Origin of the sequence: Corynebacterium minutissimum (genome assembly GCF_000805675.1) — a bacterium.
Lineage (GTDB): Bacteria > Actinomycetota > Actinomycetes > Mycobacteriales > Mycobacteriaceae > Corynebacterium > Corynebacterium minutissimum.
This window is the reverse complement of record NZ_JSEF01000016.1, coordinates 57672-114911: the sequence shown is the minus strand read 5'-3', so window position 1 is coordinate 114911 and position 57240 is coordinate 57672. Positions and strand designations below refer to the sequence as shown.

Sequence of the window (57240 nt, the reverse complement as noted above, 5' to 3'; positions counted from 1 at the left end):
CGAGGCGCTCGCCTTCGCGCACCTTAAGCGACACGTCATCGAGGGCTGTGACCCCGCGGTAAGTCTTAGTGACGTTCTTAAGAGTGATGACTGGTTCGCCCACAGTGGGGGTAGGCGGCAGGCTGAGGTTAGGCGTGGTGATATCCCCGATGTGGATAACGCGGTCACACATGCGCTCGACGGCTGCGTGGTCGTGGCTGATGAAGAGCAGCGCGGTATCGTCCCGGGTGGCGGCCGAGATCTCGTCCAGGATTTCTTCTTGCGTGATGGGGTCGAGCGCAGTGGTGGGCTCATCGCAGATAAGCAGCTTGGGCTTGCGGGCCATGGCCATGTGGATAAGTGCGCGCTGGCGTTGACCACCGGAGAGCTGGTGTGGGAAGCGGCCGTATTCGGCGACCTTCATGAGCGGATCGAGGGCGGTCATAGGCTCTTGAAAGACCATAGCCAAGGGAAGTCTACGCAGCTCACGGTCACGCATACCAAGCAGCTCGCGGCCTTCAAAGCGGATGGATCCGGTGGCTTGAAGGTTGTCGGGGAGAAGCCCCATGATGGCCAGGGCAGTGAGCGATTTACCGCTGCCGGAGTCACCAACAAGGCCTACGCGCTCGCCGGGAGCAATCTCAAAGTTGATGGGGCCGACGGGGCCGATGTGCAAGTCAGTGACGGTCAGCATGGCGTCCTAAGAGGTTAAATCCCAGCACGGTGCCGGCGATGGCGAGCCCGGGCCACACAGCTTGGAGGGGGTGGGTAGCGAGGAGGGGTTGGGCGTCGTGAAGCATGCGGCCCCACGAGGCCGTCGGAGGGGCAGTGCCTAGGCCGAGGTAGGACAGGCCGGCCTCGGCGAGGACGGCCAGCGCGAAGTAGACGGAGGCCTGAATAGCGATGATGCCGCCCAGGTTGGGCAGGACGTGGCGCCAGGCAATGAGCGCTGGTGGGACCTTGGAAATGCGCGCGGCGGCGATGTAGTCCTGTGTCATGATCTGGAGCGTACCGGAGCGCGTGACGCGAATGAAGGAGGGGATTCCGGCGATACCGATGGCGATGGTGGCCGTGAGCGTCGACGAGCCCCATACCGCGCCGGCGACGATGGCCAGCAACAGTGCTGGGAAGGCTAGCAACAGGTCGGTGGCGGCCATGATGACGGTGCTGCCGCGCATTCCGGCGATGATGCCGAGGGGCACGCCGATGAGCGCCGCGATGGCCACCGCAACCACGCCGACGAGAAGTGTTACCTGCGCGCCGGTGAGAATGCGGGAGAAGGTATCGCGGCCGAAGCGGTCGGTTCCCATGAGGTGCTCGAAGCTGGGCGAGGCTAGGCGGTCGGGCGAGATGAGGTTCGGGTCATAAGGCGTCCACACCACAGACACCAGTGCCAGTATGACGGTAAGCCCAACGAGGAGATAACCGGGTTTCATCGGGCCTCCTTCAGGCGCGGGTCGATGACGCGGTAGGCCAGGTCCGTGAGCAGGTTGACGGTCAGCGTAAAGGTGACAAAGACCATGATGAGGGTCTGAACGGTGATGAGGTCGCGGGAGGAGACCGCGTCGAGCAACATGGAGCCCAAACCGGGGATGACGAAGACGTTTTCAATGACCACTGCGCCGACCACGAGCGTGCTCAGCTGCACGCCAGTGACCGTGAGAACGGGCAGGGCAGCATTGCGCAGGCCGTGGCGGATGAGTGCCTCGGTGCGGGACTCACCAAGTGAGCGGGCGGTGCGGATATAGTCTTTGCCCATCTCTTCCATGAGCGTGGCGCGCACGTAGCGCGTCAGCATCGCGCCTTGAACCAAGGCGAGGGAAATGACGGGCAGGACGAGGTGGCTTAGGCCTTCGCGCGGCAGCTGCCAACCGTTCGCCGGTAGCCACCCCAAATGAACGGAGAAAACCGCGACGAGCAAGATACCGACCAAGAAACTCGGCACCGCGATGCCCAGCTGCGTGGCCGCATTGAGCACGGGCAGACGAAAACGGGCCAGCAGAATGCCCATAGGGATAGCACCCGCCAGCGCCAGTGCGATGGCCAGGCCGATGAGCAAGAGCGTGACCTGGGCGCGGTCGAGCACGAGCGGGGTGATGTCCTGCTGGGAGGACAACGAGATGCCAAAGTTGCCTGTCACGAGCCCCTTCATCCACTCCAGGTATTGCACAAGGAGCGGGCGGTCCAGGCCCATGGTGTGCGTGAGCTTCTCGACAGCCTCGTCTGTGGCGTTGACGCCGAGTGCCACGCGCGCTGGGTTGCCGGGCACGGCCCGCATGAGCAGAAAGATGATGACCGACGCCGCAAAAAGGGTGCCGATAAAACGGAGAAACCTCATCGCACGCCTCGTAATTCGATAGCGTCAGTAATCTGATTGGGCTGAAGGCCGCTCAGGCCTTCGCGGTAGAGCACAATATTGGGCATATTCATCAAGGTCAGGGCGGGCATATCGGCCATAATCTGGTCCACGGCACCGCTCATATCGTCCTGCTGTAACAAGGTACGAGCGCGCTCGGAATCATAGCCAATGTAGTACTCGGGGTTGCCAAAGATGGTGGGGATATCACGCGGTTCGACGTGCGCGACGAGGGACATTTGATAGTCCTTGGCGCCCATGACTTGGCTGAGCCACACCGCGGGAAATTCCGCGGTCTCGAGCGTGACGTCGAAGCCAAGCTCAGTGAGCTGGGAGTACAAAAACTCCGACAGCCTTTGCGCGTAAGGCAGGCTGGGAACCGTCAAAGTCAGCGGGGTGCCGACCGCACCGGCTTTTTCCATGAGCGCGTGGGCGCGCGCGGGATCATAAGGGTAGTAGTTCTTGCCGCTAAACCAGGGGTCACTCGGCGGAACCGGTGATCCGCCAGTATCGTGAGCGCGGCCTTCCCACAGGATGTCGTTGGCGGCCTGGCGGTCAATGCCGTAGGCCACGGCGCGGCGCACAAGGGGGTCGTCGAAAGGTGCTGCCTGGTTGTTCATAGACAGCAGCACTTCGCCGTTGGTCGTGCCGACGGCTGTGTGGATGGAGTCTTCGAGGGTATCGAGCAGCTCGGGGTTCTGTACGCCCCACACCGCATCCACCCCGCCGGAGCGCAGTGCATTGACTGCGGTAAGAGAGTCGGGGAAGTAGCGGATGGTGACGTCCTCGTGAGCCGGGGTTCCCCAGTAGTCGTCCCGTGCTTCCAGTGCGATGTATTCGCCGGGAGAAAAACCAGCCACGGCGAAAGGTCCAGTGCCCACGGCGTCGGTGGGGGTGCGCATGGCGCCGATGGCGGTTCCCATGGACCACAACCAGCCAGCGGAGGGACGGGAGAGCTCGACGACGAGCGTGTGGTCGTCGACAGCTTCGGCCGATTCCACCACGTCCATCTGCTTTTTGAGGCCGTTGGTCCACTCCGTCTTCACCGCGTTGATGGACCACGCGGCGGTGTGCGCGGTGAATGCCTCCCCGTTGGAGAAGGCAGCTTCACGTAGGTGGAAGGTGTAGCGCGTGGGCTCGGCCTCCCAGGACTCGGCAAGGCCTGGTTCGATGTCGCCTTCGGGGGAGATGCGCACGAGGGTCTCGTACACATTGCTCATGAGCGCGGCCGGGATGGCAGCGCCGCCCACCGTGGTGAAGTCCAGGGAGGTAGCGGGCGTGGTGGTGGCAAGGGTCAGCGCCGAGGAGTCGGAATCCACGATCGCGGTGGAGCCGGCGGAGCAGGCGCTTATCGACGCCACCCCCAGCAGCCCCAACAAACTCAGTCGGAATCTCATCCTTCGGAGAGCTTGACCTCAAGCGGGGACGTGGTGCCGCGCACGCTCGTCATGCCGAGTGTAAGGCGATCTCCCAAGTAGAGAATCTCGGTGCACTCCACCGGGTGGCCGGAGTGATCAGAGATGTCCAGGTGCAGACGCCACAGTGGGGTTCCCGGCTCGATCTTAAGGGAACGGGCGTCTTCCTCGCTCGCAGAGGCTAGGGAAAGTTCGCGGTTCACATTGTCGAACTCCACGCCTTGGGCGCCGAGGTGATCGTGGATAGAGCCGTTGTCCGCGTCGAAGTTGAGGATGTGGCTGCCTACGTCGAGCGGGAAGTACATACGCTCGATGGAGATAGGGAAGCCATTGGCGCTGCGCACTCGGTGCACGAAGATGACCGGATCGCCTGCGGCAACCTGCAGGAAGTTGGCCACCTGTTCTGTAGCGGGGCAGCGAGCGAGCCAGAGGGTTTTCGCGCCGGGCTCGAAGCCGCGCTCGCGCAGCCAATGCGTTACAGAAAAGATGGAGTCGAAGGACTCGGAGGTAAAACGGCCCAAGACCACTGAGCGGCGGCCGCGGCCAGAAGAGATGAGGCCCTCGGAGCGGAGGGCAGCAACGGCCTGGCGGACGGGTCCGCGAGAGGAGGAGAACTGCTCACACAGCTCGGCCTCGCTGGGCAGAAAGTCACCCGGGGAGAGCTTCTTGCTGCGAATGAGCCCGCGCAGATAGTCAGCAATCTTGCTGTGCTGCTGGGAACCGCGAAGTGACACGGACATGCTCCTCTAAGTTGACACTGCTATTGCAGAAGAATATTAATTCACGCGTAGGTGAAAAGTCTTGCCAAATGGAGAAAACTCTACAATTCCCACGCGTGTGCCAGGGTCTCCATGTTACCCAACACCTTCTCATGATCTGTCGACTGCAGCGAAATCATGAGTTCATCCGCATGAGATAGCTCTTGGAACTGGGTGAGATACTCGCGCACATGCTCGCCGGTACCCACGGCGGAGTACTTGAGCATGTCGAGAATCTGCTGGCCTTGCGCGGTGGAGATGATCTGTTCCACTTGGGCGTCGCTCAGCTGCTTGCCGCGCCCCACAAAGGCCTTCACGCGGCGGAAACAGACGCGCTCGAATTCCTCCTCGGCGTCCTCACCGGCGGTGACGTTGACGCCGGCGATCACGTAGGGCTCGGGGAAAGCTTCGGAAGGCTGGTAGTTCTCGCGGTAGTAGGAGGTGGCGGACTCGAGGTGCTGCGGCGCGAAGTGTGAAGCAAAGGCGTACGGCAGGCCGTACTTGGCTGCCAGCGACGCACCAAACATGGAGGAACCCAGGATGTAGATAGGCACGTTGGTGCCAGCGCCCGGGATGGCCTGCACGCCCGGGATGAGGGACTTACCGGAGAGGTAGCCTTGCAGCTCCTTGATGTCCTCCGGGAAGCGCTCGGCGGCGTGGCCATCACGGCGCAGTGCCCGGCCGAGGGTCTGCATATCGGTGCCCGGGGCGCGGCCCAGACCCAAGTCGATGCGGTCTGGGTAGAGCTCGGCCAAGGTGCCGAATTGCTCAGCAATGACGTAAGGAGCGTGGTTAGGCAGCATGACGCCGCCGGAGCCTAAGCGGATGCGCTCGGTCTTAGCGCCGATGTGGGCGATGAGCACCGCCGGGGAAGAGGAGGTAATGGAGGGCATGTTGTGGTGCTCGGTGTACCACATGCGCTTAAACCCTAAAGCCTCTGCGCGCTGCGCCAATTCGACCGACCGAGCCATAGATTGGGAGGGGGCTTCGCCCTCGTAGATGGTGCAGAAATCGAGGATGGACAAGGCGGCGCGCTGCGTCATGAGTTACTCGCTTCTTTCTTTCGATCCTGTAGATACAACATCGATGATAACCCCAATGACGAAAGCGAGGAGGGTTGGGACAACCCAGCCGAGTCCTACGCCCTGGCCTGGAGAGAAGTCCAACGGCGCGCCCAGGGAAGTCGCCGCCGACCACAGGACGGAGACCCACAAGGCCAAGCGGAAGGCCCAGTAGAAGGTGACCCAGCGCTTGACTGCTGGCTGCAGCAGCGTCAGCGCGATAAGGGAGATGGCTGGCGGGTACAAAAAGACGATGAAGGGCACCGCGATGGACAGCACGGTCTCTAGGCCCTGGAAGGCGAAGGCGATGGACAGGGCGGTAAAGAGGCAAGCCCAGAAGTGGTAGACGGTCTTCGGTACCAGCAGGGCAAAGAACTCCGAGGTGGCGGAAATTAGACCCACGGCAGTGGTCATGCACGCCAGGATGACGATGGCGGAGAAGACGGCCTGGCCGACGTTACCCATGGTGAGATTGGAGGCGTCGGCAAGCAAGGCGGCGCCGGAATCATAGGAGGCACCATTCGGCATGGTCTGGCCAATCCACGCCAGGCCCAGGTAGATAGCGGCAAGCAGAGCACCGGCGATGATGGCGGAGGTGATGGTTCCGCGCAGTAGCGCGCGGTTGGTGGAGAAACCTTTGGAGCGCAACGAGGTCACGATGACGATGGAGAATGCCAGGCCCGCGATGGCGTCCATGGTGTTGTAGCCCTCGAAGAGGCCCGTGACGAAGGGCGCGGAGGCGTACTCCTCGGTCGGGGTGCCGGGCACGCGGGGATTCGCCAGTGTGGCCAAGGTGATGAGGGCGGCGAGCAGGATGACCAGCGCCGGGGTCAGGAACTTGCCCAAGGTGTCGATGATGTCATTGGGGCGCCAGGCCAGGGCCAATGCGATAAGGAAGAAGACGACGTTGAAGGCGCCGTTGGCAAAGGTTCCCCCCCAGCCGAGCAGCGGGGTAATCGCGGTTTCCATGGACACTGCGCCGGTACGCGGCAAAGCGTAGAAGGCGCCGATGGCCAAGTAGGCGATGACGGAGAAGGCCACGCCGAAGAACGTGCCGCCGTGGTTTCCGATATCCCGCACAGATTGGCCGGAGATGGCCACCGCGATGACGGCCAAGACCGGTAGGGCCACGCCGGCGGCGAGGAAGCCCAAGGTGGCCGGCCAGAAGTTGGTGCCGGAGGAGACACCGACCTCTGGCGGGAAGATGAGGTTGCCCGCTCCGAAGAACATGGAGAAGAGCATGAGGGAGGCAACGATCACGATGCCGATGGGTGAACCCGTCTTCGAGGCAGATGTGGAGGGGGCCTGAACGTCATTTATGGACATTTTCCTAAGGATAATGCCCATGACGTGAGATGTAAACTCTAGCTGAAGGCCTTCTCCAGCCGGTCGAGTGCCTCTTCGAGCAGTTCACGGGAGGTTGCAAAATTGAGACGGGCGTGATGCTCGCCGCCGGTACCGAAGGTTACGCCCTCGTTGAGCGCTACCTTGGCGTGCTCGCGAACCCAAGCGGCGGGCTTCGGGTCATCCCCGATGGCGGTCTCAGAAAAATCGAGCCACAACAGGTAGGTGGCCTGGGGGTGGGAGGTCTTGAGACCTGGCACGCGCTTGGGCAATTCCTCTACCAGCCAGTCACGGGTCTTCTTCAAGTATGCAATTTCCTCATCCAAGAACTCCCCGCCGCGGCGGTAGGCAGCTTCCGCTGCCAGCACACCGAGCGTGCCGGTGCCGTCCTTAGCCACGCCGGTCAGTGAGTTCCAACGCTCGACGTCCGCAGTGTTGGAGAAGAACACCTGCGCGCACTTTAAGCCTGCGGTGTTCCATGCCTTGGATGTGGCGGTGACGGTAATAACGCGGTCGGACAAGGAGCCGAGCGGAATGTGGCGGCCTTCGTAGACCAGCGGAGCGTGGATCTCATCGGAGAGGATGCGGGCATCGTACTTGTCCGCCAACTCCACCAGGCCCCGCAGCCAGTCTTCATCAAAGACAATGCCCAGCGGGTTGTAGGGGTGGGACAGCAGGATGGAACCGGCCCCGGCCTGAAAGGCGCGCTCGATGTCTGCGAGTTCCAGGGAGGTCTCAATCTTCTCGCGTCCTGCGGTCTCCGGAAGCTCCAGCAGCGGCGGGTAAGAAGGAACCGGCACGATGACCGGGCCCTCGGTGAAGTACTGCACGCCGAGCAACAAGCCACGGACAACATCGCCGATCCAGAACACGTGCTGCGGACGCCAGCCATAGCGCGTCTCATAGAAGTCAGCCACGGCAGCATTAAGTTCGGAGGCCTTCGGGGCGGGGGTGTAGCCGAAGGACTCGGCATCCACGGCCTCCTGGATTCGCTCCTTTACCGCGGGGGCGGTGAGGAAATCCGATTCTGCGATCCAGAGGGGGATGATGTCCTCGTCGTAGACGGTCCACTTGCGGGTACCGCGGGCGGAGAGTTCTTTCAGGCTAGGAAAATGCATGGTCTCCACCCTACTCGGAGGTGTTCTGCACGAAACCGTATTTTTTCAGCCTCTGGCGGTCTGCCGCCGACGCAGACTGGGTCAGATGCAGCAGCTCGGCGTAGATGCCATCCGACTGTGCCAGCTCCGCTGGCGCGCCGATTTCGGAGATGACACCGTGGTCAAGCGTGACGATGGTATCCACGTCCGCGATGGTGGACAGTCGGTGCGCGATGATGAGTGTGGTGCGGTCTTTCATGAGCTCATCCAAGCCTGCCTGCACGGCGCGCTCGGCCTTGGTATCGAGCGCGGAGGTGGCCTCATCGAGGATCAGGATGGGCGCATCCTTGAGCATGGCGCGGGCAACGGCCACGCGCTGCTTTTGGCCACCGGACAGTTTCAGACCGCGCTCGCCAATGATGGTGTCGTAGCCATCCGGGAACTCCTCGATGAAGCCGTGCGCATTGGCGCGTTTGGCCACGGCGACGATCTCCTCCATCGTCGCGCCGGGTTTGCCGTAGGCGATGTTTTCCTTGATAGTGCCGGAGAAAAGATAGGACTCCTGGAACACCACACCGACTGAGGCGCGCAGGCGTTCTGCCGTGAGCTTGCCGACGTCATGCCCCAGCACCGTCAGCTGCCCCTCCGTCGGTTGATACAGGCCCAGCAACAGGTTGACCAACGTAGATTTGCCGCCGCCGGACTCGCCGACGAGCGCAACCTTGTGGCCTTCCTCGGCGCTGAAGGTGATGCCATCGACAACTGGCTTATCCGACTCGTAGGCGAAGGAGACATCTTTGAACGCAAAGACCGGGCCTTCCGTCGGCGCCAGCGGCTCGGCCGGGGAGAGGTCGAGCTCGGGGACGTCGGAGGCAGAGGCAGCGCTCACTAGCTGCGGGTTGACCGTAGGTTCCGGGGTTTCCTCCATCACCTTGAAGTAATCCTTGGAACCGGCCACGGCGCGCTGGCTGATATCCACGATCCAGCTCATCATGAACACCGGCTGCTTGGCCATGTTGACCAGCTGCAGGAGCATAACCATGTCACCGATGGAGAAGTGGCCTTCCAGCGTGCGCCAGAAAATAAGGCCATAGATACCGAAGAAGATGAGCGCCATGGCTACGCCGCGCGCGGTGTCCATGGAATGCCACCAGCGTGACTGCGGCTTCGTCGTATCCACCACAGTGCGGTAGCGCCCACCGAAGGAGGCGAGCTCGCGTGCCTCGGCCACAAAAGACTTCGTCACCTTGACCTGGCCGATAACCTCCGCGAAGCGGCCGTTGGCCACATCGATGTTCTCATTCTTGATGGCCTCAAACTTCTGCCAGCGCGTCGACGTCTTCGCAGTGAGCCACATGTAGATGGGAAAGAGCGCGGCCAAGAGAATCGCCAGCGGCCAGTAATACACCGCCGTAATGACGAGGACGGCGGCGGCCTGGATGAGCATGACGAAGAAGTTATTGGAGAAGGACTGCAAGAACTGCGTCACGTTCGCAATCGAGCGGTCAAGGCGCGCGATGATGGTGCCGGTGACCTGGTTATCGTAATAGCCCTGCGGCACCGACAGCAGCTTGGCAAAGTAGCGCGTGGAAAGAATTTGGCGCAGGCGCGAGACCATGACGTCACCGATATAGCCGCCGATATTCTTCACCACGTTGCCCAGCGCATCCGCCAAGAACAAGGCAAAGACCCACATTAAAATGGTGCGCAGGGCGCCGCCTTCGACGACGGTGTCGGTAGCCTCGCGGAGAATGAACGGGGTGAGTAGCGAGAGAATTGCGGTCACCGATGCGGTTATGAGGACGCCAAGATAATACGGCCACAGGGCAGAAGCACTGCGGACGATGCGGAGAATAGAGTTCATCGTCGGCCGATGTTACGCCCTTAATAGGAATATCCAACCCGTGGACTAAGGTAGGGGAGAAACCGTAGACGTGATGGAAAAGGATTCGCGGTGAAGAAGTACCTCCCCCTAGCGTGTGCCCCGCTGTGTCTGGCTGCTCTCTCTGCTTGCAGCATCCTGCAGCCACCAGACGTGGGTCCGCAGGACAACATCGTGGTCTCCAGCTCGGAGCCACCCACGTTCGAGGCGAAAGACGTGGAGGTCCGCGAGGTGACCGAGAACCTAGCGGAGCCGGTCAAAGACGAGGGCCTTAACGTCGAATATGAGATGCAGGGCTTGTACTCCGGCGGTGGTGGCACGGTGCTCACCGTGAAGATTCACAACCTCGGCGAGCTGCCGTTGCCTGCCGACGCCCTCCCGGAACCCACCCTCGAGCGCGCCGACGGCAACGGTGGCTGGGCAACGGTGGACCCGGTGCCTTATGACCCCGAGGTCAACGTTTCCTTGCCCGCACCGGGCTTGGATCAACCGTTGGGCGCAGGAGCCTCGACCAACCTTCAGTATGTCTATAACGTTTCCGCCGGAAACCTGTGGAACGCGCGCTTTACTATTGGCAATGTGCGCTTTGTAGGAGACCTCAATCTATGACGGAACTCGTCGTTTTGGCCTCGCCTGACGGCGCTCCCATCGGCACGGCAGACAAGGCCGTGGTGCACACCGCGGATACACCGCTGCACTTCGCCTTCTCCGCGTGGGTGGTGCGTGATGGCAACATTCTGCTCAGCCGCCGCGCCTTGTCGAAGAAGACGTGGCCCGGTGTGTGGACAAACTCCTTCTGTGGACATCCAGGTCCGGGGGAGCCGACTGCCGCCGCCGTCGTGCGCCGCGCCCAGTTCGAACTCGGCCTCAGCGGCTGCCCACAGTTGGTGCTTCCGGATTTTGCCTACCGCGCCGAGGACTCCTCCGGCGTGGTGGAAAATGAAATCTGCCCGGTCTACCTGTTTGAGACCAGCGATGATCCGCAGCCGAACCCCGATGAGGTGGACTCTCTGGCGTGGGCTCCGGCCCGCGAGGTTATCGCCGCTGCGGAGGCCACGCCTTTTGCCTTTAGCCCATGGATGGTGGAGGAGCTTTCCCACGCCGCACTGCGCGCGGCCCTGTTGGGCTAGCAATTCTGAATGCGGGGCGGTAGGCCTCGAAGCCTGACTTAGGTCTTGGGTGGGTGAGCAACGTGACTCTTGACACTGCTACCTGGTGATTTTCGGCGGTGAGGTGGGATTGTTCCGCACTAAATTGCCCTAAGGCAGGAGGGCGTTTTGTAAAAGGCATCTGGCAAAGGGCATCTTTGGGTCTAAAAACGCCGTCTGCAATGAGTAAATGGCGTTTTCAGCCGTGAAAACGCCTTATGACTGATGCCTTTTGTCAGACGCCTTTTGTAAGATGCTTCCAGCATGTCGATGGAGGGATGCAGACGTTGCGCATTGCGAGGGGCGCGAAGAGGTAATCCGTTTGGGAAGAGACGTGCAGTGCTCTACGGAAACGGTCATTGTGGCCTGACTTAGGTCTTGGGTGGGTGAGCAACGTGACTCTTGACACTGCTACCTGGTGGTTTCGGCGGTGGGGTGGGATTGTTCCGCACTAAATTGACCTAAGTCCGGCCTTTTAGCTTAACGCCCCCGGATCAGAGCAGGCTGCCATCCTGGGCGAAGGCCGCGGAAATATAATCCAGGCTGGAGTGCGCCACGCGGTGCGAGCCGTCATCGAGGTTGTATTCCCAGATGGCGTGCTCTGGGCGGTATTCATCAAAGCCGGGCTCGCCAGTGCGCACGAACTCCTGCAGCCAAGTAGCTAGCTCCGTGCGGCCAAAGAGCGGGCGGAGCTCCTCGCAGTGCAGCGCGGGGCCCGAGGAGCGGGTAAATTCCACCATCCATGTCTGCCCCGGAGCCTTCTCCGCCACTTCTGCTGCCCAGCGGCGGATGATGGCATCACCGATCATGCGCCCGGTGGGCCGATCCCTATCCAAGAACTGCGCCACCTGATACCAGGGCTTGAACCCATTGCGCGGGAAGCCGAGGCGCGGGGCGAGGTAGCGCAAGGCAATCCCGCGGAAGGGAGAGCGGTCGATCTTCTGAGTGGCCGGGATGTTGTAGAACTCGTCGCGGGTGCTGCCGAGGATGAGGGGGACGTCGGCAAGCTGTGCACACTCCAGCGGCGTGGGGCCCAGAGCCATATCAAGGTTGTATTTGGTGCGGAACTTCTTATATCCGGCGTTGAGCTCCTCCTCGCTCATCGAGGCCAGCGACGAGCGCGTAATCGGCTTCTTCATCACCTGGCGCAGCGTGGTCTTGCGCTCCTCAAAACTCTCGCGCGGGAAACCAGGGGAGAGCGCAATGACGCGGCGAAATGCTCCACGGTAGTGATCGCGGCGAGCTAGCCACAGCACCGCATTGGCACCAGCAGACTGGCCGAGGAGAGTGACGTTGGTGGGATCCCCACCGAAGGATTCGATATTGCGCTGAATCCACTCCAGGCCCAGCTGCAGGTCCTCAATGGCGCGGTAGCGGTGAGGCTCATCGTCGCGGAAGCGCGCCAGCCCCGGAAGACCAACGCGGTAGCCCAGCTGCACATGTACGATGCCGGCCTTTGCCGTGGGGGTTCCCTCCGCGCGGCGGTCCTCGTGGGAACCGTGCTCGTAGCGCCCGCCGTGGACGTAGACCAACACGGGGGCGAGCGAGGAGGTGGTCAGGTTACCGGCGACAAGCGGCGCAGAAGGCGCGGTAATGGTGAGCGCAACCTTCTCTGGGTGAGGCGTGCGCGCATCCTGGTCACGTGGAGATGCAGGTTCGGGGTTTTCGAAATTCCCGGGGATGTGGGAATACTCGATGGAGTGGAAGTGGGCCACATCCTCCGTGAGGTAGCCGGTGATGGTGCCTGCGGGGCAGGTGACGTCGAAAGGTGCGCTGCTCATGCCCAACAGGCTACCCTGAGGGCATGGAATGGCTCGTGCAAGCTCCCGTGTGGGCGCAAATGGCGGTGCTAGCCGTCACCGCAGTGCCGGCCGCAACCGTGATGGGGTGGGGGCTGATGTGGGCCATCGACCGCGTGTACACACTTGTGGAGGGGCGGACTAGGATAAATGACCATGACTCCCGATGATCACCGAGAAGGGCTCTGGGACCCCGAGCGCCCCGAACAACCCCAACGCAAGCGGGCCCTGCCGAAATCCCGCGTGAGCTTGACCTTATGGCTCATGATTGCGCTCGTCGTTGTCGTGGCAGTGGTGGGGCTGCTCGTCTAGGCGGGCGTTGAACCGCCTAGCGTGGCCGCTTGGATACCTGGGCGAGGCGCTGGTAGAGCTCCTGCTTCGGGAGATCTTCTAGTAGAACCGGCTCACCGGCGGTATTGCACAGCGGGATGCACCAGTTGGGGTACTGGTCCTTCGTCGTGCCCGGCTGGTTTTGTGCGCGCACGTCACCGACCATGTCCACAACGTTGGTCACCGTAAGCGCCGACGGCGTGCCAGCCACATACTCGTGGAGGGCGACGAGGACGTCTTCTTCGTTCTCACGATTGTTCAGCATGCCGTAGGCCTGCAGGTTGTCCTTGACCTGGTCCTGCCACTCGCGGTCCTGCTCTTCTTCCTCCGCGACGGACGTGGTCAGCAGACCCAGTCGGGCGCGCAGAGCGATGTGGTCACCGCGCAGGAAGGCCAAGGTGGGCGGCAGATCGTGCGTTCCTACCGAGGACATCGCCATGCGGCGGTACTGGTCCTGCGGACGTGGGGTGGGGCCCTCTTCGGCATGTTCGAACCAGATGATCGTGGTGCCCAAGACACCCATGTCCCGCAGGGCGGTCTGAACCCACGGCTCCAAGGTGCCCAGGTCCTCGCCTACGAGGACGGCGCCGGCGCGCTCGGCCTCCAGCGCCAAGATGCCAAGCATGGCCTCCCAGTCATAGGTCACGTAGGTGCCGTGGAGCGGGGAGGAGTGGCGTGGAATCCAGTACAGGCGGAACAAGCCCAGAACGTGGTCGACGCGCAGGCCGCCAGCGTTGCCCAACATGGTGCGCAGCAAATCACGCCACGGCTGATAGCCCGATTCAGCAAGGCGTACTGGGTGCCACGGCGGCTGGGACCAGTCCTGGCCCTGCTGGTTGTAATCATCCGGTGGTGCGCCTACCGAGCACTGCGGGGCGAGGTATTCCGACAGGTTCACGGCATCGGCACCATTCGGGTGAATACCGACTGCCATATCGGTCACGAGTCCAATGGACATGCCAGCATCCAGTGCTCGGCGCTGGGCAGCATCCAGCTGCTCATCGCAGAGGAACTGCAGCCAAGAGTAGAACTCAGCCAAATCGGAGACATCGAGGTCCAGCGCATGGCGGCGACCACTATGGCGCTCCAGCTCGGTTTCTGCGCACCACAGGGCGAAGTTGCGCAGCCCCCGACCTTCGCGGCGCTGGTATTCGCTAAAGGCAGTGCGGCGCTCCGGGGCCATCTCGTGGTTGAAGAGCTCCTGCAGAACCTGCAGCTTGGCCTCAAAAATGGAATCGCGGTCAATCTCATCAGCGGAGCGGTTGCGCTCGCGGAACTCGGCAGCCAGCTCGGCCACATCTTCCTGCAGCTCCGGGCTCAGCAGCTTCAGCTCCGGGATATCCTCGATGCGGAGGTAAATCGGATTGATGAAGCGGCGGGTGGTGGGAAGATACGGTGAATCCTCCACCGGTGGGAGGGGCTCGCCTGCATGCAGCGGGTTGATAAGGAGGAAATCGTAGTCTTCCGCTAACGTCTCCGCGAGCTCGGCCAAGTCGCCGAAATCACCCATGCCCCAGGACTTCTCCGAGCGTACCGAGTACAGCTGCGCCATGGCACCCGCGGCTGGGCGCTCAAGATAACGATCGGCCGTGCTCAGGTGGTTCGGCACGACGATGAGTGGGCACTCATATTCGCCGATGCCCGGCGAGGAGAGCTGCAGAGTGTGGAAGCCTAGCGGCAGATCGCCGGGGACGTGGAAGCTGGCCTCGCCCCACATGGTCCCGGAGACGTCGGCAGCCGGGGCGTCGTTGGGATCCTGGTAGGTCGGGCGAGTCCCGCCATGCTCCAGCTCGATGGTGACCGTGACCGGATCGCCATCATGGACGTGAACGTCAAAGGACTTTTCTGCTCCTTCACGAGCCACCACGCACGGCGGCAGGGGACGAGAGGCGCGAGCCAGGTAATCCTCAAACAGGGCCTGGGTCAGCTCTTCGTCATCAGGCCGATCGGAGATGGAGACGCCGAGTGCGCGCAGCGTATAGGTAATCGTCTCTTCGCTGACGTAAACGGGCTGTCCGTTCTGGGCGGTGTACTCGCAGGCCACTCCGTGGCGCTGGGCGAGCTCTTGAAGCAGATCACGGGTAGTCACAGGTCTCAATTGTGCCACGCCCTCCGCGCGCATGCGATGAAACCGGTTGGTAGAGTGGGCTGGAATTACTTTTTGTGGGAAAGGACACACCTGTGACTTTAAATGAGGCACACGCCAAAGCTCAGTTCCAAATTGACGAAGGGGAGACCTGTCTTACGGCCATGATTGCCACGGCAAAGGCCCGCCCACACGGCGTTATGTTTACCCGCCCCGCGAACTACGAGTGGGTCAACGTCACCGCGAAAGAATTCGTTGAAGAGGTGTATGCGGTGGCCAAGGGCCTTATGGCCCTCGGCGTCGAGCAGGGCGACCGCGTTGCGCTCATTTCGACGACGCGCTACGAGTGGTCGCTGTTGGATTACGCCATTTGGGCGGCCGGCGCCATTTCGGTGCCGGTGTACCCGTCCTCCTCGCTGTCACAGGTGCAGTGGATCATCGAGGATTCCGGCGCGATCCTCGCCATTACAGAAACGCGAGAGCATTCGGAGCTGGTCAAGCACCTGAAGCTGCAGGACGACGGCACGCCGCAGCTGCACGGCTCGCCCTCCCAGCTGCGCCGCATCCTGGAGATTAACTCTTCTGCTATCGATACGTTGAAGTTTGAGGGCCGCGAGATTTCCGACGCCGCCGTGAACGAACGCATCGAAGCCACCAACACCGACGACGTCGCCTCGCTGGTCTACACCTCTGGTACCACCGGCCGCCCGAAGGGCTGCATGCTGACGCACCGCAACTGGCTGGCCGAAGCCCGCGGCCTGCTCACCAACCCGATTGGTGCCATTGCCGTTCCCGGCGCTCACGTGCTGACCTTCCTGCCGCTGGCGCATGTCTTTAGCCGCGCGGTGTCCCTCGCAGTCACCATCGGTGGTGCCTCCCAGAACCACTGGTCGGACTTTGGCACCATCACTATTGAGTTCGCGCGTTCGCGCCCTAACCTGATTCTCGGCGTGCCCCGCGTGTTTGAGAAGGTGCGCAATGGTGCATCGGCCAAGGCACACGGCTCGTCCGCCTTGAAAGGCGCCATCTTTGACCGTGCGGAGAAGATCGCCATCGAATACTCCAAAGCACTGGATACTCCGGAGGGTCCCAACCGTGTGCTCAAGGCCAAGCACAAGGCCTTTGACAAGCTGGTCTACGCGGCCATCCGCGAGGCCATGGGTGGCGAGGTGAAGTACTGCATCTCTGGCGGCTCGGCCATTTCCCAGGAGCTGCTGCACTGGTACCGCGGTATCGGCGTGACCATCTACGAGGGCTACGGTCTGACCGAAACCGCGGCTGCGGCCGCCGTGGACTTTGTGGACCAGTCCATCGGCACCGTCGGCCCGCCGCTGGGAGGAACCACGCTGCGTATTAATGAGGATGGCGAAATTCTCATCAAGGGCGACATCGTCTTTAAGGGCTATTGGCAGAACCCGGAGGCTACCGAAGGCGCGCTGAACGACGGCTGGTATAACACCGGTGACCTCGGCGAGATTGATGAAGACGGCAAGCTCGTCATCACCGGACGCAAGAAGGACCTCATCGTGACTGCCGGCGGCAAGAATGTGTCGCCCGGCCCGATGGAAGACATCCTGCGCTCCCACCCGCTCATCTCTCAGGCCATGGTGGTGGGCGACGGCAAGCCTTTCGTTGGCGTGCTGCTTACCTTGGATGAGGATGCTCTCAAGCGCTGGAAGGCTGAGCACAACATTTCCGCAGCCAAGGGCATCCGCGAGGTCTCAGCAGATCCGGGCCTACGCGCCGATATTCAGGACGCCATCAACCAGGTCAACGCCACGGTGTCTCATGCAGAGGGCATTAAGAAGTTCGTCATCCTGGACCAGGACCTTACCGAGGAAAGCAACGAGCTCACCCCGACCATGAAGGTCAAGCGCTACGTCGTGGCGCAGCGCTACGCCGCCGACATCGAGCGCCTCTACGCCGGCAAGAAGTAGCGCCGTCGGGGTGGTATCGTCCAGCGACTCAATGTCGCTGGGCGGAGTCTGTGAATTCCTTCGGAGTGTCGCGCTGCCCGACGTGAGGATCTCTAATAGAGTCAGCGGGGTCAGAAAAACTCTAAACCTCAACTAGAGGTTCTCGCGGAAAGGGCAGCCTATGCACAAGATCGCAGCCGAGCTGCGCCACCGTGAGCTGACCCAGGAAATCTACAACATCGGCGATGAAGTCGTCGATTATATCGAGCACCTCATCGAGGCCATCGAGGATTGGGATGATGAACTTTCCCTCGACTGTTTGGCCGAACTAGGGGACATCGTTGAAGACGCCCGTGTCGATTCCGGGCGCTGCGTTGGCGAGCTCATTGGCCTGCGCCACGCGCTCGTGTCTGGTCTGAAGTCCGGCACCATTTCGGCTGCCTCCTCCGGCGACTATGACGTCGAGGAGCCGAAGCAGCTAACCGCCCGCGCGCTCGCCGAAGGCCTACCGATTTCGGGCCCGCCCGTCGTGGTCTCGGAGCTGGCAGAAACCTTGCGCGGCCGCACTGCAGCGGTCGCTGCCTACCTGCGCGAGCTGGTCGAGTACGTGCTGGCGCAAACCGACGCCGTGGCCCGCAACCTCGACGTGGTCTCCCTGCCCAACCTCTACAAACGCGCAGGCGAATCCTCCCTTATTGCCGTGCAGGCTTGGCGCCATACCGTCGTCGAGGCGCACCCGGCTTTTGTGCGCACCATGCGCGGCCATAACCCGCCGCCCTTCCTGGAGGAGCGCGCGCGTATCGACGCCGTCGTAGCCCGCGTTCGCGCCAAGCGCCAGAAGCAGGCCGCTACGACCGCATAGTCGTCGCATCACAGACTTCCTTGTTGCCAACACACAAGGACAAAAGGAAAGCGCCGCCGAGATTCCCTCTCTCGGCGGCGCTCTTCGTCGCCTTGTGTGCCGCGCTTAGCTTCGTGTGCCACGCTTAGCGCGTACGCGCTAAGCGCCCGGGTTCTTCGATGCCGGCGCAGCTTGATCCAGCTGCTCCGTAATCTGTGGCCACAGCTGGCCCATGATGTCATCCCAGGTGAGGATCCACACGGTCTTGTCCTTGGTGGGCTTGCCCACGACGACAAGCTGCTCGTTGCGGGCACGCATCTGGTCCAGGGTCTTTTGCACGGTGGAGGAGGAACCCACCGCCAGCGCGGGGCGGGAGAAGTCCAGCACGGGGGTCTCTGGATCCGCGAGCAAGGTGTCGCGCACGTGGACGATGCGCGGGATGCGCGAGGCACGCGGGTAGACCAGCACGCGCATGATGGACTTGCGCACTACGAGGTCATGGAGCTCGGCCACGGTGGCATCCGCGGACAACGGCAAGATTTCCGAGCCGTGCTCGCGGGCCAACTGGGCCGCGGTGGCGGCTTCCAGCTCGATGACGCCGGTGATTTGGTTGGCGGAGTCGTCGTCAAGCGTGCCCGCCAAGCGCGAGTGCTCCACCAGGTGGCGCAGGGTTTCTGCGTCGTAGCCGGCTGCACCGGCGCGGTCCACCGGTTCTTCACCAGTCATGCGGACCAGCTTGTTGGCCATCTTGTTGATCCAGAGCAGCAGCGGACGGAAGAGCCAAATGAAGCCGCGGGCAGGGACCGCGATGAGCTGTAGGGCCGTCTCCGGGTGGGCGATGGCCCAGGACTTTGGCGCCATCTCACCGATGACCAAGTGCAGGAAGGTCACGATGAACAGCGCAAGGAGGAAGGAGACGACGTCCGCAACGCCCAGCGGCAGGCCGAGAGCCTCCAGTGGGGTCATCAGGAGGTGATGGACCCAGGGCTTGGTCACCGCACCCAGGACGAAGGTTGCGGCGGTAATGCCCAGCTGGGCGCCGGCCAACATGATGGTCAGCTCGTTGAGCGAGCGCAGACCCGCGCGCGAGGCTGCCGAGGACTCCGCGGTTTCCTCCAATCGGTTGCGGCGAGCGCCCATGAGGGAGAACTCGATGACCACGAAGAACGCGGAAGCAGCGATGATGAGCAGGGTGACGATGAGGTTAAACCACCAGGTATCAGTCATTAGTCATCTTCTCCTTCCGGAAATTCCTCGACCAGCTCGAGCGCCAGGACGGAGGGCACGTGGCGGTCGATTTCCTCGACGCGCACGTTGAGCGTGCGGGTCGGAGCCTCGTCGCCGTCGACCCAGTCTTCAGGCTCAGCCTCCAGCTCGATGGAGAGTTCTTCGCCTTCTTCCGGCAGCATGCCGGAATGCGCGATGAGCAGACCCGCGACGGTTTCGAAATCGCCCTCGGGCAGGTCGTGGCCGATGGCGCGCTCGACTTCGTCGATAGGCGTATCACCGTCGACGATCCAGTGCGTCTCGTCCTGCTCGGTGATTTCTTCGGTCTCTTCGAGGTCGTGCTCGTCGGTGACATCGCCAAGAATTTCCTCGGCTAGGTCCTCCATAGTCACGATGCCCACGAAGCCGCCGTATTCGTCGATGACGCAGGCGAGTTTCTCGTCGGCGTCGCGAAGCTCTGTGACGACGTCGGGAAGCGGCATGAGCTCCGGCACCACCACGGGTTCCTTCATGATTTCTCGAGCCGGGGTGGCCGGAGGCAGCTCAGTGCCCAGCACATCGTAGAGGTGCACCACACCGATGGGATTGTGCTCATCATCGATGATGGGGTAGCGCGTGTGGTTCTCCGACATCATCTCGCGGACCTCACCGATGGTGGTGTCCGGTTCAATGACATCCACGCGCGAGCGCGGAATCATGGCGTGCCCGACGTCATGCTCGGGAAAGTCGAGGAGGCGGTCGAGGACCAGGTAGGTGTCCTCATCCAAGTCACCCGCCTCGTGGGAAGCATCCACGATGGACTCCAAGTCATCGGTCGTGGCGGAAGAATCGACGTCCTCCACCGGCTCGATGCCAAAGACCTTGAGCAGCGCGTTGGAGGAGTACTCGAAGAAGTGGACCAGCCAGCCGAAGATCCGCAGGTACCACATGGTGGAAGCGGACAGCCACAGTGCTGACTTCATGGGGGCGGCGATGGTGTAGTTCTTGGGGAAGAGCTCGGCGAAGAGCATCGTGAGAACCGTCGACACCGCCAGCGCGGTGACCGTACCCACGGCGACGGACACGCCGACCGGCACGCCCACGCCGCCGAGCAGCTGGCCCAGGCCTTCGCCCACGAGGGGCTCGGCCACATAACCAATGAGCAGGCCCGTAATCGTGATGCCCAGCTGTGCGCCGGAGAGCATGAAGGAGGTCTTCTGCGTAATTTTGAGTGCGCGCTCAGCCGATTTATCCCCGGTTGCAGCGCGCTGGCGCAGCTGCGTGCGGTCCACCGACATGAAGGCGAATTCCTGCGCCACGAAGTACGCGTTGGCCACGATAATGAGAGCGATGACGGCGAAACCCGCCACAATCATCAAGATGGCAGATAACACGGCTTACCCCACCGCCTTGGGTTGGCAGCGGGGACATCGACTCGGAGGTTCCACGAAAAGGGGGCCTTTCTTCAAATATCGGGGAATCAAATCTGCACTATAGACTACCGCTTCAACGGTTCAGTCGGTTATTTTGTTCCCCATGGATCCCTTTGGTCTTTACATTCACGTGCCCTTTTGTGCCTCGCGCTGTGGCTACTGCGACTTCAACACCTATACCCCGGGTGAGCTGGGAGGGGATCTGACCAGTGATTATCTCGCAGCTTTAGAGAAAGAGCTGGAGATGGCGGCGGCTCAGGTGGGCCGCGAAGCGGAGACCGTTTTTATTGGTGGCGGCACGCCGAGCCTGCTGGGCGCCGAGGGCCTGGGCCGAGTGTTGAATCGGGTGCGCGATACCTTTGGCCTTGCCCCGGGTGCGGAGGTCACCACGGAATCCAACCCGGAGTCCACGTCGCCGGAGTATTTCGCCGGGCTTCTCGACGCCGGCTTTACCCGCCTCTCGCTCGGCATGCAGTCCGCTTCGCCGGGCGTGCTTGCGGTACTGGAGCGGGCCCACACTCCGGGTCGTGCCTTCGATGCCGCGCGCGAAGCAATCGCTGCAGGCTTTGAGCACGTCAACCTGGACATGATTTATGGCACGCCGACAGAAGAGGACGCCGATGTTGCCTTGACTCTCGAGCGCGCTCTCGACACCGGGGTGGACCACATCAGTGCGTATTCGCTCATCGTGGAAGACGGCACGCGCATGGCCCGCAAGGTGTCCAAGGGACTGCTGCCCGCACCGGATGAGGATGTGCTGGCTCGGCGCTACGAGATGATTTCTTCCGCCCTTGAAGCCGAGGGGTTCGAGTGGTACGAGGTCTCCAACTGGGCCAAGCCGGGCGGAGAGTGCCAGCACAACCGCATCTACTGGGTCGACGGCAATTGGTGGGGCGCGGGTCCGGGCGCGCATTCGCACTTAGGCGACGAGCGCTTTTTCAACGTGAAGAATCCGCGGACCTACATCAAGGCGGTTGAAGCGGGGCAGTTACCCGTCAAGGAGCGCGAGCAGCTCACGGAGGCTGACCGCCACACCGAGCGCATCATGCTGGGGCTGCGCTTGCGTGAGGGCATCCCGGCCGCCTGGCTTGCGCCGGCGGCAGAGCCCGTCGCCGCGCGGTTTATTGACCGTGGCCTGCTCGAGCGCGCTGGCGACCACCTCCGCGTGACCAAGGCGGGCCGCCTTCTCGCAGATGGCATCATCACCGACCTCCTTGTCGCTGAAGACACCGCCCGCCAGAACGGATAGCCTTAAAGACATGTCTAGCTCCACCGATGCCCGCCGCCAAGAGGTCCTGCGCGCCATCGTCGCGGACTATATCGCCTCGCAATCGCCCGTCGGCTCCAAGGCCCTGCTCGAGCGCTACCAGCTGGGCGTGTCCTCGGCGACGATTCGCAATGACATGGCCGTGCTCGAGGCCGAGGGGCTCATCGCCCAGGAACACGCCAGCTCCGGGCGCGTGCCCACGCAGAAGGGCTACCGCCAGTTCGTCGATACGCTCCACGACGTCAAACCGCTCTCCAAGGCCGAGCGACGCGCCATGCTCACCTTCCTCGAAGGCGGAGTGGATTTGGAGGACGTGCTGCGCCGCTCGGTCCAGCTGTTGGCGCAGGTCACCAAACAGGCAGCCGTCGTGCAAATGCCGAACCTCAAGGTCTCCCGCGTCAAACACTGCGAGGTTGTCGCGCTGTCACCGGTGCGCCTGCTGTTGGTGCTCATTACGGATAATGGGCGCGTCGATCAGCGCAATGTGGAGCTCGATGACGTGATCGACCCCGAGCAGACCCACCGCCTGCGCGACATGCTCAACACCACCCTGGAGGGAAAGACTCTCACGGAAGCCTCGGTGGAGCTCGCCGCGCTTGTCGACGAATCCCCGGCCGACATCCGCCCCCACGTCCTCAAAGCCGCCACGACGCTCATTGAGACCCTCGTCGAGCAACCCTCTGACCGCCTCATTTTGGCCGGCACGTCGAACCTCACGCGCGTCGTGCTCCCGGACGGCTTGCCCTCCATCATCGAGGCCCTCGAGGAGCAGGTCGTCGTGCTGAAATTGCTGGCGCGTGTGCCAGACCTAGGTGATGTCTCGGTGTCGATCGGTGAGGAAAACGAAGCTGATGAGCTGCGCCAAACCTCAGTGGTGGCCACGCGTTATGGCTTCGGCACTGGCTCGGAGGCTGCAGCACTTGGCGGGCTCGGCGTGGTGGGGCCGACGTATATGGATTATTCGGGAACAATCTCCAAGGTCTCTGCCGTTGCACGCTATGTGAGTGAAATTTTGGCGGGCGAGTAAGCTGGCCCGTCGGATTAGATTTAGCATCAACGAGATATAGAAGGATGACAGTACGTGGCTCGTGACTACTACGGCATTCTTGGTGTAGAAAAGTCGGCGTCCGACGCCGAGATTAAGAAGGCCTACCGCAAGCTGGCGCGCAAGTACCACCCAGACGTGAACCCGGGTGATGACGAGGCCGCGGAGAAGTTCCGCGAGGCCTCCCTTGCCCAAGAGGTTCTTCTGGATCCGCAGAAGCGCCAGGTAGTCGACATGGGCGGAGACCCCATGGAGGACCGTGCCGCACAGGGCGGCGGTGGATTCGGCGGCTTTGGTGGAGGCGGTTTGGGCGACCTCTTTGCCGAGTTCTTCGGCGGCGGGGCGGCCTCCCGCGGTCCGCGTTCCCGCGTCCAGCCGGGCGATGACGCCCTGCTGCGCACCACGATTACCCTCGAAGAGGCCTACAGCGGCGTCAAGCAGCAGGTTAAGGTTGATACCGCCGTGCTCTGTGACCGTTGTGAGGGAACCGGTTCCGAGTCCAAGGCGAAGCCGGTCACCTGTGACCACTGTGGCGGCATGGGCCAGGTCCAGGAGGTCCAGCGCAGCATGCTGGGCAATATGATGACTACCCGCGATTGTCCGAAGTGCTACGGCTTTGGTGAGGTCGTCACCGATCCCTGCGGCCACTGTGGCGGCGATGGCCGCGTGCGCAAGCGCCGCGATATCACCGTGACTATCCCGGCGGGTATCGGCGATGGCATGCGGATCCGCATGGCGTCCCAGGGCGAGGTCGGCCATGGCGGCGGCCCCGCCGGCGACCTCTACGTCGAGGTCCACACCGAACCGCACCCGGTCTTCGAGCGCAATGCCGATGACCTGCACCTGACCGTTCGTGTTCCCATGGTGGATGCAGCCCTCGGTGCATCCTGCACCGTCGAGCAACTCGACGGCGAAGAGCTCACCCTCGACATCGCGCCGGGTACCCAGCCGGGCGAATCCATCACCCTTCAAGGCAAGGGCATGCCGCGCCTGCGTACGGATGGTTTCGGCAACCTTCACGCCCACGTGGACGTCGTTATCCCGACCGACCTGGACAAGAAGACCCGCGAGGCCCTCGAGAAGGTCCGCGCCGCTGGCCACAGCGGCACCGAGGTCCACCACGCCGGGGACAATCAGGGCGAGTCCCTCTTTAGCCGCTTCCGCGATAAGTTCCGTCGCTAATGTCTTTGCCTGTCTTCCTGCATCCGGACCTCTCCCTCGCGGAGGTCGGCCAGCCCGTGGGCCTCGATGGCGCGGAAGGCCGCCATGCGGTCACCGTCAAGCGCATGGGACCAGGGGAGAGCCTCGTGCTTATCGACGGCTCCGGGCTCCGCATCACCGCCACCATCACCGACGTGCAGGGCAAGGACACCCTCGCCGCGCTTGTCGACGACATCACGACCTCCCCCGAACCTTCCCTACGCGTCATCGTGGTTCAGGCCATCCCCAAGTCGGAGCGCGCCGAACTCGCCGTTGACCTGGCTACGCAGGCCGGCGCGGATGAGATCATCGCGTGGCAGGCCGATCGCTGCGTGTCCAAGTGGGATGCGAAGAAGGCACCGAAGGCTCTGAGCAAGTGGGAATCGGCGGCCGTGGCGGCGGCGAAGCAATCGCGCCGTACCCGAATCCCGGCCGTGCGCGGCCCGCTTACTACCCGCCAGCTGTGCCAGGAGATTTCCGGTGCACGCGCCTTGGTCCTCCACGAGGACGCCACGCTACGCCTCAAAGACCTGGATGACCTTGACACCACCGACACGATCTACCTGCTCGTGGGTCCCGAGGGAGGAATCGGCGAGGAGGAACTCGCCCAGCTCACCGCAGCCGGTGCGACGGCGATCAAACTGGGGCCGGAGGTGTTGAGAACGGCGTCGGCAAGCATGGTGGCGCTGGCTAGCATCGGCACGCTGACCTCGCGCTGGTAGCCTTTTGGGCGTGCCTATTATCACCACCAAGTTTGATCTCGATTCCGCCTACCTGGCCACCGTGCTGGGCCCGGCGGACGATAATCTGCGCGTTCTGGGCAACCTCGTTGGCGTGGACCTTTTTGCCCGCGGCACCACTGTGACTGCCGCCGGTCCCGACTATGACGTGGCCCGCGCGCGCAAGGTTTTGGAAGAGCTCGAGGCCATCGCGCGCCGCGGCCACCCAATCAGCACGGACACGGTCAAGCACACACTCGACCTCGTCGCAGTCGATGCCCCCGAATCCGTCTCGGAAGCCCTCGCAGCGGACATTGTCTCCCGCCGCGGCAAGTCGGTGCGGCCAAAGACGTTGGGACAATCGCGCTACGTGCAGGCCATTGATGAGAACACCATCGTCTTCGGCATCGGACCCGCCGGTACCGGTAAGACCTACTTGGCCGTGGCTAAGGCGGTGCAGGCCCTGCGTACCAAGCAGGTCAGCCGCATTATCCTGACCCGTCCCGCGGTGGAGGCAGGGGAGAAGCTGGGCTTTTTGCCCGGCACCCTCAACGACAAGATTGACCCCTATCTGCGCCCGCTCTACGACGCCCTACGGGACATGATTGACCCGGAGATGATTCCGAAGCTCATGGAGGCCGGCATCATCGAGGTCGCTCCCTTGGCTTATATGCGTGGCCGCACGCTGAATGACGCTTTCGTCATCCTCGACGAGGCCCAGAACACCACGCCAGCGCAGATGAAGATGTTCTTGACCCGTCTGGGCTTTGGTTCCACCATCGTGGTGACCGGCGATATCTCCCAGGTGGACCTGCCTGGCGGCCAGGTCTCCGGCCTGCGTCTGGTGCGTCGCATCTTGAGGGGCGTTCCGGATATTCACTTTGCGGAGCTGGGCTCTGCCGATGTGGTGCGCCATCAGCTGGTGGGCCGTATCGTGGACGCTTACGATAACTTTGCTGAGCAGGAGGAGAAGAAATGAGCATTGAATTCATCAATGAGTCCGGCTTTGACGGTGTCAACGAGGAGATGCTCATCGACGTCTGCTCCTATGCCCTCGGCCGTCTTGACGTGAACCCGGATGCTGAGTGCACCATTACGGCCGTGGACCTGCAGACCATTGCGGACCTGCACGTGCGCTGGATGGACCTGGAAGGCCCGACCGACGTGATGAGCTTCCCCATGGACGAGCTCACCCCGGGCGCAACCGGCGGGCGGCCTGACGCGCCTGAGGCTGGCCCCGCCATGTTGGGCGATATCGTGCTCTGCCCCGAGTTCGCCCAACGTCAGGCCAACGCCGCCGGCCATTCCCTGGGCCACGAATTGGCTCTGCTCACCGTCCACGGCTGCCTGCACCTGCTGGGCTATGACCACACCACCGCAGCGGAGGAAAAGGAAATGTTCGGCCTGCAGAACGAGCTGCTGGCTGACTGGTACGAGGACCTCGACTCCCGTGGTGTTTCTTACCAGCCCAAGCCTTCTGGCCCCAAGGCCTTCCCGGATGCTGCTGAGCGCGCCGAGCTGGACAAGGAAGTTCCCGGCGGCGGAATCTAAACCCGGCCCAACGTTGAGGTGCTTTCAGGGGCGTAGCACAATGGAGGGTTATGAACATCCTCTCCATCCAGTCCCATGTTGCCTACGGTCACGTTGGCAACTCCGCTGCCGTCTTCCCGCTTCAGCGTGCTGGCCACGAAGTGTGGCCTATTCACACGGTGAACTTCTCCAACCACACCGGCTACGGCGATTGGGGCGGGCCGATGATTCCGGCCAGTGATGTCACCGCCATCGTGGACGGTATTGAAAAGCGCGGTGCCTTCCCACACATCGACGCAATCCTCTCTGGCTACCAGGGCGGACCGGACATCGCCGGTGCCATCGTGGAGACCGTCAATCGCATCAAGGCTGTGAACCCGAAGGCCCTCTACGCCTGCGACCCAGTCATGGGTAATGCCAAATCCGGCTGCTTCGTCTCTGATGACATCCCGCCGCTGCTGCGCGACAAGGTAGTACCGGTCGCCGATATCATCACCCCGAACCAGTTTGAGCTGGGCTACCTTACTGACTCTTCCGTCAACACCCTCGAGGAAACCCTCGGCGCGGTGAAGAAGGCCCAGGACATCGGTCCGAAGACCGTGCTGGTCACCTCGGTGCAGCGCCCTGAAACCGACGAGGACGAGATTGAGATGCTCGCCGTGGATGGCGAGCGCGCTTACCTCGTGGCCACTCCGAAGCTGCCGTTCAAGCGCAATGGCTCGGGCGATGTCACCGCGGCGCTGTTTACTGGCCACTACGTGGAAACCCACGACGCGAAGGAAGCGCTGAAGCGCACCGCCTCCTCGGTCTACGATTTGCTGCACACCACCTACGAGGCCGACGCCCGTGAGCTACAGCTCATTGAGTCCCAGGACGTCTTTGCTAACCCGCGCCTGCAGTTCCACGTCGAGGAGCTCTAGCCTCCAATCCGCAACCGCCGACCGCGCGCCTTCGCGGTCTCGCGTATTTGCCTTGGCCTTGACTTGTACCTCATTTTGAGCCTTGGGCCCTGCCAAAGGTGTCCCGCAAACGGCATTTCGCAGAAGGCATCAGTCAAAAGGCGTTTTCACTCCTGAAAACGCCTTTTGCTGCGCTTAGATGGCGTTTTCACTACCAGAAATGCCTTTTGACCGACGCCTTGTGGAAGATGCCTTTCACCGGATGCCTTCTAGCGGAGGTCTTGTGGTAGGCGCCATCCGGCTGATCCCTTCTTGCAGTCAACTCCCGCCCTACCCGGACGTGGCTTTCTCGCCTCAAGACTGCGACATTGCTTCCAGCCACATGGTTCTACTCAGATGGTTCAGGTCAGAGGGTTTCTTTGGGGGCAAACAAACCTTTTGTGGGCGGCTGGATGGTTCGTTTGGGGGCAAACAAACCATATGACTAATGCCCTCTGACTAGAACCAAGTGCAGGCACACCCGCCAGCCCCCAGCCACACGCCCGCCAGCCCTGTCCATGGGCAGGTTCGGCCGGCATTCGCCGCCCATTAGCAGGTGGTCCCTTTGTACAGAGGAGGGACCAGAGTAGGAGGACCAAACGAAAAGGACCTTCTGTCTTGCACGCAGCGGGAGCGGGAATTCAGAAATCGTGAGCTATGATGAAAAACAATATGAGCACCGATTTCGACGCCGCCTTCGCGGACCTGCCTGAAGAAGGCGAGGCCACCGCCGCGGACTATTCGCAGTACACCAACACGCCAGAGGGCTTCCGCTCTGGCTTTGTGTCCTTCGTGGGCCGCCCCAACACCGGCAAGTCCACGCTCACCAACGCGCTGGTGGGCGAGAAGATCGCTATTACCGCCGACCAGCCCGAAACCACCCGCCACCCCATCCGCGGACTCGTGCACCGCGAAGATGCGCAGATTGTTGTCGTCGATACGCCTGGTCTGCACCGCCCGCGCACCTTGCTGGGTGAGCGCCTCAACGAAGTGGTCAAAGACACCTACGCGGACGTCGACGTCATCGGCTTGACCATTCCCGCGGATGAAAAGATTGGCCCCGGTGACCGCTGGATTCTAGAGAACGTGCGCAAGGTCGCGCCGAAGACCCCCATCATCGGCATTGTGACCAAGCTGGACAAAGCCTCCAAAGACCAAGTCGGCGCGCAGCTGCTTGCACTACATGCACTGCTCAGCGAGGACAACCCTGACGCCGTCGTCATCCCCGTCTCCGCTACCGAGCGCGTCCAGCTGGAGGAATTGACACAGGTTATCGTCGACCACCTGCCGGAAGGCCCGAAGTTTTACCCGGATGACCACGTCACCGACGAGGACCAGGCCGAGCGCATCGCTGAGCTCATCCGCGAGGCCGCCCTGGCTGGCCTGAAGCACGAGCTCCCGCATTCCGTGGCCGTGGAAGTCGATGAGATGCTGCCTGACCAGGAGCGCCCCGACGTCCTCAACGTCCACGCCGTGCTCTACCTCGAGCGCCCCGGCCAAAAGCGCATCATCGAAGGCAAAGACGGCCGCCGCTTCCGCCGCATCGTTGGCACTGCCCGCAAGGAAATCATCCAGCTCCTCGGCCAGAACGTCTACCTTGACCTGCGCATTAAAGTGCTGAAGAACTGGCAGTCGGACCCGAAGGCGCTGGGCCGCCTGGGCTTCTAGATGCGCGAGAATTTCCGCGACCGCGCCCTCGTCATCCGCACCTATGATTTCGGGGAAGCGGACCGCATCATCGTGCTGCTGACACGCAATCACGGCCTCGTGCGCGGCGTGGCCAAAGGTGTGCGCCGCGCGAAGTCTCGCTTCGGCTCGCGCCTGCAGCTCTTCGTCAACCTCGACGTGCAGCTTTACCCAGGTCGCAACCTTCACACCATCGCGCAGGCAGACACGGTGGACTATTTCGGAGCGCGCATCATCGAGGACTACGACCGCTACACCGCCGCCTGCGCCGCCCTCGAATCCGCCGAGCGCCTCGCGGCCGCCGACGCCCCCGGGGACCCCTACCTCTACGAGGCATGCGTCGACGTCCTCAACCAACTCCAGCATGGCGATCCGCTCGTGCTTCTCGACGCCTTCCTCCTCAAAGCCATGTCCCACGCCGGCTGGGCGCCCAGCTTGTTCGATTGCGCGCAGTGCCAAAGGCCAGGCCCCCACCACGCCTTCCACCCAGCCGTAGGCGGGGCTGCCTGCCACCAATGCCGCCCGCCGGGAGCCGCCGAGGTGGACCCGGAAACCCTGCACCACATGTGGCTCATCGCCCACGGCCACCCCAGCCAGCCCACCCACGCCCAGGCGCAGGAAGCCCACCGCCTGACCCGCGCCCACCTGCAATGGCACCTTGAACGAAGCGTTGGCGCGTTGGGAATCATGGAACAGTAGACTGTAATGCGTGATTACGCCTGACCCGAACCGAGTCCTCCACCCGCCCGCTATCCCGCAGGAGTTCCTGCCGCGCCACATCGCGCTGGTCATGGACGGAAATGGCCGCTGGGCAGAGGAGCGCGGCATGAAGCGCACCGAGGGCCACCGTAGGGGAGAAGCAGTGCTTCTCGACGTCGTCGATGCCTGCCTCGCCCTCGGCATTCCCTACCTCTCGGCCTATGCCTTCTCCACGGAGAACTGGCGCCGCAGTGCCGAAGAGGTGCGCTTCCTCATGGGCTTTAACCGCGACGTGCTGCGCCGCCAGCGCCACTGGCTCAACGAGAGGGGAGTGCGCGTGGTGTGGGCAGGCCGCCGCCCGCGTCTGTGGCGCTCAGTTATTAAGGAGCTCGAGGCCGCCGAGGAGCTCACCAAGGACAACACCAAGATGACCCTGGTGATGTGCGTGAATTACGGAGGGCGCGCCGAGCTTGTCGACGGCATCCGTACCCTCGCCGAGCAGGTCTCCCGCGGAGAGCTCGACCCACGCTCCATCAACGAGAAGACGGTGAGTTCGGTGATGTATGACCCCGATATGCCGGACGTGGACTTGTTCCTGCGCCCTTCCGGCGAAAAGCGCACCTCCAATTTCCTGCTGTGGCAGTCGGCCTATGCGGAGATGATTTATCAAGACAAGCTCTTCCCAGACTTCACTCCGCAAGACCTGTTCGCTGCGGTGGAAGAGTACGCGCGGCGTGACCGCCGCTTCGGCGGCGTCAAGTAGTCCGCGGGTTCTTAGGGCACCTAGGCGTCTGGGATAAAGATGTCCTCGATTCGGCAGGAAAAGTGGCGCGCAATCTGAAAGGCGAGGGGAAGCGATGGATCGTAGCGCCCCTTTTCAATGCTGATGATGGTTTGGCGTGAGACTCCCAATTCGGTGGCGAGGCCTTGTTGTGAGAGCCCGCGTTGTTCGCGTATCTCTTTGAGGCGGTTATCCACGGCTTAGCTCGCCGCCTGCTTGTGGGCGAGATAGCTAATACCAAAGGTGCCAGTAACGAAGGCACCCAGAATGATGGTGAGCAGAGTGCCCGAGACGCTGAAGTCCCAGATAGATGAGATGATGCCCAGGCCACCAATGGCAAAGAGCATGGCATGCAGAGTGTTTTCGGAAGCCTGCGCATACCAGTGAGACTCGATGGAATTCTCCGGGTCTGGGGTAGCACCCCGAATGGTGGAACGATCCACCATGAAAGCCCAGCTAGCTACAGAGGCAACGGGCAGGAGACACAAGGTGTATACCGCAATGGCGAGCAACGGCGCTTCGCGGTGCACGAAGGTGCCAAAGGCAGCGCCGGCGGCCGCGGCGATGAGAAGCCCCACGGCTAGGGATAGGACGATGAGTGTGGTTTGGGTACCGCCAAACTTGGGACGGCCAAAGCGAGTGGTGGTGGGCATGATGATCCTCCTGTCAGCGATGAATGTGAAGCGTGCTTTACGGACACTATATGTCAAGCGACCTTTACTGTAAAGGGTGCTTTACTTCATGCGCCGGAGGACGTGGCGTTGCTGCAGGTAAAGGGCAAAGAAAAACCTCAGCCGGCGCCACGATGTTAGGGCGTAGGCTGAGGTGAAAAGGTCTCTGTGTGGAGTGGGTGCGCTTAGGAAGCTTTGGAGCAGTCGGAGCAGGTGCCGAACACTTCGGCATCGTGCCCGGTGAGCTCAAAGCCGTGTTCCTTGGCTACCGAGGAGGCCCACTGCTCGATGGGGCCACCGTCGATTTCTTCGGTGCGGCCACACTTGGTACACACCAAATGGTGGTGATGGGCATCGGTGTCGCAATGTCGGTACAGCGTCTCGCCGGAAGGCATATGGAGCGCATCGACCGCATCGATCTCAGAGAGTGATTGCAGCGTGCGGTAGACGGTGGTGAGGCCGACCTTCTGGTGGTCGTCGATAAGCGCCTGGTGAATGTCCTTGGCGGACGCGAACTTGTCGAGCTTCCGAAGGACCTCGACCACGGCGGTGCGCTGACGAGTGTTGCGCGCGCCGAGCTTCGGGATGCTGTCGTGGATGGCCATGGTGCTCAGCTTATCAATACACTTTCAGTAAGGGTACTAGGTGGTGGCCAGGGCAGCGTCGGCAAGCAGCGGCAAGACCTTGGGAGCGGCCAACGAGTAGCGCACCTCGCGCCCCGAGCGCTCGCTATCCACAATGTTCGCGCGCTTGAGAACGCGCAGGTGCTGGCTAATAAGCGGCTGCGACTTGCCCGTTGCGGCAACGAGCTCGTGCACATAGTGATCGCGCTCAGCTAGGCGCTGAATGATATCGATACGCAAAGGTGAATCTAAAGCACTGATGACCGTCGTGGCGGCATCGATATCAAAGGAGAGAGGGGCTTCAGGAGTGGTATTCACGCCGTTCACTTTCAATCGTTTCTATAGAGGTAGAGATATACATACTATAACCGAAGAATGCGAAAATGTGTATAAAATACACCACACTTGTGGGGTGACGGCGCGGAGCGCGAAGGTGCACGCTAGACTAGTTCGCATTGTAAAAGACTGTCCCCTACCAGAGGAGTCCCACTAACCATGGCATCCGTCATTGATACTGTTGTCAGCCTGTGTAAGCGCCGCGGCTTGGTCTACCAGGCAGGTGAAATTTATGGCGGTTCCCGCTCTGCGTGGGACTACGGCCCGCTGGGTGTCGAGCTGAAAGAAAATATCAAGCGTCAGTGGTGGCGCCACATGGTGCAGTCCCGTGATGACGTCGTCGGTGTGGACACCTCGGTCATCCAGCCGCGCCAGGTCTGGGTGTCCTCCGGCCACGTCGAGGTCTTCACCGACCCGCTGGTGGAGTCCAAGCACACCGGTAAGCGCTACCGCGCTGACCACCTTATTGAGGCTTACGAGGAAAAGCACGGTCACGAGCCGGCAAACGGCTTGGCAGACATTAATGACCCGGAGACCGGCCAGCCGGGTGACTGGACTGAGCCGAAGGCCTTCTCAGGCTTGCTCAAGACCTTCCTGGGCCCAGTCGACGATGAGCAGGGCCTGCACTACCTGCGCCCGGAGACTGCGCAGGGCATCTTCGTCAACTTCAAGAACGTGATGACTTCGGCGCGTGTGAAGCCGCCGTTTGGCATCGCGAACATTGGTAAGTCCTTCCGCAACGAGATCACCCCGGGTAACTTCATCTTCCGCACCCGCGAGTTCGAGCAGATGGAGATGGAGTTCTTCGTCAAGCCGGGCGAGGACGAAGAGTGGCACCAGTACTGGATCGATGACCGCTTCAACTGGTACATCGACCTCGGTATCAAGGAAGAGAACCTGCGCCTCTATGAGCACCCGCAGGAGAAGCTCTCGCACTACTCCAAGCGCACCGTCGACGTCGAGTACGCCTACAACTTCAAGGGCACTAAGTGGGGCGAGCTGGAAGGCCTGGCCAACCGTACGGACTACGACCTGTCCGTGCATGCGAAGGGCTCCGGTGAGGACCTGTCCTACTTTGACCAGGAGGCCGGCGAGCGCTGGACCCCGTACGTCATTGAGCCGGCTGCCGGCTTGGGCCGTGCCATGATGGCCTTCCTCATCGATGCCTACGACGAAGAGGAAGCCCCGAACGCTAAGGGCGGCACCGATAAGCGCGTGGTCCTGCGCCTGGACCGCCGCCTGGCTCCGGTCAAGGTGGCCGTGCTGCCGCTGTCGAAGAAGGAAGAGCTGTCCACCCCGGCTCGCGAGCTGGCCAACAAGCTGCGCGCGAACTGGAACGTTGAGTTCGATGTTTCTGGTGCTATTGGCCGCCGCTACCGCCGCCAGGACGAAATCGGTACGCCGTTCTGCGTGACCTACGATTTCGACACCCTCGAGGACAACGCGGTCACCGTGCGTGAGCGTGACTCCATGGAGCAGGAGCGCGTCAAGCTCGATGAGCTTGAGGCTTACTTGGCTGCCCGCCTGGTTGGTTGCTAATGCACTACACCAGCTGGGACCGCAGCGATAGCAAGAACCCTGTCCTCTTGGTAGAGGAGGGGCCAGCATCGCTGGGTGTATTCCAGGAACGCTCGGCTGACGTGGAAGGCGATCACTGGCGCTTGGCCCTCGATGATTTGGGTGCTTCTATCACCTTGGAGGACGGCCGCGTCTACCGCCTCGCCGGCAACGTAAAGCGTGACAAGCGCCTAGAGGCTTCGCTCGATGGGCGTACCTTCGCCTTCATCAACGAGGCCGGCGGCGACTGGATTGTCGAGGACAGCTCAGGAGTCAAGGTAGCCCAGTTCTCCTCCAAGAACTCCGGCGTGCGCAAGGCCATCCTCGAATTCGAGGGTGAGAACAGCTCCGACTCCGGCGACCTCGATGACGGGGAAGTCGCGGGCCTGAGCTGGTTTACGCGCATCATCTTGGAAGCGCGCACGCAGCGCACCGCGATTCCCATCATCGCAACGCTGGTGCTGTTGTCCATCGTCGCCATCATTACGGTGCTGATCTAATGCAGCGCTGGGTGTGGCGCGATGAGGCGCTGGTGAATGAGGAAGGCGAGTCCCTTGCCCGCGTGACGCCGACGGGCCTGCTCATGCCGGGCCAGCCCGCTATCACCTTTGAGCACACCCCGGGCGCGCGCCGCTTTAACGTGCGCGGTCCCTCCTTCTCAGCCGAGCAAGCGGGTTTTACCGTGAGCACACTGCGCGCAGTCTGTGAGGGCCGCGAGTACACTCTCGAGCGCACCAACCCTTTCCGCCGCGAGCGCCGCATCCGCGATGCCTCCGGCAACGACGTTGCCCGCACTACCCCGCGCGGCCGCGACCTCGAAGTCGCCGTGGGCGACCTGCCCGCCTCCGACGCCGCCTTCACCAGCTACTGCTGCCTGCTTCTCGACGGCTCCACCCGCCCCCTCCGCACCTAAATCCCCACTCGCAGCTTCGCTTTCGCATGGAACTGGTCGTTTGGTCCCTCTACTCGGGTCCCTTATTAGTGCACAGGGACCATGTGCTGGCTGATTTCGCGCGATAGGTGGCCCCTTTACGGTGCCAAGGGACCAAACTAAGGGGACCAACCTGAAGGGACCTTCCGCAGTCCACCCCCGCATCGGTAGGGGGTTGCCACCCCGAATCGGTAGGGGGGTGCGGATTTCCTGGGCGGTTGTCGTACACAGAGGGTTCGAGTCAGAAGGCATTAGTCATAAGGTTTCTTTGCCCCCAAACAAACCATCTACAAGCCTCCATATGGTTCGTTTGACCCCAAGTAAACCTTCTGAGCTAAACCATGTGAGTAGAGCCGTATGACTCGAACCACGTTCATGAAGGAAATGCTCAGTCAACCGAAGACACCTGGCGCAAGGCACCTGGCTCAAGGCACTTGGTAGAAGGCAAGTGGCAAAGGGCATCCGCCAAAAGGCATCTTTGGGCGTGAAAATGCCATGTAGAGGCAGTAAAAGGCGTTTTCAGCTGTGAAAACGCCTTCTAGCAGATGCCTTGTGCGGCATGCCGCCCGTGCACTGTGTTCCCCAACCCCAGATCCAGACCCAGAGGCGGGGCTGGGGCCCATACCAAGTCCGAGCCGCCGGGTGAATGCGGGGCGGCTGGAAGGAGCTGAGTAGAAATCGCGAGGCGCGGCTAGAAGGAGCCGCCGCGGAAGCCGCCGCCACCGCCGCCCGAGAAGCCACCACCGCCAAAGCCGCCTCCGGAGAAGCCTCCGCCGAAGCCGCCACCAAAACCACCGCTGTGGCCGCGAGAGCTGCCGCCGCCGAGGACTTGGCCCAGCACCATGCCGGTGAGGATATTGCCCGCAGCATCGGTGGCTTGTCGGCGCTGCTCCTGGCGGCGATACGCCTCCAGGTCCGCCTTGGCGCGCCTCAGCGAGGTCTGGGCAGCCGCAGCCGCATCGCGGGAGAAGTTGAGCGCCGCACGCAGGTCCTTGGATGCGGAATTCTGGGCTTGAGCGTAGAGGCGGGTGGCATCGGCAAGCGCGACACGTGCATCGGGGCCCACCACACGGCCGCGGGAGGAGAGCAGGTCCTCGGCTGCCTGGATGGCGGATTCGGCGGCGGCGATTTGCTGGCGGTAGAGCGCGATCTGGCGCTCACGAGTGGAATTGGTCTCGCGGACGGTGTCGAGTTGCTCGTCGAGCTTGGTATCGATTGCCGTCAGCGCGGTGTACTGGCCCAGCGGGTCAGCCTGACCGTTGCTGCGCGCCTGGTCCACGGCGGCTCGCGCCGTGGAGAGCAAGTCCTCCAGCGCGGACCAATCGGCCGGCGAGCCCTGGGCCTTGCCCTGCTGCTCCAGCTGCTGGGCTTCGGCGATTTCGCCTTCGACTTCATCGATGAGCGCCGGCAGGTTGTCCTTGGCAGAAGCGATGGAGTTCTCGGCGTTCTCCACACCGGTGAGTAGTCGGTCGGAAACCTCAAGGGCATGTTCGGCATCGCGAATAATACCCACGAGCGGACCCTGCTGGCCGGCAGGTTGGGACTGCAGCGAACGGCCGCGCTCGAGTAACTTCTCGGCCTCGGAGAGCGAGACCTCCGCCATCTCCGGATTATCCGCGATGGAGGACAATGCCTCCTCGGAATAGGAACCGCCAAGGGCGGACAAGGTGGTACGAGCCTGCGGCAAGCGGCCACGCAGATCAACCGTACGGCGAGTGAGCTCATCGAGTTTGGAGCCAGCGTTAATCAGCAGGTCACGCATCTTGGCGAAGTCCGCCGCCTGCTGGTCCAAAGCGTCATCAGCCTGGCCACAAGAGGAAATAATCTCCACCAGCATCTGGCGGCGCTCACCTTCAGATTTCGGCAGGTTGTCATTGAGCTGCTGCTGCAACTGGAAGGCCTTCTGCAAGGTCAGCGTGGAGTGGTTCATCGCGCGCGTGAATGGGCGGGTACGCTCTGGGCCGAACTCGGCCACTGCGATATCGAGCTCTTCCTTGCCGCGGCGAATGGACTCGTCAGTAGAGACCAACTCTTCCTGCGCCAGCTGAGACAGAGTGGCCAGATCCAGGCGGTCGAGCTGCGAGGTATTCCCCGGCTCAATCTGGCGCGCGGATTCCAACGTGGCTGCCGAGTCCTTTTTGGTTTTGCGCCGGCTAGCCGCCGCAATGCCGCCACCAGCCACCACCAAGGCACCGGCGCCACCAGCCAGCCACAGCCCACCATTGCCGCCGGAGCCGCCGGAAGAGCCAGAGGAGCCGGAAGAGCCAGAGGAGCCAGAGGAGCCAGAGGAGCCGGAAGAGCCGGACGAGGCAGCGTCGACAAGCGCCAGCGCCGACGCCCCATACTCGCGGCCCCCAGCCAGCTTGCCGTACGCCGCGTCATACATCGCATCCAGACGCCCGCGCGGCCACTCCTTACCGGTCTGTACGCCCATTGTGGAATCCTCTACGCCCACCACGTAGGCAGCAGAATTCGGGCCCTTGGCCTTCACAATCTCACCCGCATAGGCCTCCGCACCTTCCGGCAGGGAGGAGGCGAAAACCACGAAAACCACCACGTGGTGTTCCTGCTGCAGGGCTGTAATCTTATCTTCCAACTCGGACTTCTCCGAGCTCGAGAGCACCCCAGCCTCATCCGTCACCTTGTCCTTGAGCGAGGCGGCCTCAGGTGCGGCAATAACGAATTCTGTGGCCAGAGCAGGCCCAGCCGTCGCGCACCCCAACACGAGGGCGGCGAGGGCAGCGCGGCCAATACGAGCAGCAGTAGTCATGCGCACCACGATACCTTCCCGGCGCTAAGGTAGTGAGACAGTGAAATACGTTATTGTCTTAGGCGCCGCGCAGTACGACGGCCGCCCCTCCCGCATCCTGACTGGCCGCGTGCGCTACGCCGCCGAGTACGCCACCGCACACAACCTCCCCATCATCACCGTGGGCGGCAACTTGCCCGGCGACAGGTTCACCGAAGCTGGGGTAGCTAGGGCCATGCTTGCCGACGTCCCCCTTAACGTCACCGCCCTCACCGAAGGCCTCGACACCCGCAGCTCGCTGGTTGCCGCGCGTGAGAAGCTCAACGTGACCGACGCGGTCATTGTGACCGATCCGCTCCATCGCCTGCGCACCTTCCTGATTGCCCGCCAGGAAGGAATCAAGGCCACCGTCCTCGGCACGCCTTATTACCCCTCGCCGCGCTTTTCCATCCCGTGGTGGCGCTACCTAGCCCACGAGGTTGGCGGGCTTATCTATCTGGGCCTGCGCACCGTCGTAGGGGAGGAGCGCTCCGCCGGATTGCGCACGGCCTTCTACCGCATCGAGCGCATCATCCGACCTAACCAGGCCCTGCGCCACCGCGTCATTGGCGCGAGGCAGCCCCAGCAGGATAAGGACAACGCCTAAACTAAAGCCCCGTGAGCTACAACTATTCCGCCGATGACGTCGCCCGCTTGGCCGCCGAGAGCCCCAAAGGCTCGGCCTTAAGTTCCACCGAGGAGCACCGCGGCGCCTTCTCCCGGGACCGCGCCCGCGTCCTGCACTCGGCGGCCCTGCGCCGCCTGGCGGATAAGACGCAGGTCGTCGGCCCCCGCGATGGCGATACCCCGCGTACCCGCCTGACCCACTCCCTGGAGGTCAGCCAGATTGCGCGCAGCATCGGCGCTGGCTTGGGCCTAGACCCCGATCTGTGCGATATGGCCGGTCTGACCCATGACATCGGCCACCCGCCCTACGGCCACAACGGTGAGAACGCCCTCAACGAGGTTGCCCTCGGCGGCTTCGAAGGCAACGCTCAGACCCTGCGCATCCTCACCAAGCTGGAACCCAAAGTCGTCCTCGAGACACCTGACGGCCTGAGCAGCTATGGCCTCAACCTCACCCGCGCCTCTCTCGATGCCGCCTGCAAATACCCCTGGACCAAGACCAACCCCGACGGCACACTCAACCGCAAGTACGGCGCCTACGACGAAGACATCGAGGTACTCGAGTGGCTCCGGAAGGGTCACTCCGACCAGCGCAAGTCCATGGAAGCCCAGGTGATGGACTGGTCAGATGACATCGCCTATTCCGTCCACGATGTCGAAGACGGCATCATCTCTCGCCGCATCTCACTGGGCGTGCTCTGGGACCTAGTCGAGCTGGCCCACCTCGCGGACAAGGGCGCCAAGGCCTTCGGCGGCACCGCCGACGAGCTCCTCGAGGCCGCCGACCGCCTGCGCCAACTGGACATCATCAATGCCATCGGCAACTTTGACTATTCCCTGCGCTCCTATACCAACTTAAAGAAGATGACCTCCGAGCTCGTCGGCCGCTACGTGGGCGCTACCGTTTCCGCCACCCTAGAAGCCAATGACGGTCCGCTCGGCCGCATGAATGGTGACCTCCACGTCCCGCCAGGCGCGGTCGCTGAGGTCACCCTGCTCAAGACCATCGCCGTTCTCTACGTCATGGACGAGCCTGCCCACCTAGCCCGCCAAGATCGCCAGCGCGAGCGCATCTACCGCGTCTACGACTACCTCGTGGCGGGCGCGCCGGGCTCGCTGGACGCCACCTTCGCCTTGTGGTGGAACCAGGCCGAGTCCGATCTGGAGCGCGACCGTGCCATCATCGACCAGATGGCCTCCATGACAGAATCCCGACTCGAGCGCCTAGCCCAGCGCAGCGCCGAGCTCTTCGGATTCCTCAGCTAACGCACGAGCGCTACGCCCTGGTCCTCCAACACCGAAGAAATCCGCGACAAGTCGTCCTGTTCTAGATCAAAGTCGGCTGCAATGATCGCCTGGATGTGCTGCTCCCGCAGGAAATCCGCGAGGTCATCGAGGTTGTGCGGCGCCCCCGCCGCATTGCTGCGCAGACGGCCCAGCGCACCATAGAAATCCTCGCGGCTGCGGATAGCCTCCGTAATGAGAATGCGGTCCATGCTTGTTACAAATCCTTCAGTTCTTACGCACTACTCGGCCTCCGGAATCGTGCAGAAGCTCTCGTAGTGGTCATCGGTGTAGTACCACACGTCCGGGTCCGTCTCACTGCCGCCACCAGTGACGATGCGCTTAGCACCGCGGTGTCCGATGCCCGGGGTATCCACCGTGTATTCGCGATAATAATTCTTATCCTGCTGCGGCAGCACGCCTTCATAATTGCCAAAGCACAGGTTGTCATTGTCCGGATAGTCATAGGGGCCGCCGGCCAGAATGTCCTGCGCGGTCTCCTCCGCCTGCTCAGGCAGGGAGTCCATAGAGCAGGTGGGCAGGTCACCCTCCTCGGAGCCATGCTTGCCGACGTCCCCCTCGTCCCCCTTGTCCGAGGCCTGTTCCGCCCGGCCGCTGTTGCTGCTCCCATCATCGCTCCCGAGGTCGATGCCAAAGTAACCCGCAACGAGCACGAGCACCGCACCGCCAATGAGGGCAGGTAGCGATTTCTTAGAGGGGGAGGACTGGGACATGCCTCCCATCATTGCAGCTATAAGGCCGAAACTGAAATCCCGTCCGCGCGTACTGTAAGCCGCGCGGCAGGCTTCATGGCCATCGATGGCTCCATGTCCATCGCACGGGGTAGTCTGTACGCATGGCACGAGGCAGAATTCCGGACAGCGACATCCAAGCTATCCGTGAACGCGCGCCTATTGAAGAAATTGTGGGCGAATACGTCCAGCTCAAACCCGCGGGTTATGACTCGCTCAAGGGACTGAGCCCCTTCAAGGATGAGAAGACCCCGTCCTTCCACGTGCGCCCGCAGCGCGGCTATTATCACTGCTTCTCCACGGGCAAAGGCGGCGATGTTTTTAGCTTCCTCATGGAGATGGAACAGGTCACCTTCCCGGAAGCCGTGGAGGCCGTAGCCCAAAGAATTGGCTACCACATCAATTATCAAGGCGGCTCCACCGGTGCGCGCGATGAAAAACCCGGCACCCGCCAGCGCCTTATCGCCGCTAACAAGGCCGCGCATGAGTTCTACCGCCAACAGTTAGAAACCCCGCAGGCAGCAACCGGCCGTGAGTTCCTGCTGGACCGTGGTTTTTCCAAGGACATCATCTACGACTTTGAATGTGGATATGCGCCTGAGGGCTGGGATACCGCCACCAAGCACTTGCTGCGTATGGGCTTTTCCTTCGAAGAGTTGGAGGCCGCCGGCATCTCGAAGATGGGCAAGCGCGGCCCCATTGACCGCTTCCACCGCCGCTTGCTGTGGCCCATTAAGGATCTCTCCGGCAATGTCATCGGCTTTGGCGCCCGAAAGCTTTTCGACGATGACAAGCTGGGCAAGTACATGAACACCCCGGAGACCATGCTCTACCGCAAATCCAAGGTGCTCTTCGGCCTTGACTTGGCCAAGCGCAACATCGCGGAGCAACACCAAGCCGTGGTGGTGGAGGGCTACACGGATGTCATGGCCATGTACGCCGCGGGTGTGAAGACCGCCGTGGCCTCCTGTGGCACCGCCTTCGGCGGGGACCATCTCCAGGTGCTGCGCCGCCTCATGCTCGATGATTCCTACTTCCACGGCGAGCTCATCTATACCTTCGACGGCGACGAGGCCGGCCAGAAAGCTGCTATGCGCGCGTTCGAGGGCGAGCAGAAGTTCACCGGCCAATCCTTCGTTTCTGTTGCTCCCGACGGCATGGACCCCTGCGACCTGCGCCTCGAGCGCGGCGATGCCGCCGTGCGCGACCTCGTGGCGGACCGCATACCGATGTTTGAGTTCGTCATTCGCTCGGTCATTTCAGATTTCAGCATCGACTCGGCCGAAGGCCGCCTCCAGGCCCTGCGCCGCGCCGTGCCCGTCGTGGCCCAGATCCGGGACCAACCTTTGCAGCGCGAGTACGCCCGCCGTCTTGCCGGCTGGGTAGGCTGGCCCGACCCGGAAGAAGTCCTCCACCAAGTACGCCAGGAGGCCCGCAAACCTAAAAAGCAGGAGCGCCCGCGCTTTGCCAGCCTGGAGGAAACGTCCTCAGCACCCGCGCAGTCCGCTGCCCCCGTCATGCACATCCCCGGTCCCCGCGAGCCGCACCTGTGGCCACAGCGCGAGGCCCTCAAGCTGGCCCTGCAGTACCCGCAGATCGCCGGCAGCTACTTCGATGGCATCACGGAGGACGCCTATTCCAACGAGGCCTACCGCACCGTGCGCCAAGCCATCTCCACCCTCGGTGGCGTGACCGCCGGTGCCGAACAGCCCGGCGTGGAGTGGCTCGCCGCCGTGGCAGGGGAGATGCCGGATCTTATGGCCCGCAACTTCGTCTCTGAACTGGCCGTGGAACCCATCAAGCTGGGGGAGACCGGCAACCCTAATACCGATCTTGAGGCCTACGCCGATTCCGTGCTCTCGCGACTTCAGGAAGCCCGGGTGGGCGACCAAGTAGCCCAGCTCAAAGCGCAACTAGGCCGCATGCGCCCCTCCGACGACGAAGAGTCCTATAACTCACTCTTTGCGGACCTCGTCGCCCTCGAGCAAGCTCGCCGCGAGCTCAATGACCGCGCCTTCCGCGGCGTACGCTAACTGACGCAGACGCTAATCCGCAGCCATGCGCACGCGCTGTAGCGTGCGCGCTAATCTTCGTCTGGCTCGTAAATCCGATCCGGCTGCACCCCATCCGTGGCACCTTTGGTGCCACGCTTGCCGCGCTTCCCTTTGTTGTAGTCCTTGAGCTCGCGCATGCGAGGGTCCGGATCCAAGCGGTTGGCCACAGCCTTGCGCGCCGAACGCACCGCGGCCTTGGTGGCGGGGGAGTTCACGGCCTTTTCATAAGCGCCCTTAATTTGGTGGTAGCGCTTGCGTCCAGCCTTGGTTCCAAAGACGTATCCGGCGGCAGCGCCCACAACAAATTGGATCATTGGAAACTAGTCATCCCCTTCTTCAGCCGGCAACGAGTACCAGCGGTGGCGTTCACATCAGCGTTCACAGTACGCGCGCAGGCGGCTTTGCTGGCACGTACACGTCTGAGACACAGCCTACCTGCCGCGAGCCTGCAAAGTAAGGCTACGTGGGGAATGGAGAATAGTTTTCCGCTGAGGACTTCCCCTGCGGCCCACCTCACGTTAGGTTAAAAGTGTGGAGACTTCGAAGAGAACGTATGCGGCATCCGCGGCCGTGGCTATGGCTGCGCTACTGACCGCCAGCCTGGGCCCTGTTGAGACCCGTGCGGCCTCCTCTGAGGAAACTCGAGAGGTCAGTGCCGCGGAAGACTAGCGGCACACCATCGCCGTTTACTTTTTCGTTACGTCGCGGACACCTGCAGGGTGTAAGAAATCCCTTATGCCTACATTTTCCCGCGCGCTGGCGGCCCCGATTGCCGCCGTGCTGGTGGCCACCTCCGCCCCGCCCACAGCCTTGGCGGCCGACCTTCCCTTCACCATCCCCGCGCTCGCAGATCCCATGACGGGCTCCAGCACCGGTGAAGCACCAGTACAGCACCTCGGCGCACCCACACCTCGGCCCTTTACCCCGGACTACCTCGTGGGTTTTCCCTCCGATGTCTCGTCCTATCAGTATGGCGTGTACTGGGAAGTGGTGCGGCTTTACGACGACGTGAAGGCCAACCCCGCCACTATGGCCGAGGACCTCGATAAAGCCGTGGCCATCAACAACGCCGCGGCCCACGACGCCGCCCTTATCGCCCGCGCGCAACGCGACGCCGCCGCGGATACCGATGGTGTCATGGCTGCTGTCTCCGATGCTATGGGGCCGGAACTTGGCCAAGCCTTCCGTGATGCCTTAGCGGAGCACCGCCTGCCTAAAACCGAGTACCTTCTGGGCAATGGCTACCTTGCCCGCGCGGGCGGGTTGGCCAGCTCTACTTTTGCCGAAAAGCACTACTTCAAAGCAGCGCGACCTTTCCAGCAGGCTCCGGACCGCATTAACCGGTACAACGACGGCAGGAAGAACTACTACCTGGATTCGCCAGCCTTCCCCTCCGGCCATACCAACCAAGCAGTGTGGGTAACCACGCTATTGGCCACGATGCTCCCGGAAGTCGGCCCGCAGCTGGCTCTGCGTGGCGCTGAGGCAGGTAATCACCGCGTGGTCATGGGCGTGCATTCGCCCCTCGACGTCATCGGTGGCCGCATGACGGGCCTTGCCGCTGCCGCGGATCGCCTAAACGATCCGCGAATGCGCGATGCCCTCCGCCAAGCCGAGGCCGAAATTCGCGCTGAGATTCAGTGGCGCACCGGCAAAGATATCGCCACCCTCGTGTCCGAACAGAATGCCGCCGGCACCACCTACGCCACCGCTACCCAGGCCGCCGAGCGCTATGCGCCCATGGCCGACTACGGCCTGAGCACCGTCTACCACCCGGACGCGCCCATGATCGTGCCCAAGGCCGCACCCGTCCTCCTCGAGGCCGCCCACCCCAACCTTAACTACGAACAGCGCGCCGACGTCCTCCGCCAAACCGCCACCGCCCCCGGCACCCCACTGGATTGGCAGGGCGCAAGCGGCTCCTGGCAGCGCATCAACCTGGTGAAGGCGTTGGGCGCGCAGGTGACTGTGGACGAAGATGGAAATGTCCACGTAGCAGAAGCACTGTAGACTTTTAAAGAAAGTCTCTCCCGGTAAGAATGAAGGAAGTTTATGTCTAAGCCGAAGATTATGACCGTGTATGGAACCCGCCCGGAAGCAATCAAGGTGGCGCCGGTCATCAAGGCGCTGGAGAAGGACGAGCGTTTCGAATCGGTAGCTGTTTCTACGGGCCAGCACCGTGAGATGCTAGAGCAGGTCAACACCATGTTTGGTATTGAGCCAAAGCTGGACCTGCATCTGATGAAGCCCGGGCAGAGCCTGAATGAGATTGTCTCCCGCGCTCTTAAGGGCCTGGATGAAATTATCGATTCTGAGAAACCCGACGTCATTATCTCTCAGGGCGATACATCCACTGCCATGGCGGCAGCGCTTGCAGGTTTCCACCGTGGCGTCAAGATCGTGCACTTGGAAGCTGGCCTGCGCACCGGTGACATTCACTCACCTTTCCCGGAAGAGGCTAACCGCAAACTCATTGGCCAGGTCGCAGAACTCCACCTTGCGCCCACGGCAGGCTCCATGGAGAACCTCCGCCGCGAGAACGTTCGCTCCAAGGACATCGCGGTGACTGGCAATACGGTTATTGATGCACTGCTGGAAGCCGCCAGCTGGGATACCGAGTTTGAGGACTCTGCTCTGCAAGGGGCTGCAGCATCTGACAAGCGCCTCGTCGTGGTCACCACCCACCGCCGCGAGAACCTCGAAGCCATGAAGGAAATCGGCGGCGCTGTCAAGGACTTGGCGGAGGCTTACCCCGACATCAACTTTGCGTTGCCGCTGCACCTCAATCCGAAGGTGCGCGAAGCAGTCCTTCCAGAAGTTGAGTCCCTGCCTAACGTCATCATCACAGACCCGCTGCCATATGACCAGTTCACCAAGCTGCTTGACCGCGCCACCATCATCTTGACGGATTCCGGTGGAGTCCAGGAGGAGGCCCCGGCGTTGGGCAAGCCCGTTCTGGTCATGCGCCAGAACACTGAGCGCCCCGAAGCCGTTGTCGCCGGCACTGTGAAGCTGGTGGGCACTAACCGTAGCCTTATCGTGGCGGAAGCAAAGCTGCTTCTTGATGATTCCGCTGCCTACGATGCCATGGCCAACGCCGTCAACCCGTACGGCGATGGCAAGGGCGCTGAGCGCGCCGTGGCAGCCATTGCTGAGCTTCTCGGCGTGGGCGAGCGCCTCCCTGATTTCGCACCCGATATCGAGGCCTAACCTGAGACTGCGCGGGGAAGACTACCGAGCTTTCCCGCACAGTCATGCGTGACGCCACGTAACATGAAGGTATGGAATCACGCGACATTAAGTGCACAACTCCGCAGCGCACCACAACTTCTCAAATCTTGGCCGATGCGATGGCAGTGGGCCAACTCAGTGTCACCGAATTTGAGGAACGCTCCGACGCCTGTGCGGAAGCAACAACTCGTGGCGAACTGCTTGACTTGGTGTCAGACCTCCTCGAGGACCCCGGACACGTGCTGTTTGGTGGACATGAGGTCCCGCAGCGCAGCGCCCACGAACTCCACACTGCTAGCGCCGACCATGAGCGATCCCCAGTCGTGAAGCGGGCACTAGCCCAAGTTAAACCCGCCGTTCACGGCGCGAAGAGCATGTCCCTCGGCATCTTTGGTGGCTCCACAGTCCGTAACACGCCCATTGCTTCCCACCACACCACCATGGGCATTTTCGGCGGCACTGAGGTGGACCTGCGCGGGGCAGAACTCCAGGAAGACCTCACCACAATCAACGCAGTCGGAGTATTCGGCGGCGTCGATGTCTGGATTCCTGAAGGATTCCGTGTCCGCGTCAGCGGCGTAGGCCTTTTCGGCGGCCACGACATCAAGGTCGAGAGAGGCGCCACCGACCCCGCCGACCTACCCGCCAGCGCCCCAGAAGTCGTTGTGAACTGCTTCAGTCTCTTTGGTGGGGTGGATGTGCACGTCGTGAAGCGGTTGCCATAAGCAATATGACACCATTCTTAACCCAGTCGCAACGGTCGAGGAGTAAAAGCAATTAGGGGCTTGAAGGGAATGGTTGTCTCGTCATTCTATGTAGAACGATCAGACAACCGCGAATCGTTGGCTAAGATTTTAGCGATGTGCAAACCTCGACTTCGGTATTATTCTACTAATCGCAAAGTTGCTTTATTCTCAGAGTTTCCTCTGACATTTCCGGGCACAAACAAATCTCCCAATGTTAATGATGGAACATTCTGTCCCGAGTTCAGTGGCTCGTGATCAATGCCTAGAAGTCTAACGATAACTTCGGGTGATGCATTAGCCCAGAGCCTGCGAAGGGTTCGAGCCGGAGCATCCTGCAAGGAGGCAAGAGCACATACATAACCTTTTGAGTCAGAAGATAATGCAGCTTGCAGAATCACGGAACAGAGCTCCGCTGAAGTGGCGACATCCGAATCAGAAACTGGCTTGAGAATTATCCAGTCAACGGGCAGTCCTTGTGCTTGAAGAAAATCATGGGCATAAGGTTCCTGACTGCTCGGAAAATACACCGTAATGGAGTCGTTCGTGCTATCAAAAAGCGGAACGAATTGACTTTCTGCGTCGAGTTCTTGCGAAGTTCGCGATTCAGAGAATTCATCTAATGCGTTCTCATTGGTTATTGTTCGCTCGTGCGAACCTTTCACCGGAACCCCAGCGCCTCGGAGCGCACAACTAAGTGCGAGATCTAGGCTGACGGCTTCCATCCAGGGATGAACGCTCTTTACGGAGATAGGGTGAAGTTTCAACAGCTCAGTAAGATTGTCTGGGCGAGGCGAACAGACGTTGTCAGCTTTTCGGGCGACATTGATCTCCTCATAACTTATGGCGCTATCATCGCTATGAATGAAAATGGACGGTACACCGGACACACGGCACTTATCAAAAAAGCTGTTGATTGCGATGGATTGTCCGGGCTCTACTGGGGTAAGAGATTCTTTCCAATCGTCTTCCTCAAAAACAGAATCGTGGACGAAGACAGCATCACTGAGGGGGGACACCGGTTTTAGAAGATCTTCAGGTTCAAGGCGTTTAGCGTTTGGATATAGCTTTTGAACGCGGGAAATGAATGAGGAACTAGAAATCACAAAAATAGAAACGTTAGTACTCGTCGTCTCGAGCTCTCCTAGCTCTGGATTCGATGAACTCGAGCTTGAGGAATCAGTTAGAAACTCAGGCAATTCATTCCAGGAAAGAGAACGAATGCCGGATGAATGTGGTTCGCCCTTCGTGATGCATGCGCTGACGTCCTCGATTGGAGCATTAGCGGTTAGAGAGGCCTCTGTCGCGAGCCGTACATCTGCACGGTAAAAAAGACTTTTAACCGTATGCGCGATGTAGTTGTTCGTTTGGTCTTGGTCCTTTGTTAACTCGATGTCATCCCAAACTCCAGCATCATCAATAATCCATGCGCATTTCAGACCAAGTTGATCTGCTGCAAGAAGCGCGGGGAGGGCGATCCACCAAGGTCCCATCGCCACGATTGCAGTCAATTGTTGTTGAACTGCATCGAGAACGATCTGTGATTTAGCAAAATGTATGCCACGATCAAAGCGAATCTGGCGGGGAATATGCAGTCGGGAAGACAGAGAGTTGGCATTGGCATCAACTTGTTGTGATGCTACTTCTCGTCCCTGTTCAGCGGCTGGAAAAATTGAAATATCGATCAGTGTCTCATACCGAACCAATCCAGATCGTATTGCGGATTCAGGTGCCGGTCCCGGTCCACGAACCAAAAGGAACTGTTGTGGTTGCGGGAACTCGGTACCTTTCGCTGTTGTAGGGAGGAAACGATTAAAACGTGACTCATCGAGCGCTAAAAGACCGCGAAAGTACATTTCAACATGTTTTAACGGGGAAGTAGAGTCGCGTGTGATTGGGATATTGTCGTCAAGGATTCCGAGTGCCCCGTCGAAGTCTCGGTGGTGTGCGGCGGTCAAAACTTCGTCGATTACTTGCTGTTCGTGTGGTGGAACCGTTATTTCTCTCTCAGAGAAAGAGGTTTTCTCCGAGGCGAGACTAAAGATCAGATTCAACCATTTAGCTCTGACCTCTGGGATGTCATAGCGTTTAACTGATTCCTTAGCCTCCGCGGAGGCAAGAGCGTAGGCTTCTGGAGAACAGTTGGTAGAGATGACGAACTCTGCGACTGAATTTGTGTCAGCAAAATTGTAATCCGCACCGATGATTTCTTCAGAGCCTTCTCTGTTCCACGCAAGCGGAATAGCTCCTGATGCAGCACCTTCAATTGCGGAGAGGTGAAAGGTCTCGCGGTAGGAAGGTGACAGCATCCACCCAATCTTTTGCATCCAGTTTCCGATATCCGGCGAAAACGGCTCGAAAACGATTCGAGAGAAAATATCAGGATTGTTAGCGATAGAGGCATAGAACGCCCGGTAGGAGTCTTGGTGAGCTGCCTTTTTCCACTCCCACGCATAATCCCAAGGGACGTGACCTTTAATGTGTAAGACGTATCGGCTATCGCTTGTAAGGAGTTTAGTTAACAGCGAAATTGCGCGATCTGGCCGCTTAAGAATTGGAACGATACCGATTAATCCAATGTGGAATCGGGCTTCCTTGACCTTGGTCCTGTCCAAATCAGCGAAGTTTACTGAATTAGAAATTACATGGAGTTTTTCTTTTGGCCATCCTTTCATGTCGATGGCCTTTTGCATGTAGAAATTTGAAGCGAAGACGATCTTGTCGCAGTTCTCCAATACTAATTCGTCGATCCATGGCTGTAGGAGTTCATAGCCGTGGAGGTGTACGATCAATTTTTGATGCGGAAGCAAATTTTGTGAGTACCAAATCGCATTGTAAGACGCGAATTCTGCAATTACGACGTCCGCCCAAGGAAGTAGTGCGCTGCTCTTTTCTGGCTGGGGTTTGGCGTTAGCTTCAAACAAATCGACGCAAAGATCGATATCGGCGCGTTGGATAAGTGAATCAACCAAATCGCCCGCAAACTTGAAGTCAGCTCCAGCCAACAATACCTTCGTTGGGTGTTCTTTGCGGGGAACTCGCGCGTAATCCGCAATGTCATTTTGGAAGACTTCGTACCAAGGTGTGGAGACAAAATCAGTTTTATTTGATTTTATAGGGGAATGCGGAGCGTACAAATCGGAAAGCTTCGGCTTAGGAGATTTAGGCCACCATCGTGTCAAGCCCATCGTCTTTGAAAGCTGCGCAAAATAACTAGACGCAGGATTAGTCAATCCTGATGGCGTCAGCAACAAGGTGGAGCCCTCAACATAATCGCAGTAAACTGCCGGTTCGGCACATAGCTGTAGACCGGGGTAGTCTATCAGACCTGTCTTCCTTAGGGTCTCCTGCAATTCAGGAGACTTAGGATCATTAACACTTGCCAATGTGATGCGCGGGGGGTGCTTAAGAGGCATCGCCTCGTAAGCAATTGAGCGGAAGTCAATCGAGGATAGAGCGTCTAAACCAACAACAGTGTCATAAAGGATGCCGGCACGGGCGTTAGGTGGGTTATCTAGAGGATCATGGAGTTCGAGGCCGAGATGAAACGATGGTAAAAGACGGGTCTTAGATGTGGCCTTCGGCGTCGTCGACTCAATTTTGCTCCGCCGGTTTGAGCTTCCAGTGAGGAGGAGCTTGGAGCCTGTAGCTATTACTTCAATATGCTGGAGATCTTTGGGGGACAGGGTTGAGTCCAAGTAGGGGAAATCGTCACAAATTGTCCAAAGCTTTGTCTGCAGAGATTTTCCTCCTGCAACGTATCTGCCGAGCCACAGGCCCTGAACAAGAACAAAGTCATAGGTGTCGGTATTTGCAAGAGCAACGACCTGTCGAGCTCGATAGCGTGGGGCAACACCGTGCCTATCCATGGATTCGGCGTCTACATGGAGATGTGCGGGAATAACGCTCTCGCAGAGCGGGGCGATGCTCTCTTCAAAATCCCCAAGTTCAGGACTCCTAGAAAGAAAGTCGATGCTTACCCCGCCGGAGTGAAAGAAAGAGAGAAGGCCCTTCGCCCAAGCCCGATTGAGAGCACTAGAAATATCCAGATCTAATGCGACCAAAGCACGCAGGTTTTGTGTAGTCATTATTTCATTCCGTATCGATCGGCTAACAACTTCAAAAGAAAATCCCATACTTCAGATTGTGGGGCGCCTTCTTCCAGATCTTCTGCCGGAATATTCGAGAAATCTACCGTGCAAGTTGACCGAATGTAAGCGCTATCAAATCTAGGTCCATTTGATGGGGTCGGGACAAAATAGACAGCTCGGCCAGTACCACGAGCTACTCGACCAGCTTCGAAGAGCTCAGACGCGAGATGGCTTTGCCCACCAGAGTCAGTCCCAATCCAAGGGCCACGATGAAACGCAGATTCGTCGATCACGAGCCGACTAAAATTTTGGTCGACGATTTGCTCCTTGATTAGCCCAGGTACAGCTAGAACGACCTTATTGTTTTTTGGCCAGGTGCTGAGCATTTCTTGTGTTCCGAGTAACAAAGTAGAGTCAGGCTCGCTTGGGAACATTGCGGCCCCAAGAAAACTCGCAGCGGAAAGACCAAATCGGTTTGGCTTCACTTGGGGGGTGGATGCTCTGCCTAAGGACTCTAGAAGGGCTGTTAAATTCTTGTTCGATTGATTAGCCATTTAAATCGCTCGCAAGGTCGGGAAATTTCTCCTCGACTAAATCCCATAGCACGACTCGGGCATTGAGCGCATCTCCTACGGGTGACTTAACCGTTACCGGCTTAGACGCCAAAATTGAATTTGGTTCAACGAACCCCCAGCTCTTGGCAGAGGATCCAGCGTAGTCGCTCCATTTAGAGGGAAGAAAAGGGTTAACACTATGATGAGATCCGGTTTTCGCGTCGTTGACAATTAAGTAGTCGAGTTTCTCAGTTGTTGCCAAAAACTTTAGGTAAGGCAGCGACGCGTTGAATGAGACTTGGTCTTCGATTCCATCCGCACCAACACCTTCGTACGCGCGGCGGACATAGCTTTCGTGTTGTTTTCTCGACATATTTCTTGGGCGTTGGTTGCCTGGGCCCGTCGGAATGAAGTTCGTAAACACATGAAGGTGTACGCGCTCCCGAAGCTTCACGGGAAGTGTTCGTATTGCCGAAGTCACTTCGGTGATGCTTCGACTGGAATAGAACTCACCAAAGTAGCCAAGGTTCAGCTTAGCTTCGTCGACTTCGTAACCCGAGTCCTCGCGAAGGTAATATGTGCGCGGCAGCGTTGGATGATTAGAAACGACCGCTCTTTCTACGACTCTTTCTCGCAGGGATGGACATGAAATCCGGCTGACCATCTCTTTCATTTGGTTCGAATTTGTGAACATAATTTCGTCCGCGAAGGCGTACACCAAGTGTTCCGCGAGGGAGAAGATAGAGAATTCCAAGCAACTCAGTTCGGGATATTCCTGTTCCAGCTCTTGAATGAACTTGTCTGACAAGTCGTCCTTCGGGACCTTTCCGCCGCGTGGTAACCCCTCGACGTCAAGGGACATTGGATCTGAGAACTCTGCGATCCAATGAAGCTCTGGGTGATTCTCTTTGAATAGCTTGGCTGCAAACATGCTGGGGGCCCACATTGCCCGCGAGTACAGTACAGCATACGAAGCGCCAGCGGAAACTCTTTTCTCTGCGTAGTCGCATGCCTTAATCGCGAAAGTTTTGAACGGTTCCCATGATGCCCAGGAGGGAGCAATAGGGAGAAAGTGCTTTGATGCTATGTACGGTTCAGCAATGCACTCAACGGAGAGGTCCTGTTTCTTTCGATGCAGAAAGGAGCAGGAAACAACATCGAAGGTTGTCTCAAAGTTGCGTAAGCGCTTTGAAGCGACTGTTGCCCCGGTATCTTGAAATGGTGAAAAATTATATAGAAACGCTATTCCTTTAGCCTCGGGGATGACTTCACGCCAAGGGATATCCCGGTTAGGTTTTGCTTGAAGGATATCGGAAAGAGCTTTGCGATTTTCGGGGGAGTGCGAAACATCGGCGATTGCACGTTTAATAATATCCTTCTTGACTTCTTGGATGAGGCGCTTGTTTTTTAGGTTTGATTCAGAATCAAACGACTGGTTGAGGCAATCAATAATGTCACCGACATGACCGTAGGTGATCCCATCCTCGTAAATTGGAGCTGAGAATGCCCCTTCCGCGCTTTGTGCGGTGTTATTTAGCTGGGATTGGATAAAAACCGAAGTCGGTTGAGGTAGGAGGACGTCACTATAGTTCGAGGATTCTTGCATAGGAAGTGCTTTAGTGAGAGAGCTCTTTACGGGTTGTTTCATTCAGAAGGCGGGCAAGGCGTGCTTCACGGTGGACTGCCATTGCGTGTTGGGCGAGCTCCTGAAGCTCAGCCTTCGTTTCGTTTGTGACTTGGTCTTGTCGCGTTTGCGCAGATTCGAGACTGTTGATTAACGATTGAGTTGATACCAGCGCACCTTCAATTTGTTGCAAGTACTGTGCCTGGGTAGTGGCGCTAACTGGAGGCTCATGGGAAATAAGTGTGCGCGTGGCTGCAAGCTGGCGGCGCATACGCAGATGTCCGATGGCGGGCACTACAGCCAGGGCGATAGCGATGAAGCCAATACCAGTTTCCAAATGCTGAGCAAAAGCGAGGATGGCTCCCACGAGTGCACAGATGAAGTGCGCTATAAGAGCCGTGAGATATGTCAGCTTGCCGTTTGATTGCATAATGTCTCAGCTTTCCTAACCGGATTCAATGGAAACAGGGATCAACTAATCCGCGATACTGTTGTCAAATATCAGCTTTCCTTCGGCAAAGGCGCAGAGCTGATTAACTTCGAAAGCAGTCGAGTTCCCAGCGAAAAACGCGTAATAATGTCATGCCGTATGTTATCACTTCACATATAGAAGAGCAGCCGGGCTCTGACTTCAAAATGGGTGTGCAAAGCCCGTAGGCTGCATGCTCTCTTTGCAGGGAAGAATAGTATCAATCCTAAACCGCTTTAGGCTCGGAGCGCTGGGCATCAACAGCCGACCGGTTGAAATCGGGATCAACTCTGATGTCAATCGCATCGGAGGCGCTCCCCGACGCCATGCGGAGAAAGTTCTAGCAAAATGCCGGAGTAGTTGTGTGCGCACAGAGTTACCCCTAGTGTCTCGCTGCAGATCGCCGATCGGCATGTTTCGGGTAGGAGTAACTAGCCAAAGCCGAATTTTTTACAATGAGGCTAGGACCGTGTCGCCCAAGAAACATGCAGTCTGGTCTTTTGTGATAGCGCTATTCCAGGCAGATAGCCTTGACAGGCCTGATCTTCGACGTATCTATTCTCGGGGGAGGGCAGGCCAATGCCTACATTTCACAGGGATAGAAAGGAAGGTCATCAAACAGAAAAGAGCCCAAACGGCAGTGAGGCCGGGGAACAACGAACCTAGGCACATTTTTGGCTTACCCACCTGGAGCCAGACCCGCCAAGCCCCAGAGCCAGACACACATTTTGACCCTTAACCCAAAAGCCGCCTGTTTCCAGGCGGCTCATTTGCTCCTCCAACTGGGCTCGAACCAGGTAGAGTAATTAAGGTAGAAATATAAAATACCTGCATATAAACGTTTATTGACGACATTGAACGCCATTGAACGTCAATCAGTGCCAATAGATGTAGCATGTATGTAGCACGCAAGGAGGAGCGCATGCCACAATCACGAGGACGCCGCGCACGGTGGGGGTCAATCAAGAAATTGCCCTCCGGACGCTGGCAAGCGTCTTACCCGGACCCGTCAGCAGAAGGCACCCGCAAACGCATCACAGGACCAACCACATATGACAGGCGTGCAGACGCAGAAGTGTGGCTCGCCAGCGAACACGCCCTCATAGCCCAGCACGCATGGACACACCCACGCGAACGAGAAGAGACCCAAGCACGCGAGGCGGCAGAACGACAGCGAGGTGCAGTCACGTTCAAGCAATACGCAACACAATGGGTTGACACCCGCACGAACTCACAGGGAGATAGGCTCGCCAGCAGAACACGCGAGGAGTACAGGCGCTATCTCACCGACAGGCTCAGCGTATGGGCCGACATGCCGATCAACGCGATCACGCCCGACCAAGTACGAACGTGGCACGCAGAACAACTCAAATCCGGCAAGAAGACGTCTGTAGGACGCCAATACGACCTGATGAAGAGCGTGTTGAAGACCGCCGAGGAAGACGGACTCATAGCAAAAAACCCGTGCAGGGTACGCGGCGGGTCGAAGACATCCACAGAACTCACCGTGACGGCACCAACCGACTCAGAGCTAGACATCATTATTGAGGCGATGCCTGAACACCTTCGCTACCCAGTCATTACTGCAGCAGCGGCGGGTTTGCGCTGGGGAGAGATACAAGCACTGACACGTGATGACTTCACGGTCACACGGGACGAACGCGGCGAGATCGACGCCGTGCACATCAACGTGGACAAGGCAGAGGTACGACTCGCAGGCGGCACCCGCGAAGTCAAACGGCCCAAGTCACGAGCCGGAGTGCGCAGCGTAACTGTCTTCGGCAACGACGCACGATCAATCGCAGACCACGTAAACACGCACGGAGACCAACTGCTCAACGTTACCTATTCAGGTTTCCAGTACCACTGGCGAAAGGCGCGAACACAAGCAGGACGCCCAGACCTACACTTCCACGCATTGCGGCACTACTCAGGCACACGGTTTGCACAGGCAGGGGCTACACTCGCAGAGATCATGGCATGGCTAGGACACTCAGACGTCGCCAGCGCGATGCACTACCAAGAAGCCGCAGAAGAACGCATGAACGAACTCGCACGACGCGCCGCAAGGAACTAACGAGACGAACACAAACCCGCCTCAGAACGAATGCTGAGACGGGTTTCTTACCGCCAGAGACCGAATTGAGGCACTACTGCCGACGAACCCTAACAGACCTCAGAAGACCGTACAGGGCGTGTAGCAGGGCTACAGCTAGTCGTCGTCTCTGATCAATTTCGCAGCACGGTAGACCACCGTGCTGTCGATGTCGGCCTGGACACGCCGCGGCGCGCGCTCGCCCCAGAGGACGACACCCTTACCGAACAGCGGCAAGAACTGACCGGTCAGCGCAACGCACTGCTGGGTACCTGACCCCCGGACAGTGGACACGTCGGGGGTTAGCTATGCTGCTTTGGTCAGTGTAGCTGATGTGAGTGCTTCGAAGGCATCGGGAGCTAGAAGGTTGCACCACGAGTGTCGCCGGCGCGTGTTGTAGCGCATGCACCACCGGAAGACTTCCTGCCGGCAGATAATGGGATTGTCAAAGACTTTCCTATCACGTAAGACTTCCCGCTTTAAAGTAGCGTTAAACGACTCTGCTAGGGCATTATCCGCACTCGTTCCTACCGCGCCCATGGATTGGCGCACACCCAACGACGAGCAATAGCTCCTAAAGGCTTGTCAGCTGTACACACTGCCGTGATCGGAATGGAATACAGCCCCGTCAAGACTGCCACGCACACCGTGCGCGCGGGCTATTGCATCGACGACCAGTGACACTCGCATCTGACAGTCTGCGAGCGAATAACCTGCAAGTTTCCGTGAATACGTGTCAATGACTGTGGCCAAATACATGTTCTTGCCACCCTTACAGGGCAGGTAGGTAATGTCGCCAACATAAATGCGGTTCGGCTCGGTGGCTGTGAATTTACGGCCTACTAAGTCCGGCATGACACGGTGGCCAGGCTTGCGCCTGGTAGTGGCACATCGGCGGCGCTTGGTAAAGCCTTTAAGTCCCATGGATTTCATGATGCGTGCGACTTTCTTGTGATTTATCGGGCCGAAATTCGTATCACTGTTGAGGCTTGCAGCGATGCGTTTAGCACCATAAAGCCCGTGCTCATCATCGAAGATGGTTGTAATTCTCGCACCAATAAGGGCATCGGAACACATCTTTAACCTGAGCTTTTCACGGGTTTGGACCCATTTATAAAACGAGGAGCGATTGAGCTTTAAAACGTGGCACATCCGTGTGAGCCGAGTATTCGGTTTGGTGGGCATAGACAAACTGGAAGCGGATCACCAGTGACCTATAAAGCGACTATCCTATACCGGTCTGGCCACCGGCGGTGATCGCCCGATAGAGGTAGCACCACCTGCCGCCGACCCGGATATAGGTCTCATCGACCCGCCAGGAACTGGCCTGGCAGTCAGGTACCTGCCGGTACCACCGTGTTTGCTTGTCCAGCTCAGGGGCGTATTTCTGGACCCAGCGGTAGATCGTGGTGTGATCGACCGGCACGCCCCGCTGAAGTCATCATTTCCTCCAGATCGCGGTAGCTCACCCCGTAGCGGCAGTACCACCTACTGCCCACAGAATGATGTCACGGGGGAAATGACGACCGGAGAAGATACCCATGGCTGTGATTATTTCACGTCACTCTTCCTACTGCCCCAACTGTGCAACAGCACCAATAAACTGGCGCCCCGGTTATAAGTTGGGGCGCCAAGTCGATGTGCTCGAGTCGGGGGATGTTAGTGGCCGGTGTCAAGCCGGCCAGACAGTCGGTTCAGCCGGTCCTGACTGGGGCCGTCGAGCCCGATAATGGACACGGTTTTGCCTCTGTCCTGGAACTTCTGCGTAATCGCGTCAAAGGTCGCGACCGTGGAGGCATCCCAGATCTCCGCCTCAGTGAGATCAATAGTGATATGACGGGCAGAATCGGTGTAATCAAAGCGATAAACCAGGTCATTGCTTGATGCCCAAAACAACTGGCCATGCACCCGGTAGGTACGAGTATCAATCTCGCCATCGCCGTCGCCGTCGATATCGGAGACCTTTTCAATGGAAACGATATGTGCCACCCGACGGGCGAACATGATCATCGCGGTGACCACACCCAGCACCACACCAATGGCCAGGTTGCTGGTGGCTAGGGTCGCAATAATCGTCACGGCCATAACAATGGTCTCAGAGACCGGCATGAGTTTAAGGGTGCGTGGATGCACCGAGTGCCAGTCGATGGTGCCGACCGAGACCATGATCATGATTGCCACCAGCGCAGCCATCGGGATCATGCCAACGATGTCGCCCAGTGCCAGGACCAGGACCAGCAGGAACACACCGGCTAACAGGGTGGATAGGCGGGTACGTGCCCCGGATTCGCGGA

The 57240-nt window shown here is 60.2% G+C and carries 54 protein-coding genes and 2 pseudogenes (2 of these 56 running past the window's edge); 27 read left to right on the top strand and 29 right to left on the bottom strand.

The genetic code is table 11. The features are described from left to right. The 9 genes from NX84_RS10275 to NX84_RS10235 form a co-directional block, all read right to left on the bottom strand. Positions 1 to 673: the 5' portion of an ATP-binding cassette domain-containing protein gene (locus NX84_RS10275; RefSeq protein WP_039676367.1), read on the bottom strand. Its footprint begins 545 nt before the window's first position; only the first 673 of its 1218 coding nucleotides appear in the window; its start codon is at positions 671 to 673; its stop codon lies beyond the left edge, outside the window. Then, positions 657 to 1415, bottom strand: coding sequence for an ABC transporter permease (locus tag NX84_RS10270; RefSeq protein WP_039676366.1), 759 nt, complete (start codon positions 1413 to 1415; stop codon positions 657 to 659). Before NX84_RS10270 ends, NX84_RS10275 begins: the two co-directional genes overlap by 17 nt. Beyond that, positions 1412 to 2317, bottom strand: coding sequence for an ABC transporter permease (locus NX84_RS10265; protein ID WP_039676365.1), 906 nt, complete (start codon positions 2315 to 2317; stop codon positions 1412 to 1414). The genes NX84_RS10270 and NX84_RS10265 overlap by 4 nt, the downstream gene beginning before the upstream one ends. After that, a complete protein-coding gene (locus NX84_RS10260; protein ID WP_039676364.1) occupies positions 2314 to 3732 on the bottom strand; it encodes an ABC transporter substrate-binding protein in 1419 nt (472 codons plus the stop codon). The genes NX84_RS10265 and NX84_RS10260 overlap by 4 nt, the downstream gene beginning before the upstream one ends. Next, positions 3729 to 4490 carry a GntR family transcriptional regulator gene (locus tag NX84_RS10255; protein ID WP_269152550.1) on the bottom strand — a complete coding sequence of 254 codons (762 nt, stop codon included), beginning with the start codon at positions 4488 to 4490 and terminating at the stop codon, positions 3729 to 3731. Before NX84_RS10255 ends, NX84_RS10260 begins: the two co-directional genes overlap by 4 nt. An 80-nt stretch (positions 4491 to 4570) precedes the next feature. Next, positions 4571 to 5551, bottom strand: coding sequence for an LLM class flavin-dependent oxidoreductase (locus tag NX84_RS10250; protein ID WP_039676363.1), 981 nt, complete (start codon positions 5549 to 5551; stop codon positions 4571 to 4573). Positions 5552 to 5554: 3 nt separating this feature from the next. Then, positions 5555 to 6895 carry a branched-chain amino acid transport system II carrier protein gene (brnQ, locus tag NX84_RS10245; protein WP_052319758.1) on the bottom strand — a complete coding sequence of 447 codons (1341 nt, stop codon included), beginning with the start codon at positions 6893 to 6895 and terminating at the stop codon, positions 5555 to 5557. A 38-nt stretch (positions 6896 to 6933) separates the two neighbouring features. Beyond that, complete coding sequence (locus tag NX84_RS10240; RefSeq protein ID WP_039676467.1) at positions 6934 to 8031, bottom strand: MalY/PatB family protein; 1098 nt, start codon at positions 8029 to 8031, stop codon at positions 6934 to 6936. Between the two features lie 10 nt (positions 8032 to 8041). Next, positions 8042 to 9874, bottom strand: coding sequence for an ABC transporter ATP-binding protein (locus tag NX84_RS10235; protein WP_039676362.1), 1833 nt, complete (start codon positions 9872 to 9874; stop codon positions 8042 to 8044). Positions 9875 to 9964: 90 nt separating this feature from the next. Here NX84_RS10235 and NX84_RS10230 point away from each other — a divergent pair, with 90 nt between their 5' ends. Further along, positions 9965 to 10501 (top strand): hypothetical protein, encoded by a 537-nt coding sequence (locus NX84_RS10230; protein WP_039676361.1) that lies wholly within the window; start codon positions 9965 to 9967, stop codon positions 10499 to 10501. Further along, the gene (gene idi, locus NX84_RS10225) at positions 10498 to 11022 is read left to right on the top strand and encodes an isopentenyl-diphosphate Delta-isomerase (protein WP_039676360.1); all 525 of its coding nucleotides are present in this window, start codon (positions 10498 to 10500) and stop codon (positions 11020 to 11022) included. Before NX84_RS10230 ends, idi begins: the two co-directional genes overlap by 4 nt. Positions 11023 to 11534: 512 nt before the next feature. Here the strand turns inward: idi and NX84_RS10220 are convergent. Beyond that, the gene (locus NX84_RS10220) at positions 11535 to 12821 is read right to left on the bottom strand and encodes a carboxylesterase family protein (protein WP_039676359.1); all 1287 of its coding nucleotides are present in this window, start codon (positions 12819 to 12821) and stop codon (positions 11535 to 11537) included. Positions 12822 to 12995: 174 nt separating this feature from the next. Here NX84_RS10220 and NX84_RS13020 point away from each other — a divergent pair, with 174 nt between their 5' ends. Continuing rightward, a complete protein-coding gene (locus NX84_RS13020) occupies positions 12996 to 13151 on the top strand; it encodes a hypothetical protein (RefSeq protein WP_168165563.1) in 156 nt (51 codons plus the stop codon). Positions 13152 to 13167: 16 nt separating this feature from the next. Here NX84_RS13020 and malQ read toward each other — a convergent pair whose 3' ends face one another. Next, positions 13168 to 15291 carry a 4-alpha-glucanotransferase gene (malQ, locus tag NX84_RS10215; RefSeq protein WP_231913783.1) on the bottom strand — a complete coding sequence of 708 codons (2124 nt, stop codon included), beginning with the start codon at positions 15289 to 15291 and terminating at the stop codon, positions 13168 to 13170. Positions 15292 to 15350: 59 nt separating this feature from the next. On the opposite strand from malQ, the gene NX84_RS10210 reads away from it, so the two are divergent. After that, on the top strand, positions 15351 to 17192 hold the full coding sequence (locus NX84_RS10210; RefSeq protein WP_039676358.1) for an AMP-dependent synthetase/ligase: 1842 nt from the start codon (positions 15351 to 15353) through the stop codon (positions 17190 to 17192). Positions 17193 to 17352: 160 nt separating this feature from the next. Continuing rightward, entirely contained in the window at positions 17353 to 18033 is a 681-nt protein-coding gene (locus tag NX84_RS10205; RefSeq protein ID WP_039676357.1) for a hypothetical protein, read from the top strand. 138 nt (positions 18034 to 18171) lie between these two features. Here NX84_RS10205 and NX84_RS10200 read toward each other — a convergent pair whose 3' ends face one another. Both NX84_RS10200 and NX84_RS10195 read right to left on the bottom strand, forming a co-directional pair. Beyond that, positions 18172 to 19239 carry a CNNM domain-containing protein gene (locus NX84_RS10200; protein ID WP_039676356.1) on the bottom strand — a complete coding sequence of 356 codons (1068 nt, stop codon included), beginning with the start codon at positions 19237 to 19239 and terminating at the stop codon, positions 18172 to 18174. After that, positions 19239 to 20612: a hemolysin family protein gene (locus NX84_RS10195; RefSeq protein ID WP_039676355.1), complete on the bottom strand. Its 1374-nt coding sequence runs from the start codon at positions 20610 to 20612 to the stop codon at positions 19239 to 19241. The genes NX84_RS10200 and NX84_RS10195 overlap by 1 nt, the downstream gene beginning before the upstream one ends. A 142-nt stretch (positions 20613 to 20754) precedes the next feature. On the opposite strand from NX84_RS10195, the gene hemW reads away from it, so the two are divergent. The 10 genes from hemW (at position 20755) to NX84_RS10145 (ending at position 30498) form a co-directional block, all read left to right on the top strand. After that, positions 20755 to 21900 (top strand): radical SAM family heme chaperone HemW, encoded by a 1146-nt coding sequence (gene hemW, locus NX84_RS10190; protein WP_039676354.1) that lies wholly within the window; start codon positions 20755 to 20757, stop codon positions 21898 to 21900. Between the two features lie 10 nt (positions 21901 to 21910). After that, positions 21911 to 22945 carry a heat-inducible transcriptional repressor HrcA gene (gene hrcA, locus NX84_RS10185; protein ID WP_039676353.1) on the top strand — a complete coding sequence of 345 codons (1035 nt, stop codon included), beginning with the start codon at positions 21911 to 21913 and terminating at the stop codon, positions 22943 to 22945. Positions 22946 to 22999: 54 nt separating this feature from the next. Continuing rightward, entirely contained in the window at positions 23000 to 24145 is a 1146-nt protein-coding gene (gene dnaJ, locus NX84_RS10180) for a molecular chaperone DnaJ (RefSeq protein WP_039676352.1), read from the top strand. Beyond that, positions 24145 to 24885 (top strand): 16S rRNA (uracil(1498)-N(3))-methyltransferase, encoded by a 741-nt coding sequence (locus tag NX84_RS10175; protein WP_039676351.1) that lies wholly within the window; start codon positions 24145 to 24147, stop codon positions 24883 to 24885. Before dnaJ ends, NX84_RS10175 begins: the two co-directional genes overlap by 1 nt. Positions 24886 to 24895: 10 nt before the next feature. Then, positions 24896 to 25861, top strand: coding sequence for a PhoH family protein (locus NX84_RS10170; protein ID WP_039676350.1), 966 nt, complete (start codon positions 24896 to 24898; stop codon positions 25859 to 25861). Further along, positions 25858 to 26433 carry an rRNA maturation RNase YbeY gene (gene ybeY, locus NX84_RS10165; protein ID WP_039676349.1) on the top strand — a complete coding sequence of 192 codons (576 nt, stop codon included), beginning with the start codon at positions 25858 to 25860 and terminating at the stop codon, positions 26431 to 26433. The genes NX84_RS10170 and ybeY overlap by 4 nt, the downstream gene beginning before the upstream one ends. Before the next feature lie 50 nt (positions 26434 to 26483). Beyond that, positions 26484 to 27332, top strand: coding sequence for a pyridoxal kinase PdxY (gene pdxY, locus NX84_RS10160; protein WP_039676348.1), 849 nt, complete (start codon positions 26484 to 26486; stop codon positions 27330 to 27332). Positions 27333 to 28022: 690 nt separating this feature from the next. Beyond that, positions 28023 to 29018, top strand: a complete 996-nt coding sequence (era, locus tag NX84_RS10155) for a GTPase Era (RefSeq protein WP_370552151.1) — start codon at positions 28023 to 28025, stop codon at positions 29016 to 29018. Next, complete coding sequence (recO, locus tag NX84_RS10150; protein ID WP_039676347.1) at positions 29019 to 29735, top strand: DNA repair protein RecO; 717 nt, start codon at positions 29019 to 29021, stop codon at positions 29733 to 29735. A 10-nt stretch (positions 29736 to 29745) separates the two neighbouring features. Then, a complete protein-coding gene (locus NX84_RS10145) occupies positions 29746 to 30498 on the top strand; it encodes an isoprenyl transferase (protein WP_052319757.1) in 753 nt (250 codons plus the stop codon). Between the two features lie 20 nt (positions 30499 to 30518). Here NX84_RS10145 and NX84_RS10140 read toward each other — a convergent pair whose 3' ends face one another. From NX84_RS10140 to NX84_RS10125, 4 genes are all read right to left on the bottom strand, one after another. Beyond that, the gene (locus NX84_RS10140; RefSeq protein WP_039676346.1) at positions 30519 to 30713 is read right to left on the bottom strand and encodes a helix-turn-helix transcriptional regulator; all 195 of its coding nucleotides are present in this window, start codon (positions 30711 to 30713) and stop codon (positions 30519 to 30521) included. A 3-nt stretch (positions 30714 to 30716) separates the two neighbouring features. After that, entirely contained in the window at positions 30717 to 31169 is a 453-nt protein-coding gene (locus NX84_RS10135) for a hypothetical protein (protein WP_052319756.1), read from the bottom strand. 203 nt (positions 31170 to 31372) lie between these two features. After that, complete coding sequence (locus NX84_RS10130) at positions 31373 to 31792, bottom strand: Fur family transcriptional regulator (protein ID WP_039676345.1); 420 nt, start codon at positions 31790 to 31792, stop codon at positions 31373 to 31375. Between the two features lie 36 nt (positions 31793 to 31828). Next, complete coding sequence (locus NX84_RS10125) at positions 31829 to 32128, bottom strand: ArsR/SmtB family transcription factor (RefSeq protein WP_039676462.1); 300 nt, start codon at positions 32126 to 32128, stop codon at positions 31829 to 31831. 177 nt (positions 32129 to 32305) lie between these two features. On the opposite strand from NX84_RS10125, the gene NX84_RS10120 reads away from it, so the two are divergent. From NX84_RS10120 to NX84_RS10110, 3 genes are read left to right on the top strand one after another with little or no spacing between them, the layout of a single operon-like run. Next, entirely contained in the window at positions 32306 to 33685 is a 1380-nt protein-coding gene (locus NX84_RS10120; RefSeq protein ID WP_039676344.1) for a glycine--tRNA ligase, read from the top strand. Continuing rightward, positions 33685 to 34203 (top strand): hypothetical protein, encoded by a 519-nt coding sequence (locus NX84_RS10115; protein WP_039676343.1) that lies wholly within the window; start codon positions 33685 to 33687, stop codon positions 34201 to 34203. The genes NX84_RS10120 and NX84_RS10115 overlap by 1 nt, the downstream gene beginning before the upstream one ends. Further along, a complete protein-coding gene (locus NX84_RS10110; protein WP_039676342.1) occupies positions 34203 to 34616 on the top strand; it encodes a hypothetical protein in 414 nt (137 codons plus the stop codon). The genes NX84_RS10115 and NX84_RS10110 overlap by 1 nt, the downstream gene beginning before the upstream one ends. A gap of 709 nt (positions 34617 to 35325) precedes the next feature. On the opposite strand, the gene NX84_RS10105 is transcribed toward NX84_RS10110, so the two are convergent. After that, positions 35326 to 37404: a TPM domain-containing protein gene (locus NX84_RS10105; protein WP_039676341.1), complete on the bottom strand. Its 2079-nt coding sequence runs from the start codon at positions 37402 to 37404 to the stop codon at positions 35326 to 35328. Positions 37405 to 37444: 40 nt separating this feature from the next. Here NX84_RS10105 and NX84_RS10100 point away from each other — a divergent pair, with 40 nt between their 5' ends. Beyond that, complete coding sequence (locus tag NX84_RS10100) at positions 37445 to 38029, top strand: YdcF family protein (RefSeq protein ID WP_039676340.1); 585 nt, start codon at positions 37445 to 37447, stop codon at positions 38027 to 38029. An 11-nt stretch (positions 38030 to 38040) separates the two neighbouring features. Next, positions 38041 to 39315 (top strand): deoxyguanosinetriphosphate triphosphohydrolase, encoded by a 1275-nt coding sequence (locus NX84_RS10095; protein WP_039676339.1) that lies wholly within the window; start codon positions 38041 to 38043, stop codon positions 39313 to 39315. Here NX84_RS10095 and NX84_RS10090 read toward each other — a convergent pair. Together NX84_RS10090 and NX84_RS10085 are read right to left on the bottom strand one after the other, a co-directional pair. Continuing rightward, positions 39312 to 39545, bottom strand: coding sequence for a hypothetical protein (locus tag NX84_RS10090; protein WP_039676338.1), 234 nt, complete (start codon positions 39543 to 39545; stop codon positions 39312 to 39314). The genes NX84_RS10095 and NX84_RS10090 overlap by 4 nt on opposite strands. Before the next feature lie 30 nt (positions 39546 to 39575). Next, positions 39576 to 40067: a guanyl-specific ribonuclease gene (locus NX84_RS10085; protein WP_039676337.1), complete on the bottom strand. Its 492-nt coding sequence runs from the start codon at positions 40065 to 40067 to the stop codon at positions 39576 to 39578. A 122-nt stretch (positions 40068 to 40189) separates the two neighbouring features. On the opposite strand from NX84_RS10085, the gene dnaG reads away from it, so the two are divergent. Next, entirely contained in the window at positions 40190 to 42118 is a 1929-nt protein-coding gene (dnaG, locus tag NX84_RS10080) for a DNA primase (protein WP_039676336.1), read from the top strand. 50 nt (positions 42119 to 42168) lie between these two features. On the opposite strand, the gene NX84_RS10075 is transcribed toward dnaG, so the two are convergent. Continuing rightward, positions 42169 to 42453, bottom strand: a complete 285-nt coding sequence (locus NX84_RS10075; RefSeq protein WP_039676335.1) for a hypothetical protein — start codon at positions 42451 to 42453, stop codon at positions 42169 to 42171. 217 nt (positions 42454 to 42670) lie between these two features. Between NX84_RS10075 and NX84_RS12835 the strand changes: the two genes are divergently transcribed. The 4 genes from NX84_RS12835 to NX84_RS10060 all read left to right on the top strand — a co-directional run bounded on the left by NX84_RS12835 (position 42671) and on the right by NX84_RS10060 (position 46095). After that, on the top strand, positions 42671 to 42808 hold the full coding sequence (locus NX84_RS12835) for a hypothetical protein (protein ID WP_156126962.1): 138 nt from the start codon (positions 42671 to 42673) through the stop codon (positions 42806 to 42808). Positions 42809 to 42874: 66 nt separating this feature from the next. Beyond that, positions 42875 to 44149 (top strand): phosphatase PAP2 family protein, encoded by a 1275-nt coding sequence (locus tag NX84_RS10070; RefSeq protein ID WP_039676334.1) that lies wholly within the window; start codon positions 42875 to 42877, stop codon positions 44147 to 44149. Positions 44150 to 44191: 42 nt separating this feature from the next. Further along, a complete protein-coding gene (gene wecB, locus NX84_RS10065) occupies positions 44192 to 45349 on the top strand; it encodes a non-hydrolyzing UDP-N-acetylglucosamine 2-epimerase (protein ID WP_039676333.1) in 1158 nt (385 codons plus the stop codon). A 71-nt stretch (positions 45350 to 45420) separates the two neighbouring features. Next, positions 45421 to 46095 carry a DUF1707 SHOCT-like domain-containing protein gene (locus tag NX84_RS10060; RefSeq protein WP_039676332.1) on the top strand — a complete coding sequence of 225 codons (675 nt, stop codon included), beginning with the start codon at positions 45421 to 45423 and terminating at the stop codon, positions 46093 to 46095. 158 nt (positions 46096 to 46253) lie between these two features. Here NX84_RS10060 and NX84_RS10055 read toward each other — a convergent pair whose 3' ends face one another. The 4 genes from NX84_RS10055 to NX84_RS10045 are packed head-to-tail and all read right to left on the bottom strand — an operon-like array spanning position 46254 to position 52812. Continuing rightward, positions 46254 to 50201 carry a glycosyltransferase family 4 protein gene (locus NX84_RS10055; RefSeq protein WP_039676331.1) on the bottom strand — a complete coding sequence of 1316 codons (3948 nt, stop codon included), beginning with the start codon at positions 50199 to 50201 and terminating at the stop codon, positions 46254 to 46256. Continuing rightward, positions 50201 to 50758, bottom strand: coding sequence for a hypothetical protein (locus NX84_RS12830; RefSeq protein WP_126297615.1), 558 nt, complete (start codon positions 50756 to 50758; stop codon positions 50201 to 50203). The genes NX84_RS10055 and NX84_RS12830 overlap by 1 nt, the downstream gene beginning before the upstream one ends. Continuing rightward, the gene (locus tag NX84_RS10050; RefSeq protein ID WP_039676330.1) at positions 50751 to 52364 is read right to left on the bottom strand and encodes a hypothetical protein; all 1614 of its coding nucleotides are present in this window, start codon (positions 52362 to 52364) and stop codon (positions 50751 to 50753) included. The genes NX84_RS12830 and NX84_RS10050 overlap by 8 nt, the downstream gene beginning before the upstream one ends. A 10-nt stretch (positions 52365 to 52374) precedes the next feature. Then, positions 52375 to 52812 carry a hypothetical protein gene (locus NX84_RS10045; RefSeq protein WP_039676329.1) on the bottom strand — a complete coding sequence of 146 codons (438 nt, stop codon included), beginning with the start codon at positions 52810 to 52812 and terminating at the stop codon, positions 52375 to 52377. Between the two features lie 934 nt (positions 52813 to 53746). Here NX84_RS10045 and NX84_RS13340 point away from each other — a divergent pair. Together NX84_RS13340 and NX84_RS13015 are read left to right on the top strand one after the other, a co-directional pair. Beyond that, positions 53747 to 53947, top strand: a pseudogene (locus tag NX84_RS13340) (hypothetical protein); the annotation flags it as partial. Positions 53948 to 54358: 411 nt separating this feature from the next. Beyond that, entirely contained in the window at positions 54359 to 54928 is a 570-nt protein-coding gene (locus NX84_RS13015) for a tyrosine-type recombinase/integrase (protein ID WP_158093101.1), read from the top strand. A 324-nt stretch (positions 54929 to 55252) separates the two neighbouring features. Here NX84_RS13015 and NX84_RS13335 read toward each other — a convergent pair whose 3' ends face one another. The 4 genes and pseudogenes from NX84_RS13335 to NX84_RS10025 form a co-directional block, all read right to left on the bottom strand. Further along, on the bottom strand, positions 55253 to 55486 hold the full coding sequence (locus tag NX84_RS13335; protein WP_082013961.1) for an integrase core domain-containing protein: 234 nt from the start codon (positions 55484 to 55486) through the stop codon (positions 55253 to 55255). A 45-nt stretch (positions 55487 to 55531) separates the two neighbouring features. Beyond that, entirely contained in the window at positions 55532 to 56131 is a 600-nt protein-coding gene (locus tag NX84_RS10035) for an IS3 family transposase (protein ID WP_082013960.1), read from the bottom strand. Positions 56132 to 56183: 52 nt separating this feature from the next. Further along, positions 56184 to 56489: pseudogene (locus NX84_RS12825) on the bottom strand (IS6 family transposase); the annotation flags it as partial. 116 nt (positions 56490 to 56605) lie between these two features. Next, positions 56606 to 57240, bottom strand: partial view of a SulP family inorganic anion transporter gene (locus tag NX84_RS10025; RefSeq protein WP_039676327.1) — the 3' end only. 925 nt of this gene lie beyond the right edge of the window; 635 of the gene's 1560 nt are visible here — the last part of the coding sequence; its start codon lies off the right edge, out of view — the gene reads right to left on this strand; the stop codon is at positions 56606 to 56608.

Bases quoted from the DNA above. Each gene is read 5' to 3' on its own strand.
- NX84_RS10270 (WP_039676366.1), bottom strand. From the start codon at position 1,415: ATGAAACCCGGTTATCTCCTCGTTGGGCTTACCGTCATACTGGCACTG.
- NX84_RS10265 (WP_039676365.1), bottom strand. From the start codon at position 2,317: ATGAGGTTTCTCCGTTTTATCGGCACCCTTTTTGCGGCGTCGGTCATC.
- NX84_RS10260 (WP_039676364.1), bottom strand. From the start codon at position 3,732: ATGAGATTCCGACTGAGTTTGTTGGGGCTGCTGGGGGTGGCGTCGATA.
- NX84_RS10255 (WP_269152550.1), bottom strand. From the start codon at position 4,490: ATGTCCGTGTCACTTCGCGGTTCCCAGCAGCACAGCAAGATTGCTGAC.
- NX84_RS10250 (WP_039676363.1), bottom strand. From the start codon at position 5,551: ATGACGCAGCGCGCCGCCTTGTCCATCCTCGATTTCTGCACCATCTAC.
- brnQ (WP_052319758.1), bottom strand. From the start codon at position 6,895: ATGTCCATAAATGACGTTCAGGCCCCCTCCACATCTGCCTCGAAGACG.
- NX84_RS10240 (WP_039676467.1), bottom strand. From the start codon at position 8,031: ATGCATTTTCCTAGCCTGAAAGAACTCTCCGCCCGCGGTACCCGCAAG.
- NX84_RS10235 (WP_039676362.1), bottom strand. From the start codon at position 9,874: ATGAACTCTATTCTCCGCATCGTCCGCAGTGCTTCTGCCCTGTGGCCG.
- idi (WP_039676360.1), top strand. From the start codon at position 10,498: ATGACGGAACTCGTCGTTTTGGCCTCGCCTGACGGCGCTCCCATCGGC.
- NX84_RS10220 (WP_039676359.1), bottom strand. From the start codon at position 12,821: ATGAGCAGCGCACCTTTCGACGTCACCTGCCCCGCAGGCACCATCACC.
- NX84_RS13020 (WP_168165563.1), top strand. From the start codon at position 12,996: ATGACTCCCGATGATCACCGAGAAGGGCTCTGGGACCCCGAGCGCCCC.
- malQ (WP_231913783.1), bottom strand. From the start codon at position 15,291: ATGCGCGCGGAGGGCGTGGCACAATTGAGACCTGTGACTACCCGTGAT.
- NX84_RS10205 (WP_039676357.1), top strand. From the start codon at position 17,353: ATGCACAAGATCGCAGCCGAGCTGCGCCACCGTGAGCTGACCCAGGAA.
- NX84_RS10200 (WP_039676356.1), bottom strand. From the start codon at position 19,239: ATGACTGATACCTGGTGGTTTAACCTCATCGTCACCCTGCTCATCATC.
- hemW (WP_039676354.1), top strand. From the start codon at position 20,755: ATGGATCCCTTTGGTCTTTACATTCACGTGCCCTTTTGTGCCTCGCGC.
- hrcA (WP_039676353.1), top strand. From the start codon at position 21,911: ATGTCTAGCTCCACCGATGCCCGCCGCCAAGAGGTCCTGCGCGCCATC.
- NX84_RS10175 (WP_039676351.1), top strand. From the start codon at position 24,145: ATGTCTTTGCCTGTCTTCCTGCATCCGGACCTCTCCCTCGCGGAGGTC.
- ybeY (WP_039676349.1), top strand. From the start codon at position 25,858: ATGAGCATTGAATTCATCAATGAGTCCGGCTTTGACGGTGTCAACGAG.
- pdxY (WP_039676348.1), top strand. From the start codon at position 26,484: ATGAACATCCTCTCCATCCAGTCCCATGTTGCCTACGGTCACGTTGGC.
- era (WP_370552151.1), top strand. From the start codon at position 28,023: ATGAGCACCGATTTCGACGCCGCCTTCGCGGACCTGCCTGAAGAAGGC.
- recO (WP_039676347.1), top strand. From the start codon at position 29,019: ATGCGCGAGAATTTCCGCGACCGCGCCCTCGTCATCCGCACCTATGAT.
- NX84_RS10135 (WP_052319756.1), bottom strand. From the start codon at position 31,169: ATGCCCACCACCACTCGCTTTGGCCGTCCCAAGTTTGGCGGTACCCAA.
- NX84_RS10130 (WP_039676345.1), bottom strand. From the start codon at position 31,792: ATGGCCATCCACGACAGCATCCCGAAGCTCGGCGCGCGCAACACTCGT.
- NX84_RS10120 (WP_039676344.1), top strand. From the start codon at position 32,306: ATGGCATCCGTCATTGATACTGTTGTCAGCCTGTGTAAGCGCCGCGGC.
- NX84_RS10115 (WP_039676343.1), top strand. From the start codon at position 33,685: ATGCACTACACCAGCTGGGACCGCAGCGATAGCAAGAACCCTGTCCTC.
- NX84_RS10110 (WP_039676342.1), top strand. From the start codon at position 34,203: ATGCAGCGCTGGGTGTGGCGCGATGAGGCGCTGGTGAATGAGGAAGGC.
- NX84_RS10105 (WP_039676341.1), bottom strand. From the start codon at position 37,404: ATGACTACTGCTGCTCGTATTGGCCGCGCTGCCCTCGCCGCCCTCGTG.
- NX84_RS10090 (WP_039676338.1), bottom strand. From the start codon at position 39,545: ATGGACCGCATTCTCATTACGGAGGCTATCCGCAGCCGCGAGGATTTC.
- NX84_RS10085 (WP_039676337.1), bottom strand. From the start codon at position 40,067: ATGTCCCAGTCCTCCCCCTCTAAGAAATCGCTACCTGCCCTCATTGGC.
- dnaG (WP_039676336.1), top strand. From the start codon at position 40,190: ATGGCACGAGGCAGAATTCCGGACAGCGACATCCAAGCTATCCGTGAA.
- NX84_RS10075 (WP_039676335.1), bottom strand. From the start codon at position 42,453: ATGATCCAATTTGTTGTGGGCGCTGCCGCCGGATACGTCTTTGGAACC.
- NX84_RS10070 (WP_039676334.1), top strand. From the start codon at position 42,875: ATGCCTACATTTTCCCGCGCGCTGGCGGCCCCGATTGCCGCCGTGCTG.
- wecB (WP_039676333.1), top strand. From the start codon at position 44,192: ATGTCTAAGCCGAAGATTATGACCGTGTATGGAACCCGCCCGGAAGCA.
- NX84_RS10060 (WP_039676332.1), top strand. From the start codon at position 45,421: ATGGAATCACGCGACATTAAGTGCACAACTCCGCAGCGCACCACAACT.
- NX84_RS10055 (WP_039676331.1), bottom strand. From the start codon at position 50,201: ATGACTACACAAAACCTGCGTGCTTTGGTCGCATTAGATCTGGATATT.
- NX84_RS12830 (WP_126297615.1), bottom strand. From the start codon at position 50,758: ATGGCTAATCAATCGAACAAGAATTTAACAGCCCTTCTAGAGTCCTTA.
- NX84_RS10050 (WP_039676330.1), bottom strand. From the start codon at position 52,364: ATGCAAGAATCCTCGAACTATAGTGACGTCCTCCTACCTCAACCGACT.
- NX84_RS10045 (WP_039676329.1), bottom strand. From the start codon at position 52,812: ATGCAATCAAACGGCAAGCTGACATATCTCACGGCTCTTATAGCGCAC.
- NX84_RS13335 (WP_082013961.1), bottom strand. From the start codon at position 55,486: ATGGGCGCGGTAGGAACGAGTGCGGATAATGCCCTAGCAGAGTCGTTT.
- NX84_RS10035 (WP_082013960.1), bottom strand. From the start codon at position 56,131: ATGCCCACCAAACCGAATACTCGGCTCACACGGATGTGCCACGTTTTA.